Source organism: Bacillus cereus group sp. Bc061 (assembly GCF_027715825.1).
Lineage (GTDB): Bacteria > Bacillota > Bacilli > Bacillales > Bacillaceae_G > Bacillus_A > Bacillus_A paranthracis.
The window spans coordinates 1-57,548 of sequence record NZ_JAQFTZ010000008.1 but is presented as its reverse complement, the minus strand read 5'-3'; the positions used below and the strand labels follow the sequence as shown (position 1 = coordinate 57,548).

Sequence of the window (57,548 nt, the reverse complement as noted above, 5' to 3'; positions counted from 1 at the left end):
AGAGAAAGACATATGAGCGAGAAATCCGACTAAAAATAAAGAAACTGTCATTTTTTCATTAAACATTTGCAAAATAATTGGGTAGATTACGGATATAAAAGATAAAACAGTACAAATGAGAAGAGCTGTAATATATTTCCCTACATATAGTGCGGAAATATTATTTGTGTGAGAAATCGTAATTTGTTCTTGTACAGGATCTTCCGTATGAAAAATTGTGACCGTAATCCAGGCAGATAATAAATAAAGCGCAATTGCTGTTTCTAAATATGTCGGTACAATAGGAGTCGGTTTATATGTATATACAAAAAGTAAGCTCATGAAGTACATCGCAATAGGAGGGACGTACTTATACGATTTTGTATAGTCGAGAAAATGGTAACGAATAAGAGCAAACATAATAAACCTTCTTTCGATTTAAAAGTTAGGTTGTAGCAGTGTGATAGATGCTTTTTTATGCAATAAAAACTGAAGCATTTCGTTTGTATATTCTTTTTCGATTTGTAATTGAATAAGGTTTTGATTTGAATTGTGTGCAACGTGTATAAAACCGGATTGTTTTTGTAGTTCTATCGCTGAAAATGTTTCGTGAACAATTGCTTCAATATAGACTTGTTCTGCTCCTTTTTGTGCAGAGATATTTTCTGTGATTGTATGATTTGCTAACGTCACAATTCTATCGGCGAAGTTTTCTAGTAGCTGTTTTTCGTGACATGTGAAGAGTATAGATATACCTTGTTGTTTTAATGAGAGTAAAATATGTTCTAATTCTTGCTGAGAGTTCGGATCGAGTCCAGAAAGCGGTTCGTCTAAAATTAATAAATGGACGTCCGTAAGTAATGCTTGCATAATACCGGTTTTTTGTTTCATACCTTTTGAAAAGTTTCGTATAACGGAATGTCTTGCATGAAGTAAATGAAACCTTTCAAGAAGCAGCGGAATTTTATCTTTTACATATTTTGTTGATAAACCGTGAATGCGGCCGAGATGAAATAGATAATCCTCTAATGTAAAACGAATCCCTTCAGGAAAATGTTCAGGTACATAGCCGATTTGTATATGTTCTTTCCTTTGAATTGTCCCTGCCGTATGTGAAATAAAGCCTGCAATTATTTTGAGTAGAGTACTTTTTCCAGTCCCGTTCCCGCCAATAATGGCGAGTGCTTCTCCTTCTGGAATGGATAAATCAATGTTGTCTAGTATAAGTGATTTGCCATACTTCTTTTGAATTCCCTTTAGTTCTACTAGCAAAGTTCTATCCTCCTATACAGTGTATATATCCATTATATAGGAGAATAACAAAAAGACGTGCAGTGAGTGCACGTCTTTTTTTGTTATGTTTTGTCGATAAGTCGATATAGTGTGTCGAATCGTCGATATATCGAAAAAATCGTTGATATATTTTAAGTTACGATAGATATAATTGAAAAATCGTCGATATATTTATCGCTTCTCAATCGCCACAATAAATGGCGGGTTATTTTGTTGGTTAATGAAGCCGTAGCGCAGTACGTGTGCTTGTTTTTGGTCTAATTCTTCGGCAAATTTGAGAACAGCGTCCCGTTCTACTTGTCCTTCTGGATGTCCGTGGTAAATAACAAGGACGATGATACCTTCAGGTGCCATTATTTCTAATAATTGTTCGATTGCTGAAATTGTTGAGTTCGGTTTTGTAACGATATGCTTGTCTCCGCCTGGAAGGTAACCTAAGTTGAAAATTGCGCCTGTTACTTTACCTTTTGCATCTTCTGGTAATACGGATAGAAGTGTATCGTGACTATCGTGAACTAAAACAGTACGTTCGAAAAGTTCTTTTTCTTTTAGACGAGTTGTTGAGCTTTCAATTGCCTCTTTTTGAATATCAAATCCAAATACTTTTCCGTTATCGCCAACGATTTTAGCTAGGAAGCAAGTGTCATGTCCGTTTCCTAAAGTTGCATCTACAGCGTAATCGCCTTCTTTTACTGCCGTTTGCAAGAGAGTGCGAGCAAACGGTAATACACGTTCTAATTTCATTTCTGTTTCTCCTCATTTGCATATTTTCCTTGCCAGCTTCCGCGGCGTACAAATTCTGCATCGATGGAATTTAATACTTCCCATTTATTTAAGCTCCACATTGGACCAATCATTAAATCCGGTGGACCGTCACCTGTAATACGGTGCACAATTACGTCTTCTGGAATAATTTCAAGTTGGTCAACAACGAGACTTACGTAATCCTCAAGAGAAAGGAACTCGAGTTGTCCTTTTTCATATTGCTTTACCATTGGCGTTCCTTTTAATAAGTGAAGTAAGTGGATTTTAATTCCTTGTACGTCAAGCTTCGCTACTTCGCGAGCTGTTTCCATCATCATGTCGTAATCTTCAAGTGGAAGACCGTTAATAATATGAGAGCAAACTCGAATGCCATGCTTACGTAATTTATTTACGCCTTCAACGTAAGAAGGATAATCGTGAGCGCGGTTAATAAGGTTTGCAGTTCGTTCATGAACAGTTTGTAATCCGAGTTCAACCCAAAGATATGTGCGTTTATTTAAGTCCGCTAAATATGCAACGACATCGTCTGGTAAACAATCTGGACGAGTTGCGATAGAAAGACCGACAACGTCTTTTTCAGCTAGAAGCGGTTCGAATTTCTCTTTTAACACTTCAAGAGGTGCATGTGTATTTGTGTAAGCCTGGAAATAAGCGATACATTTTCCATCTTTCCACTTTGAGCGCATTTTTTCTTTCATTTCATGATATTGCGTTATAACATCATCGCGGCGATCGCCAGCGAAGTCACCAGATCCAGCAGCACTGCAAAATGTACAACCGCCATAAGCAACTGTACCGTCACGGTTCGGGCAATCGAAGCCAGCATCTAATGAAACTTTAAAGATTTTTTCACCAAATTCATTTCGTAAATGGTAATTCCATGTATGATAACGTTTATTGTCGTTTGTATATGGAAAAGGGTTTTGAACCTTCATTACTTTCCCTCCTAAGCCGAGTCAAAATGAAACAAAATCCATTATAACATACTCATAAGGTTCATATGGAAGGGACACACTAAAGGGGAATTGAAGCAAGGAGGGACAATTATGGCAGAGCGTCAATCACTTGAATCGTATATTACACAAGCAGAACAAGCGGTGGAATATGCGAAAGAACAATTAGACCAAGGCATGAGACAAGAGCATTACAATACGATGGAGTATTCGGATGCGCAGTTACAATTAGAACAAGCATATAACGATTTACAAACGATGCAACAACATGCGAATGATGAGCAACGTGAGCAATTAAATAGAGCACGTATGGCAATTCGCCAATTGCAACATCAAATGATTATTACACCGCACTAATAAGGAGTGAATGTAATGGCGAAACGTTCAGATCAAAATAACCCAGAGCAAAAAACGCAAAATGGACATAACGCTGAGTTTTCGAATGAGCTTGATCCAGTTGTTCAAGTGAAACAGCGTAACAGTAAAACAGGACAACCTCAAAGATCGAAACAATCAGAGTAGACCAGGTCGCAATATGACCTGGTTTTATTTTGTTATATGACAATAATGTAAGATTACTGTAAGGTTTGTCGATAGTTGTAAGAATACATTTCCAGTAGAGTAGGGGAGGATTAAATTTTATACAAGGAGTTGCTTTATGGGGAACAATATGACAAACAAACGAATTGATGAGTTAGATTACATTCGTGGCTTCGCATTACTGGGGATTATTTTAGTAAATATTCTTGCACTACTTAACATTAAAATTCCAGATCCTAATACAGTGGATGCTAGTTATCAAAGGTTTTTATACTTATTTGTAGAAGGTCGTTTCTTCTCAATCTTCTCATTCTTATTTGGAGTGGGATTCTATATCTTTATCTCTAGAGCAATTGCAAAGGGGAAAAATGGATATGTTTTATTTTTACGCCGCTTAGTTGCACTATTTATTTTCGGTTTGATTCATCAAATGTTTCAATCTGGAGAAGCATTAACGTTATATGCAATTTGCGGGTTGATCGCTTTACCATTTTATAAAGTGAAAAAACAAGTGAACTTAGTTATTGGTCTTATTTTAACAATTGCCTTTAGCGTAATGGGTGCTAAGGAACTATTGCCACTTGGCTTAATTTTATTAGGGCTTGCTGCAGGGCAATATCGTGCATTTGAAAATCTTGCGCAAAATATAAAGAAAGTCGCTATTTTTACAGGTGTTATGTTTGTTTTAAGTGTCGTAGCTGTATGGTATCAATACGGGCACGTGCCTGCTGATCCATTTGTAAATATGATACTAATGAATGAGGACGGAACAATGGATGCTGCAAGCCAATTTTTAAAAATTGGTGTTACAGTTGGCCCAATTATTTCAGCTTTCTATGTTGGAGCATTAATTTTACTACTTCAATTAAAACTAGTTCAAACATTGTTAGCGCCACTGAAATATTATGGTCGTATGGCTTTAACGAATTATATTGGACAAACTGCAATGATTTTAATCGCAGGAAGTGTATGTAACTTTGCAGGTAACTTAACGTACGTGCAGACGTTATATGTGTGTATTGCAATTTATGCAATTCAAATTGTGTTTAGTGTGATTTGGATGAAAATCTTTAAAATGGGTCCATTAGAATGGATTTGGCGTGTTATTACGTATTGGACGGTAACACCTTTAAAGAAATAAAGAGAGAAGTGGGCTGTTCCTTTTGTAGAGCAGCTTATTTTATTGTCAGCTTTTGTCGATAAGTCGATATATTTTGAAAATCGCTGATAAAAGTGGGAGAATCGCCGATATATTAAAAAAATCGCTGATAAAAGTAGGAGAATCGTCGATATATTTGAAAAATCGCCGATATAATTTCAGTTACCGATTCACTATTTCACTAGTATTAATAGCCAAGCTTACAAACACACCTTTTTTATCTTACAAAAGTGTAAGGTAATTGTAATGTTAACAAATAGCAGTTCATCTCCAAAAGGCGCAAAATAGGTAATGGAAAAACAAGCGTAGGAGGATATATATGACGAAACCAGTTGTAGACGTGAAAAACGTTCAAAAAGTGTACGGTAAAAAAGGTGAGAACCAATCACATGCATTAAAAGGTGTATCATTCTCAATTCAAGAGGGTGAGTTTGTTGGCATTATGGGACCATCTGGTTCTGGTAAAACGACATTATTAAATGTAATTTCAACGCTAGATAAAGCAACGGGCGGTGTTGTTGAAATTGCGGGAACGGATATTACAAAAATGAAGCAAGGTGAGCTTTCAGATTTCCGTTCACAAAAGTTAGGATTCATCTTCCAAGACTTTAACTTATTAGAGAATTTATCTATTTACGAAAACATTGCACTTCCACTTTCTCTTCAAGGTGTCTCGTCGCGAAATATTGGGCCAAAAGTAGAAAAAGTAGCAGATATGTTAGGCATTTCAGCTATTCTTCAAAAGTATCCATCTGAAGTATCTGGTGGACAAAAGCAACGTTCAGCAGCGGCACGTGCGTTAGTGCATGAGCCTGCAATTATTTTAGGGGACGAGCCAACAGGAGCGCTTGATTCTAAAAATGCAACGAGTTTACTTGATGCGATGACAAACTTAAATAAAGATCAAGGCGTATCTATTATGATGGTTACACATGATCCTTACAGTGCAAGTTACTGTCAGCGTATTTTATTCATTCAAGATGGTGAGCTATATAAAGAAATTCACCGAGGCGGTACACGTGAAGAGTTTTATAAAGAGATTTTAGATGTGCTAGCAGACTTAGGCACACAAAAAGCGTAAGAAAGGAGGTTCTAAGGCATGTTATTCAAACTTTCCATGTCAGGACTAAAAAGTAAGCTGAAAGATTATATCGTCTTACTTGTTGGTCTTGTCATGTCGATTTCAATTTTTTATATGTTCCAAACGTTAGCACTAAATAAGGCGTTTATTGAATCTAACTCAGTTATTCAATCAATTGGATTTGTATTCCAAGCAGGTTCATTTTTACTTGCTATTATAACGTTCTTCTATATTTTATATGCGAACTCTTTCTTATTATCTCTTCGTCAAAAAGAGTTTGGTATGTATATGATGTTAGGAGCAAAAAAGCATAAAGTTACATTACTTATGTTTATAGAAACAATCGTATTAGGCGCTGCGTCTCTTGCGATCGGTATTACAGTTGGTGTAGGACTTGCAGAAGGTATCGGACAGTTATTAATGAAACAATTAGAGTTTGCTGGTGAAGGCTATAAAGCATTTTACCTTCCATCAATGACCGTTACTTGCATTTTCTTCTTAGCACTATTTGTATTATCAGCAATTATGAATAGTATTAAGTTATCACGTATTTCTGTACTGCAACTTGTACATGCAGATGCACAAACAGAACGTGTTGCGGTAAAAGGAAAAATGACAGGTGTAGTTGCATTCCTAGCGGTTATTTTATTAGGAATTGGTTATGCATCAATGATTTACATGGAAAAACTAAGAGAAATGGGAATCCTTATTGCATTAATTACAACAACAGCTGGTACTTACATGCTATTTGGATCACTTCTTCCAGTCATTATTAAAAAGTTAAAAAGTAATAAAAAGCGTAGTGAAAAAGGGCTTAACGCTTTTACATTTGCACAATTAAACTTCCGTATTAATAGCTTAACAAAGGTACTTGCAACAGTAGCGATGTTAGTTGCGCTTGGAGCCGGTGCCATTTCAGGTGGTATGGCGTTTAAAAATAACGTTATAAAAATGGTTGATGGTTTCGTAATATATGATTCAGTAGTTCATAATCCAACTGCTGAAGAAAAGAAAATTTTAGACGATATTACATTTAAAGAGAAAAGCGAATATCGTTACAAAGTCGATGATAAATACGTTTACTATGTAAAAGAAGATTTAGAGAAAAATCGTCCTTTAGTAAAAGATATGACAAATATGAAGTCGATGAAGGATTTAGTAAAAACGAAAAAAGTTTCAGAGGAACTACCAGTGGGTGCAGTTGCTAGAGAAATGAATGAAAAAGATGCGAGTGCTAAAGAACTTCCACAAGAATGGGACGAGGCTTTCAGAACAATCCAGCCATTTTACGTGCATGAAGATCATGCAATTAAAATTGTAGATCAAAAAATGTACGATACTGTAAATGGTAAAGAAGGAATTGTATTTACTGGAAAAACAGATGATTTTGAAGCGCATAAAAAAGAATGGAAAAAACTTGACGAGTTGCAGCTAGATAAATATAAAAATGTAAAAGCTGAAAGATTAGATAGTAAATATCAAGCTTACGACATGTTCTATGGCGTTGCGAGCGGAACAGTGTTTATGGGATTCTTCCTTGGAATTGCTTTCTTAGCAATGATGGCAAGTTGTTTAATGTTCAAAATTCTTTCTGGTGCATCAAAAGATATTACGCGTTATCAAATGCTTCGTAAAATCGGGGTGCGCCGTGAATTATTAACGAAATCCATTTATAAAGAGTTATTCTTAGTCTTCTTATTCCCAGCAATTGTAGGTATTGCTCACGTATTAGTTGGTATGAATATTTTCGGATTTATTTTAATCGATCCGTACTTCCGTATTTGGGTACCAATCATAATTTTCGTAGTTATTTACACGATTTATTACTTCATTACAGTTCAATTGTATAAAGGAATTGTTCTTCCGAAAGAAGATTAATAAAAACCGAGCGAAATTGCTCGGTTTTTATTATTTTCAGAAAAAATACTTTAATGTTACTGAAATATATAATATAATGTAAATAAGTAACATAATATAAAAGTAGAAGCAACTGGATAAGGAAAGGAGGAATCCGATCTGTAGAAAGAGGCTGAACTTGTATCCCCTATTATTCCTACCCCTACTGTATTTGCACAATTATAAATTTCCGAGCTTAAAAGTATATTGTAAAAATAATGGATAATACATGGAAATCTCATAGCGTGATAAGGTAAAATGGACAACATGATGAGAAAATTACCGTTCATAAGATGAGGAGAATACATGTATGGAAGTTGTAGAGGCATTAAAAGATATAAGCCAAATTGAGGCGATGAAAAAGTATTTAAAAGAGCACTCACAGCGAGATTATCTTTTATTTGTTATTGGAATTAACACAGGATTAAAGATTACTGAGCTACTTAGTATGAAATTTGAAGAGGTATTAAATGAAGATGGAACTGTTAAAGAGTTTTATTCTCTTCCTGTGAAAGATGAAAAGTTTAAACAAGATATTTATTTAAATACAAAAGTAAAAGAAGCACTTTTAGAGTACGTACAATCTATTGATGTGAAAAGAGAAAACTACGTATTTCAATCGAATAAAACGAAAAATTCAATTACACGTCAACAAGCGTATCGTGTCATTCATAATGCTGCTGAAGCGGTTGGGATTGTTGGTAAAATCGGAACAAACTCAATGAGAAAAACGTTTGGATTTCATGCATACAAAAGAGGGATAGCGATTGCACTATTGCAAAAGCATTTCCATCACGCGACACCTTCAGAGACGCTCAAGTATTTAGGAATCTCAAAAGATGAAGAATTTAAAACCGAGATTGATGTTGATTTGTAAAAGCCGTAACTAAAAACTTTAGGAGGCGGGAATATGAATATTCGAGAGAGTGAATTACCGGGCATTGGATGTAAGTTTGAAGTAATTACAAAAGGTAATGAAAAGCTGGTTATTGTTATTCACGATGATGGCCGAAGAGAAATGTATCATTTTGATGCAGATCATGATGAAAGTATTTCAAGTATTTCTCTTCGTGATTCTGAAGCGAGACAAATTGCGGCTATATTAGGCGGAATGGTATATAGACCGCAAGCTTTAGACACAATTGAGATGGCTTTTGAAGGACTATCAATTGAATGGTTTAAGGTGGAAAATAACGCACCAGTCGTACAAAAAACAATTGGTAGCTTACATGTCAGAAAAACATATAACGTAACGATTATTGCTATTTTGAAAAAGAATATGAAGAAATTCTTTAATCCAGGTCCAGACTCTATTATTGAAGCTGGCGATATGCTCGTGTTATCGGGCGCGAGACATGAAGTGAAAAGAATTATTAATGAATTGCTTTCAGCAGGAGGTGATTCATAATCGATGGATACTTTAATCTTTGAAGTTGGAACTGCGTTAGTATTAGTAGCTTTTGCAGCTATCCTCGCTGCGAAGTTAAAGTTCTCGATTATTCCGTTTCTCATTATACTCGGTATGTTAGTGGGGCCTCATGCCCCCGATTTAGGACTTATCGATTTAAGGTTTATTGAAAGCGGAGAAGTTATTTCCTTCCTCGGCCGCGTTGGCGTCATATTCCTCCTATTCTACTTAGGTTTAGAATTCTCAATTAAAAAATTAATTAAATCAGGAAAATCAATTGCTTTCGGGGGGACTGTTCACATATCACTTAATTTCTTATTAGGTTTGCTTTATGGATATGTGGTGGGATTTCCCTTATTAGAGACGTTAATTATTGCTGGAATCATTACAATTTCATCAAGTGCAATTGTTGCAAAAGTCATTGTTGATTTAAGAAGATCTGGTAATAAAGAGACTGAATTAATATTAGGAATCATTATGTTTGATGATATTTTTTTAGCTGTATATTTATCAGTCGTTTCAGGGTTAGTACTCGGTGGTGCCACATCATTTGTAGGTGCTCTTACATCGGTGTTAATCGCAGTAGGGTATATGCTACTATTCTTTGTAATCGCTAGAAAAGCTACGCCGTTTTTAAATAAAATATTAGATATTTCCTCAAATGAAATTTTTATTATCGTAATATTCGCTATTTTATTCTTCGTAGCAGGATTTTCAGAAACGATTCATGTCGCTGAGGCAATTGGAGCGTTATTGTTAGGACTCGTCTTTTCTGAAACAGAGCATAGTGATCGAATTGAGAAACTCGTTGTCCCATTCCGTGATTTCTTTGGAGCCATATTCTTTTTCAGCTTCGGTTTAAGCATAGATCCGTTTTCCCTTGGAGGAGCAGTGTGGTTGGCATTAGGAGCAGTGCTCATTACACTCATCGGTAATTTTACAGCTGGAATGATGGCGGGACGTAAAGCCGGGTTATCGCATAAGGCTTCTACGAATATCGGTTTAACACTTGTATCGCGTGGAGAGTTCTCCATTATTGTTGCTAATATCGGCATTGCGGGTGGCTTAATGGCAGCGATTAAACCGTTCTCTGCTTTATATGTTTTAATATTGGCATCGTTAGGACCGTTATTAACGAAAGAGTCTGGGAGAATATACTCTCTACTAGATAAGGTATTTAAATGGAGTGCGAAAGAACGTGCAAAGCGAGAAAAGGAAGTCGGATAGTATAAAGAGGCTGCATGAACTTCATGCAGCCTCTTTATATAGTGTTGCTGTTGTCGTTTTTTGTCGGTAAGTCGATATATTTTAATAATCGCTGATATATTTCGAGAATCGTCGATATATTTCCAAAATCGCCGATATATTTTCAAACAGCAATCAATATAATTTCATTTACCGACAAACCATTATCTGAATTTCATCAACTATTAATCAGTTGCCTTCCTATTTAAAAACGACTACAATTTTACTGTTATAGATGAACGAAAAAATAGAATAGGAGGGGAGACTATGCCAAGGAAAGTATGGCTATTAGTAGCTGGGATGATTATTAATGTCACGGGTGCTTCTTTTTTATGGCCTTTTAATACAATTTATTTGCATGATCACCTAGGAAAATCTTTATCTGTGGCCGGAATGGTATTAATGATCAATTCGCTTACTGGTGTAATCGGAAACTTGCTCGGCGGTGTTTTATTTGATAAATGGGGCGGTTATAAATCAACTTTAGTAGGGATTGTCATTACACTCGTATCGATTTTAGGTCTTGTGTTCTTCCACGGTTGGCCATTATATGTTGTATGGCTAGCGTTAATCGGTTTTGGTTCTGGAATGGTCTTCCCATCGATGTATGCGATGGTTGGTACGGTTTGGCCAGAGGGCGGAAGACGAGCATTTAATGCGATGTATGTTGGACAAAACGTTGGTATTGCGATCGGAACAGCGTGTGGTGGATTAGTTGCATCGTATCGTTTTGATTATATTTTCTTAGCAAACTTTATTTTATACTTTGTTTTCTTCTTAATTGCTTTTATTGGATTCCGTGGTATGGAAGACAAGAAAGAGCCAGGAGTACAAAAAGAAGTGGAAACGAAAAAAGGTTGGTCGCTTACACCTGGATTCAAAGCACTTCTTATCGTATGTGTAGCATATGCTTTATGCTGGGTTACATACGTACAATGGCAAGGAGCAATTGCAACACATATGCAAGAGTTAAATATTAGTCTTCGTCACTATAGTTTATTATGGACGATAAACGGAGCGATGATCGTTTGTGCACAGCCACTAGTTAGTATGTTAATTCGCTGGATGAAGCGTTCGTTAAAACAACAAATTATGATTGGGATTCTTATTTTTGCAGTGTCATTCATTGTATTAAGTCAAGCGCAGCAATTTACGATGTTCCTCGTTGCGATGGTAACATTAACAATTGGTGAGTTATTCGTATGGCCAGCAGTTCCAACGATTGCAAATATACTTGCGCCAAAAGATAAGTTAGGGTTTTATCAAGGTGTTGTAAATAGTGCGGCGACTGTAGGGAAAATGTTCGGGCCGGTCGTTGGCGGAGCAATTGTGGATTTATACAATATGGAAGTATTGTTTATAGCAATCATGGTAATGCTTGTAGTAGCGCTTATCGCAACGAGTATTTATGATAAACGAGTAAAAGTAGAAGAAACAGTTGAAGAAAAAATTGCAGTTTAGTTTGACGGAACATGTTCACATGTTTTAGAATATATTTAAATAAAACAACCTTTAGAACAAGGGAGATAGCTCGGCTGTCTTAAGACGAATTCGTTAGTTATTAAAAGTAACGATTAACCGAGAAGCCCCGCTTTAAGTAAGCTCTTTAGAGATACGAAGTGGAGGGTAGTTCAAATTAACTCATATGTGTAATAACAGTGAGAAGGAGTAGTAGTAATAGAAGCTGGTTTAGAGAGTTGACGGTCGGTGCAAGTCAATCCACGTTTCGTTATGAACTCGCCTTTGAGTTGCAGTTGTGAAACTAATAGTAGCAATTGCCGTTAATCCACGTTACGGATCTAAGCGAATGTATATTTGTACATTAATTTAGGGTGGTACCGCGGGAATCTATAACCTCTCGTCCCTTTCTAGGGATGAGAGGTTTTTTGTATTTTGGGCGGTGAAAATAAATAGAATTTCAAGGAGGGTATCTCATGAGCTTTAATCATCAAGAAATTGAGAAGAAGTGGCAAGGGTACTGGGAAGAGAATAAAACATTCCGTACGCCAGATGAGACAGAAAAACCAAAATTTTATGCACTAGATATGTTCCCATATCCATCAGGTGCAGGCTTACACGTAGGACATCCAGAAGGTTATACAGCAACAGATATTTTATCTCGTATGAAGCGTATGCAAGGATATAACGTTCTTCATCCAATGGGATGGGATGCATTCGGTCTTCCAGCAGAGCAATATGCACTTGATACTGGAAACAGCCCAGCTGAATTTACAGAGCATAATATTAATACATTCCGTAACCAAATTAAATCATTAGGTTTCTCTTACGATTGGGACCGTGAAGTAAATACAACAGATCCAAACTACTATAAGTGGACACAATGGATCTTCCTAAAACTATTTGAAAAAGGCTTAGCTTACGTTGATGAAGTACCTGTAAACTGGTGCCCAGCACTTGGTACAGTACTTGCAAACGAAGAAATCATTGACGGTAAGAGTGAGCGCGGTGGACATCCAGTTGAGCGTCGTCCGATGAGACAGTGGATGTTAAAAATTACAGCTTACGGAGATCGTCTATTAGAAGATCTAGATGAGCTTGATTGGCCAGAAAGCTTAAAAGATATGCAACGTAACTGGATCGGTCGTTCTGAAGGTGCCGAAGTACACTTCAATATCGATGGCACAGACGAGAAGTTCACAGTTTTCACAACGCGTCCTGATACATTATTCGGTGCAAGCTACTGTGTACTTGCTCCGGAACATGCACTTGTTGCTGATATTACAACTGCTGAACAAAAAGAAGCTGTAGAAGCTTACATTAATTCTGTAAAAATGAAGAGTGATTTAGAGCGTACAGAACTTGCGAAAGAGAAAACTGGTGTATTCACTGGTGCTTACGCAGTTAACCCAGTAAATGGTGAGAAATTACCAATCTGGATCGCTGATTACGTTCTTGCAACTTACGGAACAGGTGCTGTAATGGCAGTTCCAGCTCATGATGAGCGTGACTATGAATTTGCATCAACGTTCAATCTTCCAATGAAGGAAGTTGTAAAAGGCGGAGACATTACGAAAGAAGCATACACAGGTGATGGTGAACACGTAAACTCAGCATTCCTTGATGGTTTAAATAAAGAAGAAGCAATCGCAAAAATGATTGAATGGCTTGAAGTAACGAGCGCAGGAAATCAAAAAGTAACATACCGTCTACGTGACTGGTTATTCAGCCGTCAACGTTACTGGGGTGAGCCAATTCCAGTTATTCACTGGGAAGATGGCACAATGACAGCTGTAAAAGAAGAAGAATTACCATTAGTTCTTCCGAAAACAGACAACATCCGTCCTTCAGGTACAGGTGAATCACCACTTGCTAACATTGACGAGTGGGTAAATGTTGTTGATCCTGAGACTGGTAAAAAAGGTCGTCGTGAAACGAACACAATGCCACAATGGGCTGGTAGCTGCTGGTATTACTTACGTTACATCGATCCAAACAATAGCGAAGCACTTGTAGATCCTGAAAAAGTAAAACAATGGCTTCCAGTTGATATTTATATCGGCGGAGCAGAGCACGCTGTACTTCACTTACTATATGCTCGTTTCTGGCATAAAGTATTATACGATATCGGTGTAGTTCCAACGAAAGAGCCGTTCCAACAATTATTCAACCAAGGTATGATTCTAGGTGAAAACAACGAGAAAATGAGTAAATCAAAAGGTAACGTTGTAAACCCTGATGATATCGTAGCAAGCCACGGTGCAGATACACTTCGTCTATACGAAATGTTCATGGGACCATTAGATGCTTCAATCGCTTGGTCTGAAAATGGTCTTGACGGAGCTCGTCGTTTCCTAGACCGCGTATGGCGCCTATTCGTTCAAGATAACGGTGAATTAAGTGAGAAAATTACTGATGCACCAAATAAAGAGCTTGAAAAAGCTTACCACCAAACAGTGAAGAAAGTAACAGAAGACTATGCAGAGCTTCGCTTCAACACAGCGATTTCTCAAATGATGGTATTCATCAACGATGCATACAAAGCTGAAACGCTTCCGAAAGAATATGTAGAAGGTTTCGTAAAAATGATTGCACCAGTTGCACCTCACATCGGGGAAGAGCTATGGAGCAAACTTGGATACAATGAAACAATCACATATGCAAGCTGGCCAACATTTGATGAGTCTAAACTTGTAGAAGATGAAGTTGAAATCGTTGTTCAAGTTATGGGTAAAGTTCGCGCAAAACTAACAATGAGTAAAGACGCATCAAAAGAAGAAATGGAACAACTTGCACTTGAAGCAATTAAGGACCAAATTGAAGGGAAAACAGTTCGTAAAGTAATTGTAGTTCCTGGAAAACTTGTTAACGTTGTTGCAAACTAATGTATTCTAAATAAAAGCTCAGAGTATTTATGCTCTGAGCTTTTTTGTGTAGAAAATAATCTCTGGATCACCTTAGTCTAAGTTTTCAATTATTTCACTACGTACAAATAAAAGAGCGGAATTCCAATACAGACAAACACCTATTTTTCTATAGGAAATATGATAAAAAAGGTAGGCTAAATTGAGTAGAAGAGGTGAAAGGAATGAAAGGGATGGACAATAATGCACCACATGGCTTTTTCGGAGGTGGATCGGATAGTTATGAACAAATGATGTTAATGGGAGGCGGACAACAAGGGTATGGCGGAATTCCGAGCTGGATGGGTGGAACACCTGGAGGATTTTCCACATCAGTAGCTGGAGCACAAACAGGAATCCCAACATTTGTAGGCGGAGCAGCGGGAGGAGTACCAGTGGGCGTACCAACTACATTCCCATCTTTCATTGGAGGAGTACAAACAGGATTTCCGGTACCGGGAGTAGGTGTTGTGGCAGGCGGAGTAGGTGGTTATCCACAAGGTTTTTACGGTCACCATGGCCACCACGACGGTCATCATGGACACCATCATCAAGGTCACCATGGCCATCATGGACATCACCACCAAGGTCACCATGGCCATCATGGACACCATCACCACCAAGGTCACCAAGGTCACCACGGTCATCATGGACATCATCAACAACAAGTACATCACCACGGACACCATCATATACATCCGCAGGCTGTTCTTTATCAAATTCATCAAGATCACCATGGTCACCATGGCCACCACGGCCACCAAGGTCAACATGGTCATCAAGGTCACCACGGTCACCAAGGTCAACATGGCCATCAAGGTCACCACGGCCACCAAGGTCAACATGGCCATCAAGGCCATCACGGCCACCAAGGTCAACATGGCCATCAAGGCCATCACGGCCACCAAGGTCAACATGGTCATCAAGGTTACCAAGGCCAACAACATCAACAACATCAACAATACCAACAGTATCAACAGTATCAACAACAATCTTCTCCTTGGACAGGTGGAATTGGAGCAGGAGGAGCGGGGGCAGCAGCAGGAGCGGCTAGCATTAGTGGAGCAGCAGGACATGCGGGACACGTGGGTCATTAATGATTGCCAGAAAAAAAGACATAATAAAAAACTGCTAGGAAATCCTAGCAGTTTTTTTCAGCTTCTTGGCGTTGACGTTCGATTTCAGCACGAAGTTGTGGTTCTGGTGCTTGCCAGCCTTCAGGTTTTAGAATTTTACCGTCACCTTCGCGGAATCGAGGTTTCCCGTCAGGGAATAGTTTTGCCATGTTTGCGTTATTTACAATTTCGAATCCTTTATCAGGACGTACGCCCATTTCGGCAAACGTGCCGAATGCAAAGTAAATAAGGTCAATCAGTGCATCATATTGATCTTCAACAGTCGTTGCTTCTAGAAATTCTTCTAACTCTTCTTGCATAAAACTCGCACGGATTTTTGCACGTTCTTCTGTTAATTTTGTTGGAGTATTTGTTACGGGATGTCCGAATACTTCATGCATTTTTGCAACAAGTTCGTACCCTTTATCTAAACCTTTTTCGTTTGTCATGTTGTTTCATCCTTTCTCGCTTAGTGCCGAATCTCATTGTAACATAAGGTGATTATGAAATGAAAAGAACATCTTATAGAAAATAAGATGCTCGCCTGTTATTCTTCTTTCTTAATTAAAATGGATAAAATAAGATCGATGCCAAACATACCAACGAGCAACATTGGTATAACGACAAGTAAATAACGTGTGAAGGAAACATTTTTTAAGTATGTATGAGCAAATAAAAAGACGCCGAGAAATAAAATACCATTTAAAATAGGCTTTACTAATTTTTTAGACATAAGCTCCCCCATAAATATCTTCTCTCTCTATCTAAAATAAAAACTCCTCTTTCCGTTGTATCATGCCGGGAAGAGGAGTTCAATCATTTCTCATTCAATTACACCAGAATTTGTAATATTTACAGTGTATTTTATATGAATTGGAACATCTTTGTACATTTTTCTCCACTCTTCTAATTTGAATGGACGATAATGGTGTTTATATTTTGCTCCTAGCCCGAGGGGATCGACATTTAAAGATTTAAACTGCTTAATTAACTTAGCAGCTTGTTTATCTAATTGCTTTTGAACATCTTTTTCAATGTTTTTTGTGTTTTTATTATTTTCTAAGTTAATTTGTTTTGATAGTTCTTGAATACGTGCATCAAGATGAACGTGAATGAAAAAAGAAGGCTTCCCGTTTTTAATCTTTATATCGTAATATGGAATGGAACGAATGTTGTTAACCACTACGTATGCAGAATCCGTTTTAAATTCATGTGAATCTAATTTATGTTTCTCTAATAGTTCTTTAAAGATGAACATATCTTTTTCCGCAATTTTACCGATATATTTATCCTTTTTAAAAAGACCAATTCCGGTAATTTTTATTTTATCACCATGCTTCTTTAAAATGGGAATATAGTAGTCTTGTCCTTCTTGATAATAACGGAATGCTCCTACATGTAGGTTATCCGTTGGTAAAGGACCGGTCTCCATATTATGTTCTAGCAATTTTTTTATATAAATTGCAACGTTGTATGAAGTCGAATATTTGCCTTTTAAAAGTTCAGTACCATTCCCCTCTAATAAAGCAGCATATAAAGCGTTCCCTATATTCACATCTCGAAGTAATGTATCGAATGAAGTAGCCATTCCTGTTTTAGCAAGTCTTATCGTATATAGAGCGACACGCATTTGTCCGCTAGCAAAAGGTTGAGAAGATTCTAACGATGTATCTGCTTTTACTTGTTTTACCGCATTTGCAGTTCCTTCAAAAACTTGAACTTTATTTCCCTTTTTCTGAATGGGGCAAACGAATGTCACTTTTACTTTATTATCTTTTGCAACGTCAAATACGGTTCCTTGAATAAGTTGTACATCATCGATAATGTTTTTTTGTAAACATCCCGTTAGACTGAAGAATGTTATACAAGAAATAAGTATTAATTTGCTTGTGCTTTTGATTTTTTCCATTTTCTTTTCACCCACACAATGATAAATAGGATTGGGATGTATACATAAATGAGCCAAAAACTAACTTTTGCTGCATTACTAATAAAATTGTTAATATCGTGCCTGTTTGTTAAAAGTTGTGAAACAATAAGCGTGATAAAGAAAAAAGCAATTAAAATACCTCGTTGTTTTACACGAAATATTTCGTGAGTTGCTCTCATTGACGCCCATAAAGGGAGGATAAAACTTGAAATAATAACAAGTGCATAGCCTGAAATTGCAATATATTCGAGTCTTTCTATAAATGGTAATTGAATGACTTGGGTCATAGAAAGTTGGGCCCATATCGTTTTTAACAATTGTTTTTCACTAAAAAAAGAAAAGGCTAAAAGGGTGCTAAATAGATATAGAAGATTTGAAAATAGTGCTCCGAGCTGAGCGTATTTATGAGATTGCATAGGCTTTTTCACAAATGGATACACCATGAGGTAAATCTCAAAACCGGTCATACTGTAGATTGACAGTTGAGCGGATTTTAAAATGTCTGAAAAAGAATGTGTAAATATAGGTAATAAATTATCCCAATGTGAGTATTTCAAAACGAATAAACTTAGAAATAAATATCCTAATGTACCACCAATAGAGATGACGCAAATACCGGTAATTACACGAAATCCAGAAGAGATAATGTAATAGCTAACTAAGCACAAAAAGAGTGTTAACATAAAGGTGGAAGCGGTAGGGAACATCCATACTTGAATAATTTCAACATACGTTCGAATAACCGAAATACTGACGATTAAAAAATAAGCTGCAAAGATGATATTAAAGACATTTCCTATCCACTTTCCAAACGTTTGCCTTTGTAAATCAATTAAATTTCCATTTGTTTCTTTTAATAAAAAATACATCATCCATATAAGGAGATGGATACAGAGTCCTGTGATTACAACGCCCATCCATCCGTCATATCCAGCGGCCTTTGCGATGATTCGAGCGAAGCCGAGAACGCCAGCACCGAACTGTGCACCGTGAATTAAGAAGAAAACGAAGATAGGAGATATTTGATATTTTTCTTGAACTTTACTCATCGAATGCACCTCATTTCTTAATCATCAAAGTCTGATCTATGTTTTGTTGAAATTCCTTTCGCTGCTTTTTTTACATGTTGTGGCCTTGCTTGTACATCCCGTGTATCAATCATTGTTAAAGGGAAACGGATCCAAGAATCTTTAACAGATTGTTGTCTTGTTGGGTAGAACAAAGCGTACGGCTTGCGTAAAGAAGTAAGTCTAAATAGGTGCGTAAATAAGAAGATAAATCCAAGTGAAATCCCGAAAAGTCCTCCTATTTCTGCAAATATGAGAAACGGGAAACGTAGTAATCGAACTGCATTACCCATTTTATAAATAGGTGTAATAAAGGAAGCGAGTGCTGATAAGGCAACGATAATTAATAAAATATTACTCGTTAAACCAGCTTGTACAGATGCTTGCCCGATTACGATACCGCCTACAATACCGAGCGTTTGACCAACTTTCATCGGTAACCTTGCCCCAGCTTCTCTCAGTAAATCGATTGCGAGTTCTAAAAAGAGTGCTTCAATTAAAGGCGGGAATGGTACTTGCGCCCTTGATAAAATTAAAGTTTCAAGTAAATCACTCGGAATGAGTTCATAATGATAATTTAAAACTGCAACGTATAACGGTGTAGCACATATAGAGAATAAAACGGAAATAAGACGTAAAACCCTTGAGAATGTAGCGTATAGCCAAGAGACGTTGTAGTCTTCTGGTGAAATGAAAAAATCGAAATAGGATACAGGTGTTAGTAAAACACTTGGAGAACCGTCCACAAAAATAGCGATTTTCCCATCGATTAGTGCTTTTGTAACTCTATCAGTGCGTTCTGTATTGATATAGAGAGGGAAAATCGACTTTTCTCCCATCAATTCTTGTAAATAAGCACTATCATTAATTTGATCATATTCAAGAGCACGTAAAGACTCCTCTAGAAAATCAACATTATCTTTTTCAGCAAGGTTGTCTAAATACATCATGACAACTTTTGTTTTGGAAAACTCACCGATAATCATCTCTTTTGTTTGTAAATCTAAAACAGGAAGACGTTTTCGTACTAAATTTATGTTTGTATCAATATCTTCTACAAAACCTTCTTGCGGACCAATAACAGTCGATTCATTTAAAGGAGGAGTTGGTGCACGATAATTATCAATTGCAATATTTGCGAGCATACATTTTTGATCTTGTTGATTTACTTGAACAATCGCATGCCCCTTTAAAACCATGTCCTCAATTTTTTGTAAATCGTTCGTAATTGTAATGCCGCTCATCGGAATATGTTCCTTCAGCTCTTCTAGTGATGCGTTAGGTCGTTCTAAAAGAGTGGGCATTAAATATTTTTGTAATTTCTCTCCATCAAGCGAAGGACGATAGTAAGAAATCCAATAAGGCATCGTTTCGTCGTCGGATGTATGATAATTCACAAAATCACTAGACTTTTTCAGCTTCTCTATTAAATCTTGTAAAGAATGAATACGATCTTTTTCTGGTTTCGAAAAATCATAAATACTATTACCTTTAGAATTTTGTTGCTTATCCTGATTTGAGTTGTCTTGTTTAGAGTGTTGCTGTTGACCCTGATCGGAGTCGTTCTGCTTAGAATGCTTCTGTTGCTCTTGATTGGAGTCGTCTTGCTTAGAGTGTTGCTGTTGACCCTGATCGGAGTCGTTCTGCTTAGAATGCTTCTGTTGCTCTTGATTGGAGTCGTCTTGCTTAGAATGCTTCTGTTGCCCTTGATTGGAGTCATCTTGTTTAGAATGCTTCTGTTGCTCTTGAGAAGATTCATCTTGTTTAGCACTTTGTTGCTGATTTTGATTCGATTGATTTTGCTGCTTATCTTGAGAAGATTCCTTGTGTTCCTCTTTTTTTTGCTCGCTATTGTTACCTTTATTATGTTTCGTACTTCTAGTCTGTTCTTTGTTGTCGTCCTCTTGATTGTTAGGTTTTTGCTCCGAATTATCTGTTGCGTTTTTCTCTGTTGTATTTGATTTTTTTTTCTTACGTAGCCAATTCCAAATCATATGTATGCCCTCTTTGATTGTGTAATATAGTGCTATTTTGTGGCTAATTTTGTATATTATTCATTTATTTATGAAAAGAAGGAGGAGATGGGTTTGCATAGAAAAAATCCTTTAGTAAGCAGTACATACTATGACGAGAAGAGGGCGAGTCTGTGCAAATTGTAAAAAAGGAGAAATTTATTTTAAAGGAGTTTACATTTGAAAATGGTAGGACAATTCCTGTTCAAATGGGGTATGAGACTTATGGTACTTTAAATAGAGAAAGGTCAAATACGATTTTGGTTTGTCATTATTTTAGTGCAACTAGTCACGCGGCAGGAAAATATACAGCGCATGATGAGGAGTCTGGCTGGTGGGATGGTTTAATTGGACCGGGAAAAGCAATTGATACAAATAAATACTTTGTTATATGCACTGATAATCTTTGTAATGTGCAGGTGAAGAACCCTTATGTAATTACAACGGGACCGAAATCGATTAATCCGAAAACTGGAGATGAATATGCGATGGACTTTCCGGTTTTTACATTTCTTCATGTAGCTCGTATGCAATATGAGTTAATAAAAGATATGGGAATCGCAAGGCTACATGCTGTAATGGGACCGTCAGCTGGCGGGATGATTGCGCAGCAATGGGCTGTTCATTATCCTCATATGGTAGAGCGGATGATTGGTGTTATTACGAACCCGCAAAATCCAATTATTACGTCGGTAAATGTAGCGCAAAATGCAATTGAGGCTATCCGGCTGGATCCAAGTTGGAAGGGCGGGAAATATGGAGAAGAGCAGCCAATGAAGGGGCTTCAGTTAGCAAATAGAATGATGTTTATGAACGCGTTTGATGAGCAGTTTTATGAAACAACCTTCCCTCGTAATAGTATAGAAGTAGAACCGTATGAAAAGGTTTCTTCATTAACATCATTTGAGAAAGAGATAAATAAATTGACATATAGAAGTATAGAGTTAGTAGATGCAAATTCGTGGATGTACACTGCGAAAGCAGTTTTATTACATGATATTGCACATGGATTTTCGTCTTTAGAAGACGCACTGTCTAATATAGAAGCAAATGTACTTATGATTCCGTGTAAACAAGATTTGCTTCAGCCGTCACGTTATAATTATAAAATGGTAGACCTATTGCAAAAACAAGGGAAGTATGCAGAAGTATATGAGATAGAAAGTATAAATGGGCATATGGCGGGAGTATTTGATATTCATTTATTTGAAAAGAAAGTGTATGAGTTTTTAAATCGGAAAGTATCTAGTTTTGTGTAGAAAATAAATGATGTGAAAAAGGTGCAATGTATGTAGTAGGCACCTTTTTTTACATGATTTGTAGGCGGAAAATATATGTGGCAATTGCTATACCGAAGAATGCAATACTAAGTAATAGAAATAAGAATGACATTTCTTGTGGTGATTTTATCTTTTTATTATTTTTCATACTAAGTGCAATAATTGCAGCGAGTAAGAACACAATGCTCATAATGAAAAGAAAAAGTGTCATTTTAATCGACTCCCTTCATAAAACAAGTATATTGAGGATACAATGCACGAGTTATGTTTGTAAAGAATAAGTTTTGCGAGAAAATTGAGAAATAAATTCTCCGTTCTTTGCGTTCTTTCTTTCGCATGCTAAAATTGATGAGGAATGATTATTCAAGGAAGAAACTAAAGGTTTTTATTGTATATAAGGAGGAACGAAATATGACAGAAGTGAAAACAATTACTACAGAAGAAGTACAAGAGCGTTTAGAAAACGGAGAAACGTTATTTTTAGTAGACGTAAGAGAAGATGAAGAAGTAGCAACAGGGAAAATTCCAGAAGCTGTACATATTAAAATGGGGGATATCCCAAATAAAGTAGATTTCTTTGATAAAGAGAATGAATATATCTTTATTTGTCGCTCGGGAATGCGCAGTGAAAATGTATGCCATTATTTAAATGAGCAAGGCTTTAAAACAGTGAACATGGTTGGCGGTATGCTTCAATATGAAGGCGAAATCAAATAAGTAGTTTAAAAAACTTGAAACGAGTCTGTTTCAAGTTTTTTTCTTTTGCATACAGTGTACAAAAGGGGGATAGGTAAATGGGGATTAACTTACGGAAAGTAAAAATTATAAATAATACAGGGGCTGTTAATATCGGCGATTGTTATGATATCTCACCTTTAGCTGTAGCGAAAGTGTATGCAGGTGCTGGAGGATCGAGTGCGGCTATTTTTTTAAATGGGAAAAGACAGCCAGAAGCGGTCATTAGAACATCGGTGTTTCTTCCGCCATTAGCAACGAGTACACGTACATTAGGCTCATAGAAGAAAGGTAGAGTGTGATTATGCCTGCTCATATAAAAGAGTTCGTTATTGTGAATAACACTGGGAATATATTTACTGGTGATAATTTAAGTGATACGTCATTTACTGCTTCGAAATCGTATAGTGGTTCGATGGGGTGTACTTGGATTGATGTTGTTACAGTAATAGGGACGGAGACGAAGCTTTGTTTACAGCCAGGAGATTCTGTCACAACAACGTATACGAGAGGTACTCCTGCTGGTACTGTAACAGGAACAAATATGGGGCAAAGTGTAAATGCATCGGGTATAGCACAAGCTGTCCCTAATACAGATAATATGGATTCAGTTGCTGGACTCCCCTAAAATCATAGGGGAGTTTATTATTTGTAAGAAGAGCTTATGTAGCGTGAAAAGCGGAGTAATTGTTTGAAAAATAGTATTGGAAACCTCTTTGGAAAATACAATTCAAATAGAAGGTGATTTTTTATCCCACTTTAATGGGCAGTAAGATTCCCCCTCAAAATTTAGCGAAAGCAAAGAAGGTAGGTGGGGGGCGGGCTGCCTATAAAAGTCCGATTGGCGAGGGCTGATTAAAGTTTCACTTTATGTGAAGCATATTTTGTAATTGTATTTTGCTGTTGAAGGTGGTGGGAGTAGTGGAAGGAAATGATGAAAATTTAAAAATAAAAAGGTCGATACATTCTAATTTTAAGTTATCACCAGATCTTGTTGGTCCTACTTTTCCTCCAGTGCCAACTGGAATGACAGGGACGACAGGGCCGACGGGGAGTACCGGAGCAACCGGAAGCACGGGAGCAACGGGAGTAACAGGTCCAACCGGAAGTACGGGAGCAACGGGAGTAACAGGCCCAACCGGAAATACGGGAGCAACGGGAAGTACGGGAGCAACGGGAAGTACGGGAGCGACGGGAAGTACGGGAGCGACAGGAAATACAGGGGCAACGGGAGATACGGGCCCGACCGGAAGTACCGGATCAACGGGATCAACGGGAGTAACAGGCCCAACCGGAAATACGGGAGTAACGGGAGTAACAGGCCCAACCGGAAATACAGGAGTAACGGGAAGTACGGGCCCAACCGGAAATACGGGAGTAACCGGAGCAACGGGAAGTACAGGAGCAACAGGAGATACAGGAGCAACGGGAAGCACAGGTCCAACCGGAAGCACGGGAGTAACGGGAGTAACAGGCCCAACCGGAAATACAGGAGTAACGGGAAGTACGGGAGCGACAGGAAATACCGGGGCAACGGGAGATACGGGTCCGACCGGAAGCACGGGCCCGACCGGAAGTACAGGAGCCACGGGAGTAACCGGCCCAACCGGAAATACGGGAGCAACGGGAGATACGGGTCCGACCGGAAGTACGGGATCAACGGGAAGTACGGGAGTAACAGGCCCAACCGGAAATACAGGAGTAACGGGAAGTACGGGAGCGACAGGAAATACCGGGGCAACGGGAGATACGGGCCCAACAGGAAGTACGGGAGCCACGGGAAGCACCGGCCCAACCGGAAATACAGGAGTGACAGGAAATACAGGAGTGACAGGAGATACGGGATCAACAGGAAGCACCGGCCCGACCGGAAGTACGGGATCAACAGGAAGCACAGGCCCAACAGGAAGCACAGGTTCAACGGGAGTAACAGGACCAACGGGAAGTACAGGAGCAACAGGAAGTACGGGAGCAATAGGAAGTACGGGCCCAACAGGAAGTACGGGAGCCACGGGAGTAACAGGCCCAACCGGAAATACAGGAGTAACGGGAAGTACGGGAGCGATAGGAAATACCGGGGCAACGGGAGATACGGGTCCGACCGGAAGTACGGGATCAACGGGAAGTACGGGAGCGACAGGAAATACCGGGGCAACGGGAGATACGGGCCCAACAGGAAGTACGGGATCAACAGGAAGCACCGGCCCAACCGGAAGCACGGGTTCAACGGGAGATACGGGTCCAACGGGAAGTACCGGATCAACCGGAAATACGGGAGTAACGGGAGCAACGGGAAGTACGGGACCAACAGGGAGTACAGGAGCAACGGGAAGCACAGGCCCAACCGGAAATACGGGATCAACGGGAAATACGGGATCAACGGGAAGTACGGGACCAACAGGGAGTACAGGAGCAACGGGAAGTACAGGAGCAACAGGAAGTACGGGCCCAACCGGAAGTACGGGATCAACGGGAGTAACAGGCCCAACCGGAAATACAGGAGTAACGGGAAGTACGGGAGCGACAGGAAATACCGGGGCAACGGGAGATACGGGCCCAACAGGAAGTACGGGATCAACAGGAAGCACCGGCCCAACCGGAAGCACGGGTTCAACGGGAGATACGGGTCCAACGGGAAGTACCGGATCAACCGGAAATACGGGAGTAACGGGATCAACAGGAAGCACGGGATCAACAGGAAGCACCGGCCCAACAGGAAGCACAGGTCCAACCGGAAATACGGGAGTAACCGGAGCAACGGGAAGTACAGGAGCAACAGGAGATACCGGAGCAACGGGAAGCACAGGTCCAACAGGAAGCACCGGATCAACTGGAAATACCGGAGTAACAGGAGTAACAGGAAGTACGGGATCAACGGGAGTAACAGGCCCAACCGGAAATACGGGAGCAATAGGAAGTACGGGCCCAACCGGAAGTACGGGATCAACGGGAGTAACAGGCCCAATCGGAAATACAGGAGTAACGGGAAGTACGGGCCCAACCGGAAATACGGGAGTAACGGGAGCAACGGGAAGTACGGGATCAACAGGAAGCACGGGATCAACAGGAAGCACCGGCCCGACAGGAAGTACGGGAGCCACGGGAGTAACAGGCCCAACCGGAAATACGGGAGTAACCGGAGCAACGGGAAGTACCGGAGCAACAGGAGATACCGGAGCAACGGGAAGCACAGGTCCAACCGGAAGCACCGGAGCAACGGGAGATACGGGTCCAACAGGAAGCACCGGAACAACGGGAAGTACTGGCCCGACCGGAAATACCGGAGCAACAGGAAGTACGGGAGCGACAGGAAACACGGGTCTAACGGGGAGTACCGGCCCAACAGGAAGCACCGGAGCGACAGGAAACACGGGTCCAACCGGAAGCACCGGAACAACGGGAAGTACTGGCCCGACCGGAAATACCGGTCCAACAGGAGACACGGGAGCGACCGGGGCGACTGGAGTTAGTACAACTGCAACGTACGCTTTTGCAAATAATACATCAGGAAGTGTTATTTCTGTTTTGTTAGGTGGCACGAATATTCCGTTACCAAACAATCAAAATATTGGACCGGGAATAACTGTTAGTGGTGGGAATACTGTATTTACAGTTGCGAGTGCAGGGAATTATTATATAGCCTATACAATTAATTTAACAGCAGGTTTACTTGTGAGTTCCCGTATAACTGTAAATAGTAGCCCACTTGCGGGAACGATAAATGCTCCGACAGTGGCTACCGGTTCATTTAGTGCAACAATCATTGCTAACTTGCCTGCTGGAGCTGCTGTTAGCTTACAATTATTTGGAGTAGTTGCGTTGGCTACATTATCGACGGCAACGCCAGGAGCTACTTTAACGATTATTAGATTAAGTTAATAAGGAGAAAACCTTGGGGCTTTTATGCTTCAAGGTTTTTTATCTCCTTATTTGTATGCAGTCGCATTGATTAGGAAAGTTTTACTTTATTCACATGAGTAAAAACATCGCAGTTCGAAAATATATTATAATAGAATGAAAAGAGAGAAATTTGGCAGAAAGGGAGGGTGGCGATGCAGGAGATGGTTACAGATTTTTTTGGGCGCCCGCTTCAAGATTTACGCATATCTGTCATTGATCGTTGCAATTTTAGATGTACATATTGTATGCCAGCGGAAGTATTTGGGCCAGATTATGCTTTTTTAAAAGATGAGTTTTTACTGACGTTTGATGAAATTGAGCGTTTAGCAAAACTATTTGTTAGCATTGGTGTACGAAAAATTAGACTTACTGGTGGCGAGCCACTACTTCGTAAAGATTTAACAAAACTTATTGCACGTCTCGTGAAAATTGACGGGCTATTAGATATAGGGTTAACGACCAATGCAATTCATTTAACGAAGCAAGCAAAAGTATTAAAAGAAGCTGGATTACATAGAGTAAATGTTAGTTTGGATGCAATAGATGATGATGTATTTAAGGCTATTAATGGCCGGAATATTAATACGAAACCTGTTATAAAGGGAATTATGGCTGCAAAAGAGGCTGGGCTTGATGTAAAGGTAAACATGGTTGTGAAAAAAGGGATGAATGATCATCAAGTACTTCCGATGGCTGCGTATTTTAAAGAGCAAGGAATCCCGCTTAGGTTCATTGAGTTTATGGATGTTGGTAGTACAAATGGATGGAATTTTGATCAAGTTGTTACGAAGCGAGAGTTAATTGAGATGATTCATCGCGTGTATCCGCTTGAGCCAGCTGAAGCGCATTATTTTGGTGAAGTTGCGAAGCGATATCGTTACGTTGGAACAAATATTGAAGTCGGTTTTATTACTTCTGTTTCTGAGTCCTTTTGTTCCTCTTGTACGAGAGCGAGAATTTCAGCAGATGGAAAGTTTTATACTTGCTTATTTGCGACAGAGGGACTCGACCTAAGGGAACTTCTTAGAGGAAATCTTTCGGATGAGGAGTTAGTAAGCGTTATACAAGATGTATGGATGAATAGAAAAGATAGGTATTCGGATGAACGGACAGAAGAAAGTGCGAAAAATCGTCCGAAAATTGAAATGTCTTATATAGGAGGATAAGAAGGGAGGCTATCGTATGCAGGAGCGATATTCAAGGCAAATATTATTTTCTGGTGTTGGAGAAGAAGGACAGAGAAAAATTAGAGAGAAGCATGTGCTTATTATTGGTGCTGGAGCACTTGGTGCAGCAAATGCAGAAGCGATTGTTAGAGCAGGTGTTGGAAAAGTAACAATTGCGGATCGTGATTATGTAGAGTGGAGTAATTTACAAAGGCAACAATTATATACAGAAGAAGATGCAAAGCAGTATAAACCGAAGGCGGTAGCAGCGGCAGAGCATTTAAAAGCGATTAATTCTGAGGTGGAAATAAATCCGGTTGTGACTGATGTAACAGTGCAGGAAATGGAAGAGTTAGTGAAGGGTGTAGATTTAATATTAGATGCGACAGATAATTTTGAAACGCGTCTTCTTATTAATGATATTTCACAAAAGTATAATATTCCATGGATATATGGTGGTTGTGTCGGAAGTTACGGAGTAACGTATACAATTGTACCAGGAAAAACACCGTGTTTCCGCTGTTTAATGGAGCATCCAGCAAGCGGAGCAACATGTGATACGGCTGGTATTATACAGCCGGCGGTGCAATTAGTAGTTGCGCATCAAATAACAGAAGCGTTGAAAATATTAGTAGAAGACTATGGGGCGCTTCGCGAAACGATGTTATCGTTTGATCTTTGGAATAATCAACAGATGGCATTTAAAGTGAATAGACAGAAAAAAGAAACGTGTTTATCTTGCGGAAGATTACGTACATATCCGAGTTTAACATTTGAAGCACAAACGAAAACAGAAGTGTTATGTGGACGAAATACAGTACAAATCCGTCCAGGTGTGCGGAATGAATTTAATTTAGAAGAAATTAAAAAGCGCTTACAAAGAAGTGTGGATGTAAAGGCTACTCCGTATTTAGTATCGTTTCTGGTAGAGGAATTTCGTTTTGTTTTATTTACAGATGGCAGAGCTTTTATTCATGGGACGAATGATATAAATGTAGCAAAACGTTTATATACAAGATACATAGGTTGAACCTAAAGAGAAACCCTTTAGGTTCAACAGAGAGAAAATCAAGACTTTCTCGTATAATCTCCACTTTTTCCACCTGTTTTTTCAAGTAAGTACGTTTCGCCAATAATCATACCTTTATCAACAGCTTTACACATATCATACACAGTAAGGGCAGTAGCGGAAGCAGCTGTTAAAGCTTCCATTTCAACACCGGTGCTACCTTCTGTTTTAACTTTTACTTCAATCAGTAATCGATATTGTTCATCAGATTGTTTCCAATCGAAAGAAACGTCAACACCTTTTAATAATAAAGGATGACACATTGGGATAATATCAGAAGTGCGTTTCGCAGCCATAATACCAGCGATTTGTGCAACTGCTAATACGTCACCTTTCCCGATTTCATTATGAGAGATTTTATCGTAAATTTCTTTCGTAACGACAATGCTAGAGCGCGCAATTGCTGTTCGAACGGTTGCTTTTTTGTCGCTTATATCAACCATTTTCGCGCGTCCTTGGTCATTAAAGTGTGTGAATGAAGACATGGAATTCCTCCTTGAAGTAATTTCTATTTAATATATAAAGTTTAATCGAGATAAAAAAAATTGCAAATATGGGGTGAGAAACGATGGTAGAAAAACGAATTCCGATTCAAGTTGCTGAGGCAGTAGAGAGAGTAATGGAATATGCGAAAATTGGTGAAGTAGAAGAAGTTTCTATTACGGAAAGTTACGGGAGAATTCTTGGGGAGGATGTTGTCTCTGATCATGACGTTCCTCATTTTGATCGTTCTCCTTACGATGGTTTCGCAATTCGAGCAGAAGATACGAAAGAAGCAAATCAAGAGAATGCAATTGAGTTTGAAGTAATAGGGGAAATCGGGGCTGGATCTGTTTTTACAGAAGAAGTAGGATCTTTTCAGGCGGTTCGTATTATGACAGGAGCAGCTATTCCAGCGGATTGTAATGCAGTTGTAATGCTAGAACTGACGGAAGGCTTTGAGAAGAACGGAAAAACATATATGAAGTTAAAGCGTCCTTTTCATAGTGGCGACAATGTGTCATTTAAAGGGGAAGATATAAAACAAAATCAAGTTCTCGTTCAGAAAGGTGTTGCAATTAATCCAGGTGTTGCGGCCTTATTAGCGACGTTTGGATATAGTACTGTGAAAGTTGTAAAACAGCCTGTTGTTGGTATTGTGACGACAGGAAGTGAATTGTTAGAAGTACATGAGTCGTTACAACCGGGGAAAATTAGAAATAGTAACTCTTATATGATTGCTGCTCAAATTATGAAAGCTGGAGGTAAAGTCCGATATTATGGCCAACTTGCCGACGAGTTAGATGCATGTTTTACAGCTGTTCAATCAGCGATGGATGAAGTTGATATTTTAATTACGACAGGCGGTGTGTCGGTAGGAGATTATGACTACTTGCCGGCTATTTATGAAAGATTACAAGCGAATGTACTCTTCAATAAAATAGCGATGAGACCAGGAAGTGTAACGACTGTAGCTGAAGTTGATGGAAAGTTACTTTTCGGTTTATCAGGGAATCCGTCAGCTTGTTACGTAGGATTTGAGCTATTTGTGCATCCAGTTATAAAAACATATTTGAATGCGAAAGAACCTCACGTATATAGAGCAGATGCTATTTTACAAAAAGATTTTCCAAAGCCGAATCCGTTTACTCGTTTTGTAAGAGCAAAGGTGACAATTGTGGACGGGGCATTACAAGCGATGCCGGTCGGTTTAGATAAATCGAGTGCGGTATCTTCACTTGCAGATGCGAATGCTTTTATTGTGTTGCCTGGAGGAACGAGAGGCTTTGAGGCAGGGATGAAAGTGTCTGTATTATTGTTAGAGCACGCTGAGGGATGTGATTGGCCATGGGCAAAGCCCCTTCAATCTTACAAATAGTAGGGTATCAAAATAGCGGGAAAACAACACTTGTTGAGAAAATTGTACATGTATTAACTGAAAGCGAAATGAAAGTTGCTACGATTAAACATCACGGGCATGGAGGGTTTCCAGAAGTAGCGCAAAAAGATAGTGAAAGGCATAGAAAGGCCGGTGCTGTCGTAAGTAGTGTAGAAGGTGCTGGGTTACTTTCATTGTCATCATTAAGAGAGGAATGGTCCTTGCAAGAAATTATCCGTTTATACGAGTTTTTTGAAGTGGATACAATTTTAATTGAGGGCTATAAAAAAGAGAGCTATCCAAAAGTGGTGTTACTTCGTTCTGCGGAAGATGTTGAACTTTTACATAAAGTAGAAAATATAGTAGCAGTTATTACGTGGTATGATGCTCCTGCAAACTTACGAGAAGAATATAAAGTATTTCATATAACAGAAGAAAAATTGTACATAGACTGGTTTTTACAAACGGTAAGGAGTGCGAAATGAAAAATACGTATTATGAAGTAATTGATACAGAAATTTCAATTGAAGAAGTAGCGAATAAGGTTATTCGCCGCGAATGTGGTGCTGTTACAACATTTATTGGAACGGTTAGAGAGTTTACGAAAGGGCGTCGTACATTATACTTAGAATATGTCGCTTATAAAACGATGGCAGAAAAGATGCTAGAGAAAATCGGATCAGAAGTGAAAGAGAAATGGCCAGGTACACACGTTGCGATTACACATCGCATCGGTACACTGCAAATTTCTGATATTGCGGTTGTTGTGGCTGTTTCAACGCCGCATCGTAAAGCGGCTTATGAAGCAAATGAATACATTATGGAACGCATAAAACAAATTGTTCCGATTTGGAAAAAAGAGTTTTGGGAAGATGGAGACTCTTGGATTGGCGATCAATTAGAAAAAACGCCATATCCGGCGGGAGAGCCTGGGAAGGAGCTATAAGTATGATTCGAGTATTGTTATTTGCGAACTTGCAAGAAGAAGCAGGAAGAAATGAATTACAAATAGAGAAAGAAAGTATTACGGTTGCAGAGTTAAAAGATGTTATTGCAAAAGAATATAATGTACCAGTCACAGAACCAATTATGGTTGCGATTAATGAAGAATATGCAAATGAAGATGATACGATTCAATCTGGTGATGTTGTTGCACTAATCCCACCAGTGAGCGGTGGTTAATATTGGATTCATTAAAACGACTTTCCTATATAGGGAAAGTCGTTTTTTTATGGCGTTTTTGAGAACACTAACGTATAGAACAAGGAGGGCGTTATGAAAAAAATATGTGTAATGCTAACAATGATATGTTCTATCTTTTCCTTTTTGCCAAGTTATTCTTTGGCAAAAGAATCGAATGAACAACTTTTAGAAAGTGCGTTATTAAATCGATATTATTCTGTGATAAGACAAGTGACAGAAGATCAATATGAATGTGCTTCAGTTATCAATATAAAGCGTCTCGGCAAGAATGGTGAATTCGTTCCTAGATATGAAGTGACGCTACAATTTCTTACATTTCAAGGAGCACATAACCCGCCGAATGATAAAGTTACGCTTACTTTGGAAGATTATTTAGATCACGTAAGGATAAAGAAAGTGGAGCGAGAAAAGAATGTTTCTGGTGCTATTGCAGAAAAGATTTGTGAAAGAGAAAAAGAAAAAATAAAAGCTCACTCTACTGATTCAGAATGATAACCTATGACATTTAGTAAAGAAAGGTAATGAGCGATGGATATATTTTTAGCGATTTTACCAGCTATATTTTGGGGAAGTATTGTGCTATTTAACGTAAAACTGGGCGGGGGACCGTATAGTCAAACGCTCGGAACAACGCTTGGCGCGCTTATTTTCTCGATTGTTGTTTATATTTTTATGAAACCAGTATTGACTCCTACTGTTATCGGAGTTGGTATTGTGTCAGGTTTATTTTGGGCGCTTGGTCAGGCGAATCAATTAAAAAGTATTGATTTAATGGGCGTTTCAAGGACGATGCCCATTTCAACAGGACTTCAATTAGTTGCGACAACTTTATTTGGAGTCATCGTATTTCATGAGTGGTCCACAACAATATCAGTCGTCCTTGGTGTATTAGCTCTCGTTTGTATTATTATTGGTGTTATTTTAACATCTCTTCAAAGTGAAGAAGAAAAGAATGCAGAGCAAGCGGGGAATTTTAAAAAAGGCATTATCATTTTATTGATTTCAACAGTCGGCTATTTAGTTTATGTAGTAGTGATTAGACTATTTAAAGTAGATGGTTGGTCAGCTTTGTTGCCACAAGCAGTTGGTATGGTGTTAGGGGGGATTTTGCTTACTTTTAAACATCATCCATTTAATAAATATGCAATACGAAATATTATTCCAGGATTAATTTGGGCAGCTGGAAATATGTTTTTATTCATTTCACAGCCGCGTGTTGGAGTGGCAACAAGTTTCTCGCTATCGCAAATGGGAATTATTATTTCGACGCTTGGCGGGATTCTTATATTAGGTGAAAGAAAAACGAAACGCCAATTAACAGGGATTGTTGTCGGTATCATTTTTATTATTGCAGCCGGAATTATGTTAGGTATAGCAAAAAGTTAAAGGAGGTATGGAAATGTATAGTGATTTAGAAGGAAAGGTTGTCGTTATTACAGGATCAGCAAGTGGTCTTGGAAGAGCAATGGGGGTAAGGTTTGCTGAGGAGAAAGCAAAGGTAGTGATTAATTATCGCTCACGGGAGTCAGAAGCGAATGATGTGTTAGAAGAAATTAAAAAGGTAGGCGGAGAAGCGATTGCTGTAAAAGGTGATGTGACGGTCGAATCAGATGTGGCGAATCTCATTCAATCTGCTGTGAAAGAGTTTGGTACGCTTGACGTTATGATTAACAATGCAGGGATAGAAAATGCGGTACCATCGCATGAAATGCCGCTTGAAGATTGGAATAGGGTAATTAACACAAATTTAACAGGTGCTTTTTTAGGAAGCCGTGAAGCGATTAAATATTTTGTAGAACATGATATTAAAGGATCTGTCATTAACATGTCGAGTGTTCATGAGAAAATTCCGTGGCCATTATTTGTGCACTATGCAGCAAGTAAGGGTGGTATTAAACTGATGACAGAAACGTTAGCGTTAGAATATGCACCAAAAGGTATTCGAGTAAATAATATAGGGCCAGGTGCAATTAATACGCCGATCAATGCAGAGAAGTTTGCTGATCCTAAAAAACGTGCTGACGTAGAAAGTATGATACCGATGGGCTACATCGGAAAACCAGAAGAAATTGCAGCAGTAGCAACTTGGCTCGCTTCTTCAGAGGCGAGTTATGTAACGGGTATTACGCTATTTGCAGATGGTGGAATGACGTTATATCCATCGTTTCAAGCTGGGCGTGGGTAATAAAAAGGACGAAGAGATAAAACTCTTCGTCCTTTTTTTACAAAAAAAAATAGCGGCCAGCTATTTTAAATTTAGTGATTAATTGTATCTTGAAGATATTCTGTTGCTTGATGTTCAGAAACATTTTGCACGAGTGCAACTTCACTAATCATCATTTTTCGGGCGTTATCTAGCATTTGTTTTTCGCTCGCATTTAAAGCTCTCTCTTTATTGCGGCGAAGTAAATCCCGAACAACTTCTGCACTATCTTGCAGATTGCCGTTTTTCATTTTTTCCATATTCATTGTATATCTTTGTTTCCAGGAAAGTGATGTATCTGATTCCCCGTTTTGAAATTCAAGAAGTATATCATCTAACGTACCTTTATCTACGATATAACGAATACCTGATTTTTGTAATTGATCCATCGGAAGCATTACTTGCATATCCTTACTAATGATACGTATTACACAATATTGACGTATTGTTCCTAATATTTCTTTCTCTTCAATGGCTTCGATGACTCCTGCGCCGTTCATTGGATAAACGATTTTATCACCAATTTGAAACAAATCATCCACCTCCATATGTGGTAACCATCTTTAATGATAGCATAAGTAAATGTAAATGTCAAATTTTATATAATACCATAATAATTATATTTGAGTCAATAAGTAAAAGCTCTTTTTATATATATTTTTTTTGCTTTTATTTATGGATGATTTTTTTAGAAAAATAGTACAGGTGAAGAAAGGAGGCATATCCACTTATTTTTAAGCATAAAATGTAAAATCGCTAATACAATATACCTAAATCCGTTCTTTGCAAAGGAGGGAGAGAAGGTGGGGCGCACAATAAAAATTGATATTACAAATAAAGTGGTAGCTAAATTTAGACCAGATTATTTGGAATTGTATACGAGTAAATTTATGATAGGTAAGTTTTATGTCTATACTGAAGGTAAACAATATGTGTTAGAAGACGGATATATATATGAAGACGGAAAGTTTTATCGCATCATAGATACGCACCGTGGCAATAATCAAGCGGCGGAGGGCTGCGATCTAGGATGGTGTTAACATGATTCGTGTAAAAGTGTTTGATGAAAGTCACGAAAAAGACTTAGAAGACGCTGTAAATGTTTTTTTGAAAAAGATTGATGATAGTAACTTTGTAGACATTAAGTACCAAGTCGGTGTTTCTATTAACGATGACGAAAACCAAATTTATTGTTTTTCAGCAATGATCGTTTATAAAGCATAAAAAAGAGCTGGATGAGCCAGCTCTTTTTTATGCTTTATGTTGGGACAACATGTGTCGGTAATACGTTCATAATAGATTGGGTTGCGCCTAATTTCTTTGTCGTTAAAAGAGGCTCCCCTGTCTCATGATTTTGGGCATCTTTACACATACCAAGGTGATAACGATCACCTAAAAATGGATCAATATAAAAACCGTTTTTGAATACTTTATCATTCGGATGTTTTTCATGGTGAATATCAGAGCAGTTAATGCAATAGAACATAGCGTTCAACCCCTTTTTATTTTTGTTTGAAAAAAGTGAGTCGGTAGTCATTTCGCTCCTAAGGAAATGTTGAGGAGAAGAGAAATAACTACCTACTCAAATGGTGGGCATATTCCTTCTGATTTTTCATATCTCGCGTAGTGTCCCTGAGGGAAGGAGGAGAGACGAAATACGCATGATATACGTAAGGCGCTTCTTCCAAGATGAATGATGGAGTTTCATGTTGAGAGAAGTTTTTATTTTTTGTTGCCTTTGTGAGTATATTATGAGGAAATGTTCGGAGGGTGTTTGTCCTGTTGAAAAAATGTTGAGAATTTCTCAACAGTAAAAAAGAGTTAGCGTTGACATGAAACTAAAAGGTGTTATATTATCGAAGTGTAACCAAAAGGTGTTATATTTGATTGCCGAATAAAGGAGAATGGAAATGGAACAACAAAATACATTAACTGACATTAAACAAACGATCGTTTTTAACGCGTCTATTCAAAAGGTGTGGAATGTAGTATCAACTGCAGAAGGGATTGCCTCATGGTTTATGCCAAATGATTTCGTATTAGAGGTAGGACATGAATTTCATATACAATCACCATTTGGACCATCACCATGTAAAGTATTAGAAATCGATGAGCCAAATCATCTATCTTTTTCATGGGATACAGATGGCTGGGTTGTTTCATTTCATCTGAAAGACCTAGGAGATAATAAAACAGAATTTACGTTAATTCACGGCGGCTGGAAACACCCTGATGAAATTCTTCCGAAAGCGAATGCGAAGAGCTCTATTATTCGCGACAGAATGAGCGGAGGCTGGGTAGCGATTGTAAATGAAAAACTGAAAAAGGTTGTCGAAGGCTAAGTGTCCTCATCAGCAGCGAAATATGATGTGTTTCAAGCAATTGCTGATCCAACCCGCCGAGAAGTAATACGGTTATTAAGTGATAAAGAGTTACCCATTTCCAAAATAACGGATCATTTTCCGATGAGTCGTACTGCGGTTGTAAAGCACCTTCATATTCTTTCAGAAGCGAATTTAGTAAGTGGAAGAAAAAGCGGAAGAGAGAAAATATATCGCTTGCATCCAGAACCATTAGAGGAATTACAACAGTGGCTCTCGTATTATGAACGTTTTTGGGATAATAAATTGTCCATGTTGAAACATATTGTGGAGAATGAAGAGTAAAAGAGGATGACCAAAATGGTCATCCTCTTTATTATTGCTCACTTGTTTGTGTAGCTGGCTTTAATAAAAGCCAAGCGATAATTAATGTACATACTGCCAATACAAAAGTACTCATATAAATGACGTGTACACTTGATGCTAATGCGGATTGCGATTCGGTTACTACGTTTGTTGTAGTACCTCCATGTCCGCCAGATACAAGATCAAGGTTTTTAATACCACGTGCGTGAATCATCGTATTGAAGATTGTACCGAATATTGCCGCACCTAACGTTTGGCTAAATGTATTAATAAATGTGTTTAAACCAACGGCTGTTCCACGTGTATGAGCTGGTACGGCTGCTTGAATTGTTACCATGTAAATCGGTGTCACAAGCCCCATTCCTAAGCCGAATAATCCGACTGCCACATAAATAAGGAACGATGGTGAATGTGTTGATAATGTAAATAATAAGAACGTAGCGACTGATAAAATGCTAGCCCCAAGTAAAATGATTTGTTTCGTTTTTAATTTTCCTACTAAGTTACCAGAGAAAATAGCTCCAAATGTCCACATAACAGGGATTGGCATTAAAATAAGTCCGGCTTCTGTTGCATTTTTTCCTAATACACCTTGGCTCCAAATTGGAAGGTACATTGTAATACTAATAATCATTGCGCCAGCGATAAGCGTTAATATATTAATCGTAGATAATGTACGGTTAGAGAAAAGTGCTAGCGGAATTAATGGTTCCGGAGATTTTTTCTCGATGAATAAGAAAATAATGAATGAAACGACGGCGAAGATTAATAGGCCGATAATTGTTATATCTCCCCAGTTTTGCTTACTGCTACCTGTTAATAATGCGTATAGTAGAGCAATCGTACTTAGTGAGAATACTGTTGCACCAAGATAGTCGATATGGTGCTTAGCAGGCTTAATAGATTCTTTGTAGTAAATGGCAATCATTAAGCAAGCGATAATTCCAAATGGAACGTTTAAGAAGAAAATATAACGCCAAGAAAGAGAATCAACTAAAAATCCGCCGACTAATGGTCCGATAACACCTGAGACACCCCAAACAGCACTTATCCATCCTTGTGCTTTTGCGCGGTCTTTCGCTTCGTCATATAAGTCACCAATGATTGTCATAGTAATTGGCATGACAGCACCAGCACCTAAACCTTGAAGGGCACGAAAGACGATAAGTTGTTCCATCGATGTAACGACACCGCAAAGTGCAGAACCGACTAAAAAGATTGTAGCTCCGATGAGTAGAACTTTTTTACGGCCAAATAAATCAGCTAGCTTTCCGTATATTGGAGTTGAAACCGCTGTGGCAAGCATGTAAATTGCGTAAACCCAGCTAACAAGTTCAACGCCGGATAAATCACTCGTTATACGAGGGATCGCTGTACTAACAATCGTTCCTTCTACAGCAGAAAGAAACGTCATTAGCATTAAAGACATCATGACTTTTTTTCTCATATGTTTTCCCCTTACCCTTTTTCAAATATTCAACAATATAAAATATAAAGGTACTAAGGTAAATAAAGCAACAAAAAAGCAATGGAAAGTTAAGGGGAGGGGATATTTGTCGTTTTTTGTCGGTAAGTCGATATATTTGAAAAATCGCCGATATAAGTAGCAGAATCGCTGATATATTTGGAAAATCGCCGATATAAGTAGCAGAATCGCTGATATATTTACAGAATCGCCGATATAATTTCATGTACCTATAAAAAAAGAAACAGGAATCCCTGTTTCTCAGTTTAATATTGCATTTTCGCGTTTTCTCCAGCTGTCGTTCCGGCAATTCTACCAGTAACGAGAGCAGATGTAATGTTATAGCCACCAGTATAACCGTGAATATCAAGAACTTCCCCGCAGAAATATAAGCCGTTCGTGAATTTAGAAGACATTTCTTTCGGGTTAATTTCTTTAACGGATACACCGCCGCCAGTAACGAATGCTTTTTCAATTGACTGCGTACCATTTACATTTACAGTAAATTCTTTAAAGTCTTTCACAAGTGCACGAATCTTCTCGTGAGAAACTTGTCCAGCTTGCTCGCTGCCATCAATTTCATTTTTTTCTAATAAGAATAGGAAGTAACGTTCAGGAACATAACCTTTTAACACGTTTTTAATTCCTTTTTTCGGATCTTCTTTCATTTGTTTCAGCATGCGCTGGAATAGTTGTTCACTATTTTCTTCTGGCAATGCATCGATGCTCATTTGCACTGTATTCGTTTTGAACTTTTTCAGTGCTTTTACAACGAATTGACTACAGCGAAGAGCAGCAGGACCAGATAAACCGAAGTGAGTGAAGAGCATGTCCATTTTGTGAGAAATGATAGCTTTTCCTTTCGGGTTTAATACACTTAAGTTTACGTCTCGTAAAGCGAGGCCTTGTAGTGAACGGTCTCGAATAAATGGTTCGTTTGAAAGGATTGGTACTTCTGTTGGGAATAATTCTGTAATTGTATGACCAGCTTTTTCTGCCCAAGCATATCCGTCTCCAGTAGAACCGGTTTGAGGAACTGATTTTCCGCCAACAGCGATAACGACGTGATTTGTTTCTAGCACTTCGCCAGTCTTTAGTACGACTGCTTTCGTTTGACCATTTTCATATTCAATCGTTTCAACAGGTGTATTCGTGCGGATCTTTACACCTAAATCTTTTAATCGTGTTAAAAGTGCGTCTACTACCGATTGGGCTTTATTTGAAACAGGGAACATGCGGCCATGATCCTCTTCTTTCAGTTTTACACCGAGATTTTCGAAGAATGTAATAATATCTTCATTATTAAAAATAGAAAAAGCGCTGTATAAGAAGCGGCCATTTCCTGGTATATGTTTAACGATCTCATCAAGTGGTAGACGGTTCGTTACGTTACAGCGGCCGCCACCAGAAATCGCAAGTTTACGCCCTAGTTTATTTCCTTTATCAAGAAGCAAGACGCTTGCGCCTTCTTCTGCAGCACCGATTGCAGCCATTAGCCCAGAAGGCCCGCCGCCGATGACAATAACATCATAATGCATAATATATCGACCTCATTTTCTACATTTCCTGCCTAAAAGAATAGCATGTTTTCCCTTAAAAGAAAAATAGAGTGAAGTACTGCTTAAGGAGAGAATTGTGGTACAATACAAAAGTTAGAGTTCAGCACTATCCTGCTATTTGTGGGCCATAGGACTAAAACCTTATGAGTTAGGGGAAGTCTAATAGTTCTCGAATGCTCGAATAGTTCAATTTATTATAGTTTCACTTTACCCCGCATTAACGGGCAGTAAGACTCCCACCTTAAAGTTTGCTTAGGTCAAAGAAGTAGGTGGGAGATTAACTGCCCCTAAATGCCCGATTGGTTCAACTAATAATCAGTGGGGAAGAACACCCCACTGATTAAAGTTTCACTTTATGTAGATGTAGGAGGATTTTTGTATGTCCGATTCGAAATTTCTGCGCGGAACGCTTATCGTTACGTTAGGGACATTTTTAGTGAAGTTCTTAGGCATGATTTACGTCTTTCCGTTTCATGCATTAGTAGGGACAGAAGGCGGAACGCTCTATACATATGGATACATTCCATATACGATTTTTTTAAGTATTGCAACGGCAGGGGTGCCGCTTGCTGTTTCAAAATTCGTTTCCAAATATAATGCGCTTGGCGATTATAAAACGAGCCGGAGAATGTTCCGCTCGGGAATGGTTATGATGATAGTAACAGGAGTTCTTTCATTCCTAGTACTGTACATGACGGCGCCGTTGTTTGCAGAAGCAATGCTTGGTAAACAAAGTGTACACAGTAATATAGGAGAAGTTACGACGATTATTCGTCTTGTAAGTTTTGCGCTTATTGTTGTGCCGGCAGCGAGTTTAATTCGTGGTTATTTCCAAGGTCACCAATCGATGGGACCAACTACTGTTTCGCAAATTATTGAACAAATTATTCGTATCGTCTTTTTATTAGCGGGTAGTTTTATCGTTATTAAAGTACTTGGTGGTACAGTTGCAACAGCAGTTGGGGTAGCGACATTTGCTGCATTCGTTTCAGCAGTTGGAGCGCTCGGTGTACTCATTTGGTACTGGCTAAAACGTAAAAAACATTTGGATCAATATTTAATTGAACAAACTGTACCAGAATCGACAGTGAGTACTGTTCAATTATTTAAAGAATTATTTGCATATGCGATTCCTTACGTTGTAATTGGGTTAACAATTCCTTTATATCAACAAATTGATACATTGACATTTAACTCAATTATGCAAGCGATTGGCCAAGGTGATATTGCAGAGCGAGCGCTCGGTATTTTCACAATGTGGACGCATAAATTAATTATGATTCCTGTATCACTTGCGACAGCGTTTAGTTTAACGCTCGTACCAGCGATTACAAAATCATTTACTGAAAAGCAATACCGTTATTTAAAGTTACAAATTACACAAACATTCCAGGCAAATATGTTCTTAACATTGCCAGCAGTTGTCGGTATTTCATCACTTGCCTATCCGATTTATACTGCATTTTACGATTCAGATCCATTAGGTGGACAAGTATTAATGTGGTATGCACCGGTTGCGTTGTTATTTGCTTTATTTACAGTAACAGCGGCAATTCTGCAAGGTATTAACCAACAAAAGCATGCGATTATCGCACTTATAATGGGTGTTATTTTGAAATTTGTATGTAACGTAATCTTTATTCGTTATTTCGGTACAGTAGGGGCGATTCTAGCAACAGCTGTTGGTTTCTTAGCTTCTGTTTGGTACACAAATCAACAAATTAAAAAATACGCACACTATTCATTCGGTGTTGTATATAAGAGAACGTTCCAAATTGCAGTATTAACATTTGTAATGGTTGTGGTCGTAAAACTATCACAATGGATTCTATCCTTCATGATTTCGCCGGATGGCCGAGTTGGCGCTCTTATTACAGTTGCCATTTGTGCAGGTCTTGGCGGTCTCGTTTACGGATTGTTAGCAATTCGCACAGGAGTACTTGAAAGAGTATTCGGCGGAGAAGCGTTAGAGAAAATCCAGCGTAAACTTGGCAATAGATTTAAAATAAAGTTGAAATCAAAAGGGGCGTAATTACGTCCCCTTTTCTATGATAAATAAAGAAGGTGAAAAACGTGAGATTAGATAAATTATTAGCAAATATGGGATATGGAAGTAGAAAAGAAGTAAAGAAATTATTGAAAGACGGCGTTGTGAAAATTGATGGAATACCGGTGAAAGATGCAAAGGTTCATGTAAATGTAGAAGAACAAGAAGTTATGATTCACGGTGAAGTCGTGGAATATAAAGAGTTTGTCTACTTAATGATGCATAAACCACAAGGCGTTATTTCAGCTACAGAAGATGATAATCATGAAACAGTAATAGATTTATTAGAGTTAGAAGATGCGATTTTTAATCCGTTCCCAGTGGGAAGACTTGATATTGATACAGAAGGTTTCTTATTAATAACAAATGACGGGAAGTTATCACATCAATTGTTATCTCCGAAAAAGCATGTGCCGAAAAAATATTATGCACACGTTGCAGGAGTAGTAACGGAAGAGGATGTAAAAGAGTTTGCTAAAGGTGTTATTTTAGATGATGGCTATGAAACAAAGCCAGGTGCACTTACAATATTAAAAAGCGATGATATTTCTGAAATCGAGCTTGTCATTACAGAAGGAAAGTTCCATCAAGTGAAGCGTATGTTTGAAGCGGTAGGGAAAAAAGTAGTCTACTTAAAGAGAACAGAGATGGGGCCGTTAGTGTTAGATGAAGAGCTAGAACTTGGACAATACCGAGAGCTAACAGATGAAGAAGTAGAGATGTTAAAAACATATCAAGTAGATACTGAGAAATAGTGCTATTTTTAGGCGCAGAAAAGACCCCTTTCTAATGAGTTAGAAAGGGGTATGTATTTATTTACATACAATTATTTTTCGTTATGAGGTCATTCTCACTTTCTTTCCTGTTGTTGTCCACTTACCGCGGCAAGGGCTATACACGAGTTCATTAAACTGCAACACATTTAGATCACGTTGTATCGTTCGCGGTGTGATCCCGAACTCATCTACAAGGTCTTTCGTCGTTACCGTTCCGTTTTCATTGATGTACATATAAATTGATTTAATGCGTGTTAGCATACGAGTAGTTGTAGGTTTCAAGAGAAAACCACTCCTCTACTAGTTTTTTTGACCCCATTCAGGAAAGAAGGTCGTTACTACCATTGTACTCTACATGATAAAATTCATGCTTTAATCTACTTAAATTTTACAGAAATTTAACAAATATTCATATAGAAAAATATTGGTAGTTGACATTGTATATATGGTCAGTCAACTAACACATAAAATTCTACGTAAAACGCCAAATTCCTGCAAATTTTTTTGAAAAAATAAAAGAAAAACTAATAAGAAATATCTGAAATATTACAATTGTTCGGTATTTGGTTTTCGTATATGGCATAAGAGATTTCGGTTTGTTATGATGAAAGAAACAATATAGTGAAGGATGGATGCGTGATGTCAGCAATTAATTGGACAGAAGAAGTTGCAAAACGAAAAGATGATTTAATTCGTGATACACAACAATTTTTACAAATTAAAAGTGTATGGGAAGAAGAATCGGCGAAAGAGGGCGCACCATTCGGTGAAGGTGTAGAAAAAGCTTTATCTTTCATGTTACATAAAGGAGAAACGGAAGGCTTTACTTCTAAAAATTTAGAAGGGTATGCAGGTCATCTTGAAATGGGACAAGGAGAAGAATTAGTAGGTATTCTTTGTCACGTTGATGTTGTACCAGAAGGAGATGGCTGGACGACTCCTGCATATAGTGCAGATATTCGCGATGGAAAGATTTTTGCACGTGGTGCAATTGACGATAAAGGCCCAACGATGGCAGCTTACTATGCGATGAAAATTGTGAAAGAATTAGGTTTACCTCTTTCAAAACGTGTTCGTATGATTTTAGGAACAGATGAGGAAAGCAATTGGAAATGTGTAGATCACTACTTTAAAAACGAAGAAATGCCAACAATCGGTTTTGCGCCAGACGCGGACTTTCCAATTATTAATGCAGAAAAAGGAATTTCTGATATACAAGTTGTGCAAAATGGTAGTGAAGAGAAGAAAGGTACATATGAACTTGTTTCATTTGAGTCAGGTCGCCGTTTAAATATGGTTCCTGATTTTGCAGAAGCGGTTGTTACAGGAGAGGATGTAAGTGCACTTACAGTAGCATATGAAGAGTATTTACAAACTGCTAAAAAAATAGGTGAAGCAATTGTAGAAGGTAATACAGTAACGTTGCAAATTAAAGGGGTTTCAGCTCACGGATCTACTCCTGAAAAAGGAGAAAATGCAGGTTTATTACTGGCAAACTTCTTAACGAAAGTTGCTCTTGATGGAAAAGGGGAATCGTTTGCGACATTTGTAGCAGCAACATTTATTGGTGATATTTATGGTGAAAAGGCTACTATCGCTTATAAAGATGAGGTTAGTGGTCCGTTAACAGTGAATGTTGGTCGCCTTTCTTATACGAAAGAAAATGGTGGCAATTTAGGATTAAACGTACGTTACCCAGTTACGACTAACTTTGAAGAAATGATTGCAAAGTTAAAAGAATATGTGGGTACTCATGGATTTGAAGTAGCTGATTATTCAAACTCTCGTCCGCATCACGTTGATAAAGACCACGTATTAATTCGTACGTTGCAGCGCGTATATGAAGAACAAACAGGTGAAAAAGCAGAACTATTAGCAATTGGCGGTGGTACTTACGCTCGTTCGTTAAAAGCTGGTGTTGCATTTGGCCCATTGTTCCCTGGAAAAGAAGAACTTGCGCATCAAAAAGATGAGTATATTGAAATTGAAGACTTATTAAAAGCAACAGCAATTTACGCGCAAGCAATTTATGAATTAGCGAAGTAATGGATATATAAATAATAAAAGACCGTCCCGATACATTCTTTGGGACGGTTTTCTATTACGTGTCGTTTGTTGGTAAGCAGATGTTCCTTGTCGAAATGTCGATATCATTTCATCTATTAACGCGACCTGAACTTGGTTAGACTTGTAGGGAAGTTGGATTCTTTTTAATGGAATGAGATAAGAAAGAAAAGCAACAATAGAAAGAAGGAGAAGATGTACATGGAACTGCATTATTTTGTCGCGATTACGTTACCAAATCATATAAAAGAAATGCTGTCTAACTATAAAGAGGAAATGCAAGAGGAATTACCATTTCGTTCATGGGTACATAAAGAAGACTATCATGTTACCCTTTCGTTTTTAGGTAGTGCGACAGAGGAACAATTAGAAGGAATAAAGAATGGATTACAAACACTTATACAAATGAAAGAACTATCGTTCACATTACAAGGATTTTCAACGTTTGGTATGGAAGACAGGCCGCGTATTTTTTGGGCAAAGGTAAGAGGAAATCAAGATTTGTTTCAATTGCAAAAGCGAGTACATGTTATGTGTGAAGAGAATGGATTTTCTTTAGAAACGCGCCCATATCATCCGCATATTACTGTTGCACGTAAATGGGTAGGAGAAGAAAAGTTTAATTTAGAACATATAAAGGAAGTGCCTGAAATATCATTTCAAGCGGATACGATTACTTTATACGAATCTCACGTAAAGGAGACACCGAAATATAAAGCAATTGCTGAAATAAAATTACAAAAATAGAATGTATGAAAACGTTTTTTATACAGGTGAATATACTATAAAGAATAATGTGTTACTGTATAGGGCTTCGCTGATAAGAAAAGCCTTATCATTTGCAGCTCGTTTCATTTTAACTTTAAGAATGATGGTGATTTTTTTATGTTGAAAGTAAAACGTCCATTTGATGCCTATTTAGATGAAATGAATAAAATTACAATTTTGCTCCCACATGCATATGGAACAAGTCGGACATTTCGTTTGCAAGAAGGAAGTAACGTGAAAGATTTACCGATTGCTCATACAATTGCGCTTCCGGATGCAACGAAGTATGAGTGCTTTATAGAAGAGCCGCTAGATGTGGGGAAGTATTATACAGTACGAGATGAACGGAATGAAGAAACAGATTTACAAATAGGTGCTGTCATAAGAACAGCGATTTTCGATGAAAAGTATTATTACGAAGGTACAGATTTAGGGGCAGTACACCAAAAGGAAGCAACTACATTTAAAGTATGGGCTCCAACTGCGAGGCTTGCGAAAGTAAGAATTTATAAAAGTGATAAAGAATATACCGATCACGAAATGCACAGAGAAGAAAATGGGGTATGGGCTCATACATTACAAGGCGATTTAGCCGGAGAAAAGTATACATTTCTTGTTTGTATAAATTTAATATGGAACGAAGCTGTGGATCCTTATGCAAAATCAGTGACTGTAAATGGGAAGTACGGCGTTGTTATTGATTTGGAAAAGACGAATGTAACAAAGCGAGGGCAATTACCACCTTTACAAGCAATGACAGATGCCATATTGTATGAACTGCATATTCGTGATGCTACTATTCATCCGAATAGTGGAGTGAGTAAAAAAGGAACATATAAAGGGCTAATGGAAGAAGGAACAACAGGACAAAATGGGACGTTAACAGGTTTGTCTCATATAAAAGATTTAGGTGTTACACATGTTGAACTATTACCTTTATATTGTTTCGGTGGTGTAGATGAGGCAAACCCTTCCTCTGCGTATAATTGGGGTTACAATCCATTATATTACAACGCACCAACGGGATTTTATGCTACAAATCCTTCTGACCCGTATAACAGGATCGTAGAGTGTAAACAGCTGATTGAAACATTTCATGAGCATGGCATTAGGGTGATTATAGATGTTGTATATAATCATGTGTATGAAAGAGAGCTATCGTCATTTGAAAAGCTTGTTCCAGGATATTATTTTCGTCATGGTGAAAATGGTATGCCTTCTAATGGGACGGGAGTCGGAAATGATATAGCATCTGAACGGAAAATGATGAGGAAATTCATTGTAGAGTCTATTTTATATTGGCTTACAGAGTACAATGTTGATGGATTTCGGTTCGACTTAATGGGAATTTTAGATGTTGATACAATAAATATAATAGAAAAAGAAGTGCGAAACATAAAGCGAGATGCACTGCTATTAGGAGAAGGATGGGATCTACAAACACCACTTCCTCTAGAGGAAAAAGCAACGTTAAATAACGCAAAGAAAATGCCGCATATTGCGCAATTTAATGATCAATTTCGTGATGGGATAAAAGGGAGTACCTTTCATATAAATAAACGTGGTTTTGCATTTGGTGGGTATGTAGACTGTAATCATTTGCAGTATATTGCATCAGGAAGCCTTTTGAGTATGAAAGAAACAGGTTTGTTTCTAGAGCCTGTGCAAAGCATTAACTATGTAGAATGTCATGACAATATGACGATGTGGGATAAACTAATGCGCAGTAATGAAGAGTCGGAAGAGATTTTGAAAAAACGTCACGTGCTAGCAACTGCAATGGTGATTCTGTCGCAAGGCATCCCTTTCTTACATGCTGGGCAAGAGTTTTATCGTACGAAGCAAGGAAATGAAAATAGTTATAATGCAAATGATGAAATTAATCAATTAGATTGGGATCAAAAAGAGAAAGAAATAGAGACCGTTAACTATATAAAAGGTTTAATTGCGATTCGTAAAGAGCACGGAGCATTCCGGTTACAAAATGCAGACCTAATAAAAAAGTATATGACTTTTTTGCAAACATCTCCAGAAGTACTTGCATATCATTTAGAAAATGTAGAGTCGTTTGGACCGTGGAAAGAAATTGTCGTTTTATTTAATAGCAGTTTAGAAGCGAAAACGGTGCAACTGCCGAAAGAAGAAACGTGGCATGTGCTAGTAAACGAAAAGCAAGCGAAAATAGAGCCAATTTCTTCATTTAGAGGAAAGGAACTTAGGCTCGCTCCGATTAGCACGTATATATTGACGATAATGTGACAAATCGCTACTTGACGATGAGAATGTAATAAATGTAGAATTGACAAAGGTGACGATTTTGATAAGTTGTCATTCTATGGCTGGTTTTGTAAAATAAAATAGAGAATTTTTGGCTTATGCCAAGTTTTCTTTTCATTTACAGTAAAATATATATGAATCCACAACATGTGTAGAAATGTTGCGGTTTTTCTTTTCATAACTATAAAAGATAAGGATTTGTTAACGGGTAATGAATATGGAATGGTTGGAACAATTATTAGGAAAAGAGTGGAGTCTTGTACCGGCTGGTGGAGTAACGGGCGATGCATATATTGCGCAAAACGGACAACAGAAGTTATTTTTAAAGCGGAATACATCGCCCTTTTTAGCGGTATTGTCAGCAGAAGGAATTGTTCCAAAATTACTTTGGACAAGAAGGGTAACGAACGGTGATGTAATTTCTGCTCAAAAATGGCTTCCGGGACAGAAGTTAGAGCCAGAGGATATGAAACTAGAACGTGTTGCGAAACTTTTGAAGAAAATACACTCCTCTAAAGCACTTGTGCAGATGATTCAGAGACTTGGGAAGCAGCCGCTTCACGCACAAGAGTTATTACAACAACTGCAACTTGTTTTAAGAGGAGATATAAGGGATGAGGAAACAATTCAGCAAGGTCTTCAATATTTAATGGATTCATTAAAAGATATTGAATACAATGAATTCGTTGTATGCCATTGTGATGTAAACCATAACAATTGGCTATTGTCGGATGAAGATGAGTTGTTTTTAATTGATTGGGATGGAGCTGTAATTGCTGACCCAGCTCTAGACCTCGGTATGTTATTATATTGGTACATTCCGCGCCAAGAATGGAGTGAGTGGCTCGGTTACTATGATATTGAAATGGATGAATCGCTGCTTAAACGTATGAGATGGTATGTGATAGCACAAACGATTTTGTCTATTCAATGGCATACAACAAAAAAACAGCAAGCAGAAGCTGAATATTGGCATCAATATTTACAGCAACTACTTGCTTCAGAGTAATACTTAAGAAAAATTGTCCATTCCAGCAATCCACTGAGTAAGTTGTTCTTGATTATTGGAAATGTGGTTGTCCAAATTAGAGGAAGATTTACCCGATTGACTATAAGAATATACATCGTTTAGCATTGCTTTAGCGTCACTACTTATATTATCGTTTGCGAGTAACGATTGAATGAGACGCTCTAATTGCTCGCATTCAGAAACTGTCCCGCAACAATCACTTTGGTGATTGACTAAAATATCTTTCAGCACTTCTAATTGATGTTGTTGATTAATTGGCATGAACGGATCATCCTTTCGATTGTTTTTCTCTTCTTAGAAAAGTAAGAGAAAAAGCTGTTTCGTCATGGAATGTTTAATGCTGTATGTAGTTTTTATCAAAATGGTACATCTTATACTTGAAAGAAACGGACCGAGTGCTCGTACGTACTTGGTTTTTTGTTTGGTAGATTGATTAAAAACAGAAAGAAGGAATTATTCCTTTAAAATAGCTATGTAAAGAGAGGGAAACATCTATGCGTTTAAGACATAAACCATATGCAATGGATCGAATTAATGAGTATTCACATATCGTAATCGGAAACCCAGAGGAGCGCGCTGGTAACTGGAAAGAAGTATTTGGAAATGAGCAACCCATTCACATCGAAGTAGGTACAGGTCGTGGCCGCTTTATGTATGATATGGCAAAAGCCAATCCACATATTAATTATATTGGAATTGAAAAATTCACAAGTGTTGTTGTAGACGCACTTGATAAATTAATTGAAGAAGAATTACCGAACTTAAAGTTAATTAATAAAGATGCTGAAGATTTAACAGTTTTCTTTGCAAAAGGTGAGATCGATCGCGTGTATTTAAACTTCTCAGATCCATGGCCAAAGAAACGTCATACGAAGCGTCGTTTAACGTACAAAACGTTTTTACGCAATTATGAAGAAGTGTTAGTAGAAGGCGGAGAAATTCATTTCAAAACAGATAACCAAGGTTTATTTGAATATTCTCTTATGAGTATGGCGGAGTATGGTATGTTACTAACTTACTTAAGCTTAGATCTTCATAACAGCGACTTTGAAGGTAACATTATGACTGAGTACGAAGAGAAATTCTCTAGTAAAGGTCATCGCATTTACCGAGTAGAAGCAAAATATCGTACAGAGCCTATGCAGTAATGCATAGGTTTTTTTGTGTCTAAAATAATCAGAATTTTATGTTAGTATTAAAAGAAAAGGGGGATGAAAAATGGAACAGTTACAAGTTGGAGATATAAAAGTGACGTGGCTAAAAGGTGGGAACACACATTTAGACGGAGGAGCAATGTTTGGCGTTGTGCCGAAAGTACTTTGGTCACGTAAATATAAACATAATGATACAAATCATATTTATTTACGAACAGATCCGTTACTTTTACAAACGAAAGATGGCAACATGCTCATTGATTCTGGTATAGGAAATGGTAAATTGAATGAAAAGATGAAGCGGAATCAAGGTGTAACGGAAGAGTCGTCAGTTGAGAATTCTTTAGAAAAGATGGGACTAAAGCCTGAAGATATTCATTACGTTTTAATGACGCACCTTCACTTTGATCATGCATCTGGTTTAACGAAATGGGAAGGTGATCAACTTGTACCAACTTTTCCAAATGCAAAAGTTTACGTAAGTGAAACAGAGTGGAATGAAATGAGAAATCCAAATATTAGATCCCGTAATACATATTGGAAGGAAAATTGGGAGCCAATTGTAGACCAAGTTATTACGTTTCAGCAAGAAATAGAAATTACGGATGAAATAAAAATGGCGCATACGGGCGGCCATAGTGACGGACACGCAGTGATCGCTTTAGAAAGCAAAGGGGAAACGATGCTGCATTTAGCAGACCTATTGCCGACGCACGCCCATCAAAATGTATTATGGGTCATGGCTTATGATGATTATCCGATGACATCGATTGAAAATAAGCAAAAGTGGATGAAGTATGGTGCTGAAAACGATGCTTGGTTCACTTTTTATCATGACGCGTATTATCGCGCAGTAAAGTGGAATGAGGAAGGTCATATCGTAGAAAAAATAGAACGGAAAACGGGTATAGAAGCATAAAAATGGGAGGGTGTTCCAGCAGTCTGTTGGAGCAGTCTCCTTTTTGTTGTCGTTTTTTGTCGGTAAGTCGATATATTTCAAAAAACGCCGATATAATTTGAGTTACGGTCGATATATTTCAAAAATCGCTGATATATTTGGAGTTGCAGCCGATATATTCGAAAAAACGCCGATATAATTTCAAGCACTATCTGCAATTAAAAAATAAGAGGTTCACCTAATGGGAACCCTCCTTTTTATGCTGCTATAACCTCTAAAACAGTACCTGTTTTAGCATCAACTAAAAATTCAAATCGTTCTTGTATATCATTTAACATCGTTGTAAGACCGCCGCGATACACTTCATACGCGACATCATATTTTTCAAATGTCTCTGGAACCATATGTACCCAAGAGCCAGTAATTTCACCTTTATGACTTAATGCTTGTTTTACCATTTTCAATGCTTTTTCTGAAGAAATATGGGATTGTTCTTGTACTTTGTTTGCAACGAAATAACCAGCTGCGAACCCAACGCCAAGACCTGCTACTAAACCTTTCCAGCTCATATATTCACCTCAATTCTATAAAATAAAAATAGTGTACCGATAATAATTATAAAGCAAATACAGCTAAAAAAGAAGAAACTAGAAACATTTCGAAAATTTCGTTACAATAAAAGAGGTATTCTACTAAGGTTTGAAAGAAGGGGACTTCGTGAATAAAGAGACATTACAATTATTTCGCACGTTAACAGAATTACAAGGTGCATCAGGTTTCGAACATGATGTACGCCGTTTTATGAAGCAAGAATTAAGCAAATATGCAGATGAAATTGTACAAGACGGTTTAGGTAGTGTATTTGGTCTGAAAAAAGGGGACGAAACTGGCCCGCGTGTTCTTGTAGCAGGTCATATGGATGAAGTAGGTTTTATGGTTACGCAAATTACGAAAAACGGAATGCTTCGTTTTCAACCTTTAGGCGGCTGGTGGAGCCAAGTACTATTAGCTCAGCGCGTTCAAGTTATGACGAAGAATGGCCCTGTTATTGGGGTTGTTGGTTCTATTCCTCCTCATTTATTAAGTGACGCGCAACGTGCAAAACCGATGGATATAAAAAATATGTTAATTGATATAGGCGCAGATAGCTATGAAGATGCGATTGAAATTGGTGTAAAACCAGGACAACAAATCGTGCCAATCTGCCCGTTTACGCCGATGGCAAACGAAAAGAAAATTATGGCGAAAGCTTGGGACAACCGTTATGGATGTGGCCTTGCAATCGAATTACTAAAAGAATTAAAAGACGAAACATTACCAAACACATTGTACTCTGGTGCGACTGTACAAGAAGAAGTTGGTCTTCGCGGTGCTCAAACTGCTGCAAATATGATTCAACCAGATATTTTCTATGCGCTTGATGCAAGTCCAGCTAACGATGCATCTGGTGACAAAACACAGTTCGGTCAATTAGGAAAAGGTGCTCTTCTTCGTATTTATGACCGTACGATGGTAACGCATAGAGGAATGCGCGAATTCATTTTAGATACAGCAGAAACACACAACATTCCGTACCAATACTTTATTTCACAAGGTGGTACAGATGCGGGCCGTGTACATACAAGTAACTCAGGTATCCCATCAGCAGTGATTGGTGTTTGCGCACGCTACATTCATACACATGCTTCTATTTTACATGTTGATGACTATGCAGCAGCGAAAGAACTAATTACGAAGCTTGTAAGAGCAACAGATAAAACGACGTTAGAGACAATTAAGAATAACGCGTAGAGAAGAAGGGCGAAAAACCCTTCTTTTTTTAGATTGAATAGATGCTCGAGCGATATATGGTAGCGGTCAGTGCTTAATTGATTCTCGTACGGGGATTAAAACCCCGGGTAGGAAGTGAGAGTAAGGTTGCTTTTGAGTTCGAGGTCCGCAATGTTGTGAGAAAAACTCTTCTTTTTCAGAGTGAAGAGACAAACAAGCGATGTGTGGTGGCCGTGCTCCCGTGTATAAAGAACAATTTGATTAAGGGAAAATGATAAATTTTTATAGAGGTGAATGAAATGAAAGTAGTAGTTGGATCGAAGAATAAAACGAAGGTTGGAGCTGTGGAGAAGGTTTGGAAAGATGCCGAAATTACATCTCTTTCTGTTCCTTCAGGAGTAGCAGCACAACCGTTTTCAGATGAAGAGACGATGCAAGGAGCGATCAATAGAGCGAAGCGAGCGCTAGAGGAAGGGGAAGCTCAAATTGGCATTGGACTAGAAGGCGGCGTGATGAAAACGGAGTACGGTTTATTTATGTGTAATTGGGGCGCACTAGCAACAAGTGATGGTAAAACATTCGTTGCCGGCGGGGCGCGTATTACGTTACCGGATGATTTTTTAGCACCTCTTGAAGAGGGCAAGGAGTTAAGTGAAGTGATGGAAGAGTTTGTACAGAGAAAAGATATTCGTAGTCATGAAGGTGCTATCGGTATTTTTACGGATGATTATGTGGACCGTACGGAATTATTTGTACACGTTGTTAAGTTACTTGTTGGGCAATATAAGTATGATGAAAAGCAAGCATAAACCTTGCACCGTGCGCGATGTATGGTAGTATAAAGGAAAGATTATAACATGAAAAAATGCACTCGTTAGAGGAGGAAATATAGATGAAATCATTAGAAAGCATGGAGCAATTCCAAGAGTTAAAAAATGAAGAGAATGTAATCTTTATGTTCTCAGCAGAATGGTGTCCAGACTGCCGCTTCGTAGATCCATTTATGCCAGAAGTAGAAGAGAAATATAGTGATTTCTCATTTTACTACGTAGATCGTGATGAGTTTATTGATCTATGCGTAAAATTAGACGTATTTGGCATTCCGAGCTTTGTAGCGTACAATAAAGGTGAAGAAACAGGTCGCTATGTAAACAAAGATCGTAAAACACAAGAACAAATCGAAGAGTTCATTGAAGGTTTAAAATAAGGCAATTTGCCAATTGAATTGTAAAACAACCTCTACCTTCGCGGGGGAGGTTATTTTTTTGGAAGGGAGGAAAAAGAGATGAAGATGACAAGTAAAAAGATGAAAGACGAGTTAATGAAGAGATTATCTCGCCCGGAATGGGACTTTCAGTATGATAGTGAGAAAGAAGTTCTACGTATAGAACAGAAAGACTCAAAAAAAGGTATTAACGTATCGCTTCCAGGAGTTGTAGCAAAATGGGAAGTGAATAAAGAAAAGGCGATTGAAGAGGTTGCCTACTACGTACAAGAAGCGTTAATTGCGATGCATAAGGAAGAAAATAGCGCGGCGAAAATTTTACCTGTTATTCGCTCTACTTCTTTCCCGAAACAAGCAGAAGAAGGAAATCCGTTTATTATGACGGATCATACGGCGGAAACACGTATTTACTATGCGCTAGATTCGAATAAAACATATCGTCTTATTGATGAGCGTTTATTACAAAAATTAGGGCTTACAGAGCAACAAGTGCGTGAAATGGCATTATTCAACGCTCGCTCATTAGGTTATGAATTTAAACAAGACACAGTGGCAGGTAATACATTCTACTTTTTAAACACAAATGATGGGTATGATGCCACTCGTATTTTAAACGAATCATTACTACAATCGATGCGTGAAAAGATTTCTGGTGACATGGTTGTTGCTGTTCCTCACCAAGATGTATTAATTATTGCTGATATCGTCAACGAAATCGGTTATGATATTATTGCACAAATGACAATGAAATTTTTTGCCGAAGGGCATGTTCCGATTACATCACTTTCATTCGTATATGAAGATGGGGACTTTGAACCAATCTTCATTTTAGCGAAGAATCGGAAGAAGACAGATGGAAAAGAGAAAGGATGAACGAAGTGAACGTTTTTTACAACCTTGAAGGAATTGGTGACACTCTAATTGTTGCCTTACAAGATATTACTTTAGAGAACCGTACTTTTGATCGCAAAGGAGATGTTGCACGCGTATATGACCGTGAAAGCAACGAAACAGCAGGATTCAACATCTTTAATGCATCTTCTTACTTAGAAGTAAAAGAAACAGGTAACCTTACATTAACGAAAGAACTTGTAGAAAAAATTAACGAAATTTTAGCGAAGAACGGCTTTGAAGAAACAGTAGAAGCAGATCTTTCTCCGAAATTTGTTGTAGGCTATGTAGCTGAAAAAGAGAAACACCCAAATGCCGATAAGCTAAACATCTGTAAAGTAGAAATCGGTACAGAAACATTACAAATCGTATGTGGCGCACCAAACGTTGATGCAGGACAAAAAGTTGTCGTTGCAAAAATCGGCGCTGTAATGCCAAGCGGTATGTTAATCAAGCCAGCTGAGCTTCGCGGAGTTCCTTCTGCTGGAATGATTTGTTCAGCACGTGAATTAGAGCTTCCAGATGCTCCACAAGAAAAAGGTATTCTTGTATTAGAAGATAGCTTTGAAGTTGGACAAGAGTTTAAATTTTAATTGATATAAGAAAAGAGAGGTTGTCCTTTTGGGCAGCCTCTCTTTTCTTTATTTTCATTTTGCGCCGGGTAATCTATGTTTTCTATTGAATCGTTGATATATTGCGAGTTGTGACAGATATATTCAAAAAATCGTTCATATTATAAGAATGTCACCTTTTTTCTTTGAATCTATATTGTATTTTATAAACAAACTAGTTAAAATTTAGAAAAAGAAGGGGATAGACGTATGAAACAACAACCAAAAATCGCAGAACTTCTGAAACGAATTGAAACTTCAAAACAGCAAGATATCGAGTTAGGTACTTATGAGATATATTTGTTTAGTGAAAATGAATTAGAAAAAGGACAAATTGGTTATCGATATGATAAACATAAAAATTCATTACTAAGTAAAGAACACGGAAAATGGAAAGATGAATGGATTGTTATTGGATATGAAACAGATATGGGAGACCCAGTTTTCGTGAATATCGATGATGATGCGTATCCAGTGTATACGGCAGAGCGTGGTACAGAATTGTGGCAACCCGTTCATATTGGAAATATAGATGAGATTATAAAACAATTATAAAAAACTTTGAGACCGGTGCAAAGTGTAACGGATAGTGTAGATGAGTATCGGAAGAGTAAAGCTTGAACGCATTCTTACATGTAAGAATGCGTTTTTCTATATGAAAACACTCGTAAATTAGAATATTATGGATAAATATGACATGCTTAATTTTACCTGCACTTTTTGCCGAATGCTGATACAATAAAGGATGTTACTATTTAGTAGAAAGAGTGGTAAGCATGTTAGATTGGATGAAAAAGCTGTTTAACAAAGAGGAAGAACAAACAGCGATGAATAAAGAAGTACAAAAGCAAGTTGAAAGTCAGCCGAAAATTCCTCGTGTAAACCACTACACTGAAGCAAGAGAAGCACAAATGGCAAGTAGGAATGCAGGTAAATGCCGTTTTCCATTAGTACCGGATAATGGGTTCGATGAAGAGGATGTTATAGAAACAGGGCGTTTTGAAGAACAACCTGTTCAAGCTGTAACATATGAGAATCAGCCTATTCAAAGAGGAATCAAAGTGGAAAGAAGCAGACGACAGTATGTGGAGAAGGTAGTTTCTACATATGAAGAGCCGGAAATACAATATGAACCGGAGCGAGAGCCTGTCGTAAAGAAAGCATCTACACCAGCGCAAGAAAGTAACCGTAGACCATTTCGTCCAACAGAAATGATTTCGCCAATTTACGGATATAACCGTCCTTCAGTAGAGAAAAAGGAAGAAAAGCAGGAGGAAGTAAAGGAAAGAGAAGACCTTGAAATATCTGTAGAGGGCAAATCAGTCGTTGATGCATGGTTAGAGAAAAAAGGATATACATTATCTGATTTCTCAGAAGGACAAGCACCGACTTCTTCTAGTCATAGAGCTGCTAACGAGCAAGGAGAGCAACAATATGAAGAGAGTAAAAAGGAAGAAAAGTCAGTTGTTGATCAATGGCTAGAGAAAAACGGTTATGAAATCGAACGCCAAGAGCCTATAGTGGAAGAAAAAGAAGTGGTTCAAGAAATGAGTGCACCGCAGGAAGTTCCAGCGGCTGAATTACTTCATGAAACAATTGCTGAGCGCATGGAAGATGCGAAGCAAGAAAGTGATGTAGTGGACAAAAACATTCTACAAGAGGAATTAGTAGATTCTAAAGTAGAGCACGAGGATACAATATTATCAGAAGAAATTAAACGTAGTACAGAAATAGAACAACCTACTATTGAAGTAGAAAAACAAGCACCAGAAGAATCAGTGATTGTCAAAGCAGAAGAAAAACTTGAAGAAACAATTGTTGTAGAAATACCAGAAGAAGTGGAAGTAATTGCGGAAACAGAAGAGTCAGAAGAAGTAGAAGTAATTGCAGAAACAAAAGAGTCAGAAGAAGTGGAAGTAATTGCAGAAACAGAAGAGTCAGAAGAAGTAGAAGTAATTGCAGAAACAGAAGAGTCAGAAAAAGTAGAAGTAATTGCGGAAGCAGAAGAGTCAGAAGAAGTGGAAGTAATTGCAGAAGCAGAAGAGTCAGAAGAAGTGGAAGTAATTGCAGAAGCAGAAGAGTCAGAAGAAGTGGAAGTAATTGCAGAA

The 57,548-nt window shown here is 38.1% G+C and carries 61 protein-coding genes, 1 pseudogene and 1 other annotated feature (1 of these 63 running past the window's edge); of the genes and pseudogenes, 44 read left to right on the top strand and 18 right to left on the bottom strand.

From position 1 onward, the window contains the following. The 4 genes from PDQ40_RS21300 to PDQ40_RS21285 all read right to left on the bottom strand — a co-directional run. Positions 1-399, bottom strand: the 5' portion of a protein-coding gene (locus PDQ40_RS21300) for a hypothetical protein (RefSeq protein ID WP_000457763.1). It extends 282 nt beyond the left edge of the window; the window shows 399 of its 681 coding nt (coding positions 1-399); its start codon is at positions 397-399; its stop codon lies off the left edge, out of view. 18 nt (positions 400-417) lie between these two features. Further along, positions 418-1,251, bottom strand: a complete 834-nt coding sequence (locus PDQ40_RS21295; protein ID WP_000959708.1) for an ABC transporter ATP-binding protein — start codon at positions 1,249-1,251, stop codon at positions 418-420. Between the two features lie 192 nt (positions 1,252-1,443). Beyond that, positions 1,444-2,016, bottom strand: a complete 573-nt coding sequence (locus tag PDQ40_RS21290) for a class I SAM-dependent methyltransferase (protein ID WP_000764500.1) — start codon at positions 2,014-2,016, stop codon at positions 1,444-1,446. Continuing rightward, positions 2,013-2,972 (bottom strand): TIGR01212 family radical SAM protein, encoded by a 960-nt coding sequence (locus PDQ40_RS21285; protein WP_000868018.1) that lies wholly within the window; start codon positions 2,970-2,972, stop codon positions 2,013-2,015. The genes PDQ40_RS21290 and PDQ40_RS21285 overlap by 4 nt, the downstream gene beginning before the upstream one ends. Before the next feature lie 111 nt (positions 2,973-3,083). On the opposite strand from PDQ40_RS21285, the gene PDQ40_RS21280 reads away from it, so the two are divergent. The 11 genes from PDQ40_RS21280 to PDQ40_RS21230 all read left to right on the top strand — a co-directional run bounded on the left by PDQ40_RS21280 (position 3,084) and on the right by PDQ40_RS21230 (position 15,777). Then, positions 3,084-3,347 carry a YtzC family protein gene (locus PDQ40_RS21280; protein WP_000840869.1) on the top strand — a complete coding sequence of 88 codons (264 nt, stop codon included), beginning with the start codon at positions 3,084-3,086 and terminating at the stop codon, positions 3,345-3,347. Positions 3,348-3,362: 15 nt separating this feature from the next. Next, a complete protein-coding gene (locus tag PDQ40_RS21275) occupies positions 3,363-3,512 on the top strand; it encodes a hypothetical protein (protein ID WP_001129346.1) in 150 nt (49 codons plus the stop codon). Between the two features lie 136 nt (positions 3,513-3,648). Continuing rightward, positions 3,649-4,671, top strand: coding sequence for a DUF418 domain-containing protein (locus tag PDQ40_RS21270; RefSeq protein ID WP_242302029.1), 1,023 nt, complete (start codon positions 3,649-3,651; stop codon positions 4,669-4,671). Between the two features lie 337 nt (positions 4,672-5,008). Then, positions 5,009-5,770 (top strand): ABC transporter ATP-binding protein, encoded by a 762-nt coding sequence (locus tag PDQ40_RS21265; protein ID WP_000165846.1) that lies wholly within the window; start codon positions 5,009-5,011, stop codon positions 5,768-5,770. An 18-nt stretch (positions 5,771-5,788) separates the two neighbouring features. Further along, on the top strand, positions 5,789-7,648 hold the full coding sequence (locus PDQ40_RS21260) for an FtsX-like permease family protein (RefSeq protein ID WP_000897790.1): 1,860 nt from the start codon (positions 5,789-5,791) through the stop codon (positions 7,646-7,648). Positions 7,649-7,976: 328 nt separating this feature from the next. Further along, a complete protein-coding gene (locus PDQ40_RS21255; RefSeq protein ID WP_000454218.1) occupies positions 7,977-8,543 on the top strand; it encodes a tyrosine-type recombinase/integrase in 567 nt (188 codons plus the stop codon). Between the two features lie 33 nt (positions 8,544-8,576). Continuing rightward, positions 8,577-9,074, top strand: coding sequence for a cation:proton antiporter regulatory subunit (locus PDQ40_RS21250; RefSeq protein WP_001026041.1), 498 nt, complete (start codon positions 8,577-8,579; stop codon positions 9,072-9,074). 3 nt (positions 9,075-9,077) lie between these two features. Then, a complete protein-coding gene (locus tag PDQ40_RS21245) occupies positions 9,078-10,301 on the top strand; it encodes a cation:proton antiporter (RefSeq protein ID WP_000380205.1) in 1,224 nt (407 codons plus the stop codon). A gap of 285 nt (positions 10,302-10,586) precedes the next feature. Next, on the top strand, positions 10,587-11,780 hold the full coding sequence (locus PDQ40_RS21240) for an MDR family MFS transporter (protein WP_001137564.1): 1,194 nt from the start codon (positions 10,587-10,589) through the stop codon (positions 11,778-11,780). A 188-nt stretch (positions 11,781-11,968) separates the two neighbouring features. After that, positions 11,969-12,188 (top strand) — a binding site (T-box leader). Positions 12,189-12,253: 65 nt separating this feature from the next. After that, the gene (gene leuS, locus PDQ40_RS21235; RefSeq protein WP_000009457.1) at positions 12,254-14,662 is read left to right on the top strand and encodes a leucine--tRNA ligase; all 2,409 of its coding nucleotides are present in this window, start codon (positions 12,254-12,256) and stop codon (positions 14,660-14,662) included. Positions 14,663-14,865: 203 nt separating this feature from the next. Further along, complete coding sequence (locus PDQ40_RS21230; protein ID WP_270691624.1) at positions 14,866-15,777, top strand: hypothetical protein; 912 nt, start codon at positions 14,866-14,868, stop codon at positions 15,775-15,777. 44 nt (positions 15,778-15,821) lie between these two features. Here the strand turns inward: PDQ40_RS21230 and PDQ40_RS21225 are convergent, their stop codons facing one another. The 5 genes from PDQ40_RS21225 to PDQ40_RS21205 form a co-directional block, all read right to left on the bottom strand. After that, positions 15,822-16,244, bottom strand: coding sequence for a hypothetical protein (locus PDQ40_RS21225; protein ID WP_000180554.1), 423 nt, complete (start codon positions 16,242-16,244; stop codon positions 15,822-15,824). A gap of 98 nt (positions 16,245-16,342) precedes the next feature. Beyond that, positions 16,343-16,528, bottom strand: coding sequence for a hypothetical protein (locus PDQ40_RS21220; protein ID WP_000038783.1), 186 nt, complete (start codon positions 16,526-16,528; stop codon positions 16,343-16,345). Between the two features lie 90 nt (positions 16,529-16,618). Beyond that, positions 16,619-17,704 carry a Ger(x)C family spore germination protein gene (locus PDQ40_RS21215; RefSeq protein WP_000411398.1) on the bottom strand — a complete coding sequence of 362 codons (1,086 nt, stop codon included), beginning with the start codon at positions 17,702-17,704 and terminating at the stop codon, positions 16,619-16,621. Next, entirely contained in the window at positions 17,674-18,774 is a 1,101-nt protein-coding gene (locus PDQ40_RS21210; RefSeq protein WP_000049063.1) for a spore germination protein, read from the bottom strand. The genes PDQ40_RS21215 and PDQ40_RS21210 overlap by 31 nt, the downstream gene beginning before the upstream one ends. Positions 18,775-18,791: 17 nt before the next feature. Next, a complete protein-coding gene (locus PDQ40_RS21205) occupies positions 18,792-20,786 on the bottom strand; it encodes a spore germination protein (protein ID WP_270691623.1) in 1,995 nt (664 codons plus the stop codon). Positions 20,787-20,938: 152 nt separating this feature from the next. On the opposite strand from PDQ40_RS21205, the gene PDQ40_RS21200 reads away from it, so the two are divergent. Next, positions 20,939-22,063, top strand: a complete 1,125-nt coding sequence (locus PDQ40_RS21200) for an alpha/beta fold hydrolase (RefSeq protein WP_270691622.1) — start codon at positions 20,939-20,941, stop codon at positions 22,061-22,063. A gap of 49 nt (positions 22,064-22,112) precedes the next feature. Here the strand turns inward: PDQ40_RS21200 and PDQ40_RS21195 are convergent, their stop codons facing one another. Continuing rightward, positions 22,113-22,295, bottom strand: a complete 183-nt coding sequence (locus PDQ40_RS21195) for a hypothetical protein (protein WP_000171893.1) — start codon at positions 22,293-22,295, stop codon at positions 22,113-22,115. A 200-nt stretch (positions 22,296-22,495) separates the two neighbouring features. Here PDQ40_RS21195 and PDQ40_RS21190 point away from each other — a divergent pair, with 200 nt between their 5' ends. The 6 genes from PDQ40_RS21190 (at position 22,496) to PDQ40_RS21160 (ending at position 28,915) form a co-directional block, all read left to right on the top strand. Then, complete coding sequence (locus PDQ40_RS21190; RefSeq protein WP_000141219.1) at positions 22,496-22,801, top strand: rhodanese-like domain-containing protein; 306 nt, start codon at positions 22,496-22,498, stop codon at positions 22,799-22,801. Positions 22,802-22,878: 77 nt separating this feature from the next. Beyond that, positions 22,879-23,103, top strand: coding sequence for a spore germination protein (locus tag PDQ40_RS21185; RefSeq protein ID WP_062923134.1), 225 nt, complete (start codon positions 22,879-22,881; stop codon positions 23,101-23,103). A 20-nt stretch (positions 23,104-23,123) separates the two neighbouring features. Continuing rightward, entirely contained in the window at positions 23,124-23,447 is a 324-nt protein-coding gene (locus PDQ40_RS21180; protein WP_001110853.1) for a hypothetical protein, read from the top strand. A 293-nt stretch (positions 23,448-23,740) separates the two neighbouring features. Next, positions 23,741-26,698, top strand: coding sequence for a beta strand repeat-containing protein (locus PDQ40_RS21170; RefSeq protein WP_270691621.1), 2,958 nt, complete (start codon positions 23,741-23,743; stop codon positions 26,696-26,698). A gap of 173 nt (positions 26,699-26,871) precedes the next feature. Then, positions 26,872-27,885, top strand: a complete 1,014-nt coding sequence (gene moaA, locus PDQ40_RS21165) for a GTP 3',8-cyclase MoaA (RefSeq protein WP_001157136.1) — start codon at positions 26,872-26,874, stop codon at positions 27,883-27,885. A gap of 16 nt (positions 27,886-27,901) precedes the next feature. Continuing rightward, entirely contained in the window at positions 27,902-28,915 is a 1,014-nt protein-coding gene (locus PDQ40_RS21160; protein ID WP_001158102.1) for a molybdopterin-synthase adenylyltransferase MoeB, read from the top strand. Positions 28,916-28,953: 38 nt separating this feature from the next. On the opposite strand, the gene moaC is transcribed toward PDQ40_RS21160, so the two are convergent. Further along, the gene (gene moaC / locus PDQ40_RS21155) at positions 28,954-29,439 is read right to left on the bottom strand and encodes a cyclic pyranopterin monophosphate synthase MoaC (RefSeq protein ID WP_000094151.1); all 486 of its coding nucleotides are present in this window, start codon (positions 29,437-29,439) and stop codon (positions 28,954-28,956) included. A gap of 83 nt (positions 29,440-29,522) precedes the next feature. Here moaC and moeA point away from each other — a divergent pair, with 83 nt between their 5' ends. The 7 genes from moeA to PDQ40_RS21120 all read left to right on the top strand — a co-directional run bounded on the left by moeA (position 29,523) and on the right by PDQ40_RS21120 (position 34,200). Further along, positions 29,523-30,812 (top strand): molybdopterin molybdotransferase MoeA, encoded by a 1,290-nt coding sequence (gene moeA / locus PDQ40_RS21150; RefSeq protein WP_270691620.1) that lies wholly within the window; start codon positions 29,523-29,525, stop codon positions 30,810-30,812. After that, entirely contained in the window at positions 30,782-31,297 is a 516-nt protein-coding gene (mobB, locus tag PDQ40_RS21145) for a molybdopterin-guanine dinucleotide biosynthesis protein B (RefSeq protein ID WP_000513637.1), read from the top strand. Before moeA ends, mobB begins: the two co-directional genes overlap by 31 nt. Beyond that, positions 31,294-31,758: a molybdopterin synthase catalytic subunit MoaE gene (moaE, locus tag PDQ40_RS21140; RefSeq protein ID WP_000799835.1), complete on the top strand. Its 465-nt coding sequence runs from the start codon at positions 31,294-31,296 to the stop codon at positions 31,756-31,758. The genes mobB and moaE overlap by 4 nt, the downstream gene beginning before the upstream one ends. Before the next feature lie 2 nt (positions 31,759-31,760). Next, complete coding sequence (gene moaD / locus PDQ40_RS21135; protein ID WP_000621783.1) at positions 31,761-31,994, top strand: molybdopterin converting factor subunit 1; 234 nt, start codon at positions 31,761-31,763, stop codon at positions 31,992-31,994. Between the two features lie 93 nt (positions 31,995-32,087). Continuing rightward, positions 32,088-32,507, top strand: a complete 420-nt coding sequence (locus PDQ40_RS21130) for a DUF3888 domain-containing protein (protein WP_000717661.1) — start codon at positions 32,088-32,090, stop codon at positions 32,505-32,507. Between the two features lie 36 nt (positions 32,508-32,543). Beyond that, a complete protein-coding gene (gene glcU / locus PDQ40_RS21125; protein WP_000350868.1) occupies positions 32,544-33,401 on the top strand; it encodes a glucose uptake protein GlcU in 858 nt (285 codons plus the stop codon). Positions 33,402-33,414: 13 nt separating this feature from the next. Continuing rightward, positions 33,415-34,200 carry a glucose 1-dehydrogenase gene (locus PDQ40_RS21120; protein WP_000286688.1) on the top strand — a complete coding sequence of 262 codons (786 nt, stop codon included), beginning with the start codon at positions 33,415-33,417 and terminating at the stop codon, positions 34,198-34,200. Positions 34,201-34,271: 71 nt separating this feature from the next. Here the strand turns inward: PDQ40_RS21120 and PDQ40_RS21115 are convergent, their stop codons facing one another. Continuing rightward, positions 34,272-34,766 carry a CarD family transcriptional regulator gene (locus PDQ40_RS21115; RefSeq protein ID WP_001998466.1) on the bottom strand — a complete coding sequence of 165 codons (495 nt, stop codon included), beginning with the start codon at positions 34,764-34,766 and terminating at the stop codon, positions 34,272-34,274. Positions 34,767-35,021: 255 nt separating this feature from the next. On the opposite strand from PDQ40_RS21115, the gene PDQ40_RS21110 reads away from it, so the two are divergent. Together PDQ40_RS21110 and PDQ40_RS21105 are read left to right on the top strand one after the other, a co-directional pair. After that, complete coding sequence (locus PDQ40_RS21110; RefSeq protein WP_000533800.1) at positions 35,022-35,258, top strand: DUF2553 family protein; 237 nt, start codon at positions 35,022-35,024, stop codon at positions 35,256-35,258. A 1-nt stretch (position 35,259) separates the two neighbouring features. Further along, positions 35,260-35,442 carry a sporulation protein Cse60 gene (locus PDQ40_RS21105; RefSeq protein WP_000621751.1) on the top strand — a complete coding sequence of 61 codons (183 nt, stop codon included), beginning with the start codon at positions 35,260-35,262 and terminating at the stop codon, positions 35,440-35,442. 34 nt (positions 35,443-35,476) lie between these two features. Here PDQ40_RS21105 and PDQ40_RS21100 read toward each other — a convergent pair whose 3' ends face one another. Then, on the bottom strand, positions 35,477-35,704 hold the full coding sequence (locus tag PDQ40_RS21100; protein ID WP_000498984.1) for a DUF3973 domain-containing protein: 228 nt from the start codon (positions 35,702-35,704) through the stop codon (positions 35,477-35,479). 424 nt (positions 35,705-36,128) lie between these two features. Between PDQ40_RS21100 and PDQ40_RS21095 the strand changes: the two genes are divergently transcribed. Together PDQ40_RS21095 and PDQ40_RS21090 are read left to right on the top strand one after the other, a co-directional pair. Continuing rightward, on the top strand, positions 36,129-36,560 hold the full coding sequence (locus PDQ40_RS21095; RefSeq protein WP_000437774.1) for an SRPBCC family protein: 432 nt from the start codon (positions 36,129-36,131) through the stop codon (positions 36,558-36,560). Beyond that, entirely contained in the window at positions 36,561-36,884 is a 324-nt protein-coding gene (locus PDQ40_RS21090; protein ID WP_000098837.1) for an ArsR/SmtB family transcription factor, read from the top strand. Positions 36,885-36,915: 31 nt separating this feature from the next. Here PDQ40_RS21090 and PDQ40_RS21085 read toward each other — a convergent pair whose 3' ends face one another. Together PDQ40_RS21085 and PDQ40_RS21080 are read right to left on the bottom strand one after the other, a co-directional pair. After that, on the bottom strand, positions 36,916-38,352 hold the full coding sequence (locus tag PDQ40_RS21085) for an MDR family MFS transporter (protein ID WP_001228033.1): 1,437 nt from the start codon (positions 38,350-38,352) through the stop codon (positions 36,916-36,918). Between the two features lie 284 nt (positions 38,353-38,636). Beyond that, the gene (locus PDQ40_RS21080; RefSeq protein ID WP_000558878.1) at positions 38,637-39,908 is read right to left on the bottom strand and encodes an NAD(P)/FAD-dependent oxidoreductase; all 1,272 of its coding nucleotides are present in this window, start codon (positions 39,906-39,908) and stop codon (positions 38,637-38,639) included. 400 nt (positions 39,909-40,308) lie between these two features. On the opposite strand from PDQ40_RS21080, the gene PDQ40_RS21075 reads away from it, so the two are divergent. Together PDQ40_RS21075 and PDQ40_RS21070 are read left to right on the top strand one after the other, a co-directional pair. Further along, entirely contained in the window at positions 40,309-41,961 is a 1,653-nt protein-coding gene (locus PDQ40_RS21075) for a putative polysaccharide biosynthesis protein (protein WP_001284047.1), read from the top strand. A 41-nt stretch (positions 41,962-42,002) separates the two neighbouring features. Then, a complete protein-coding gene (locus PDQ40_RS21070) occupies positions 42,003-42,731 on the top strand; it encodes a pseudouridine synthase (protein WP_001234931.1) in 729 nt (242 codons plus the stop codon). 81 nt (positions 42,732-42,812) lie between these two features. Here the strand turns inward: PDQ40_RS21070 and PDQ40_RS21065 are convergent, their stop codons facing one another. Continuing rightward, a complete protein-coding gene (locus PDQ40_RS21065; protein ID WP_000805512.1) occupies positions 42,813-43,034 on the bottom strand; it encodes a DeoR family transcriptional regulator in 222 nt (73 codons plus the stop codon). 357 nt (positions 43,035-43,391) lie between these two features. On the opposite strand from PDQ40_RS21065, the gene pepV reads away from it, so the two are divergent. The 4 genes from pepV (at position 43,392) to PDQ40_RS21045 (ending at position 48,870) form a co-directional block, all read left to right on the top strand. Continuing rightward, positions 43,392-44,798: a dipeptidase PepV gene (pepV, locus tag PDQ40_RS21060; RefSeq protein WP_001274276.1), complete on the top strand. Its 1,407-nt coding sequence runs from the start codon at positions 43,392-43,394 to the stop codon at positions 44,796-44,798. Positions 44,799-45,017: 219 nt separating this feature from the next. After that, positions 45,018-45,563, top strand: coding sequence for an RNA 2',3'-cyclic phosphodiesterase (thpR, locus tag PDQ40_RS21055; RefSeq protein ID WP_000418993.1), 546 nt, complete (start codon positions 45,018-45,020; stop codon positions 45,561-45,563). A 138-nt stretch (positions 45,564-45,701) separates the two neighbouring features. Further along, complete coding sequence (gene pulA, locus PDQ40_RS21050; protein WP_270691619.1) at positions 45,702-47,843, top strand: type I pullulanase; 2,142 nt, start codon at positions 45,702-45,704, stop codon at positions 47,841-47,843. 229 nt (positions 47,844-48,072) lie between these two features. Then, positions 48,073-48,870, top strand: a complete 798-nt coding sequence (locus PDQ40_RS21045; protein ID WP_001055736.1) for a phosphotransferase family protein — start codon at positions 48,073-48,075, stop codon at positions 48,868-48,870. 3 nt (positions 48,871-48,873) lie between these two features. Here PDQ40_RS21045 and PDQ40_RS21040 read toward each other — a convergent pair whose 3' ends face one another. Continuing rightward, positions 48,874-49,152, bottom strand: a complete 279-nt coding sequence (locus PDQ40_RS21040) for a YtzH-like family protein (protein WP_001122234.1) — start codon at positions 49,150-49,152, stop codon at positions 48,874-48,876. A 233-nt stretch (positions 49,153-49,385) separates the two neighbouring features. On the opposite strand from PDQ40_RS21040, the gene trmB reads away from it, so the two are divergent. Further along, the gene (gene trmB, locus PDQ40_RS21035) at positions 49,386-50,039 is read left to right on the top strand and encodes a tRNA (guanosine(46)-N7)-methyltransferase TrmB (protein WP_001239380.1); all 654 of its coding nucleotides are present in this window, start codon (positions 49,386-49,388) and stop codon (positions 50,037-50,039) included. 70 nt (positions 50,040-50,109) lie between these two features. Continuing rightward, positions 50,110-50,964 carry a YtnP family quorum-quenching lactonase gene (locus PDQ40_RS21030; protein ID WP_270691618.1) on the top strand — a complete coding sequence of 285 codons (855 nt, stop codon included), beginning with the start codon at positions 50,110-50,112 and terminating at the stop codon, positions 50,962-50,964. Between the two features lie 236 nt (positions 50,965-51,200). On the opposite strand, the gene PDQ40_RS21025 is transcribed toward PDQ40_RS21030, so the two are convergent. Next, positions 51,201-51,512: a PepSY domain-containing protein gene (locus PDQ40_RS21025; protein ID WP_000118540.1), complete on the bottom strand. Its 312-nt coding sequence runs from the start codon at positions 51,510-51,512 to the stop codon at positions 51,201-51,203. A 148-nt stretch (positions 51,513-51,660) separates the two neighbouring features. On the opposite strand from PDQ40_RS21025, the gene PDQ40_RS21020 reads away from it, so the two are divergent. The 7 genes and pseudogenes from PDQ40_RS21020 to PDQ40_RS20990 all read left to right on the top strand — a co-directional run. Continuing rightward, the gene (locus tag PDQ40_RS21020; protein ID WP_001031510.1) at positions 51,661-52,734 is read left to right on the top strand and encodes a M42 family metallopeptidase; all 1,074 of its coding nucleotides are present in this window, start codon (positions 51,661-51,663) and stop codon (positions 52,732-52,734) included. A 278-nt stretch (positions 52,735-53,012) separates the two neighbouring features. Continuing rightward, entirely contained in the window at positions 53,013-53,522 is a 510-nt protein-coding gene (locus PDQ40_RS21015) for a DUF84 family protein (protein ID WP_000869929.1), read from the top strand. Between the two features lie 83 nt (positions 53,523-53,605). After that, a complete protein-coding gene (locus PDQ40_RS21010) occupies positions 53,606-53,920 on the top strand; it encodes a thioredoxin family protein (RefSeq protein WP_000838188.1) in 315 nt (104 codons plus the stop codon). 78 nt (positions 53,921-53,998) lie between these two features. Beyond that, a complete protein-coding gene (locus PDQ40_RS21005) occupies positions 53,999-54,811 on the top strand; it encodes a DUF1444 domain-containing protein (protein ID WP_000784613.1) in 813 nt (270 codons plus the stop codon). After that, positions 54,808-55,422 carry a YtpR family tRNA-binding protein gene (ytpR, locus tag PDQ40_RS21000; protein WP_001006759.1) on the top strand — a complete coding sequence of 205 codons (615 nt, stop codon included), beginning with the start codon at positions 54,808-54,810 and terminating at the stop codon, positions 55,420-55,422. Before PDQ40_RS21005 ends, ytpR begins: the two co-directional genes overlap by 4 nt. Positions 55,423-55,650: 228 nt before the next feature. Next, the gene (locus PDQ40_RS20995) at positions 55,651-55,995 is read left to right on the top strand and encodes a hypothetical protein (RefSeq protein ID WP_000813335.1); all 345 of its coding nucleotides are present in this window, start codon (positions 55,651-55,653) and stop codon (positions 55,993-55,995) included. Between the two features lie 221 nt (positions 55,996-56,216). After that, positions 56,217-57,548: pseudogene (locus tag PDQ40_RS20990) on the top strand (DNA translocase FtsK); the annotation flags it as partial.

Excerpts from the sequence above, each read along its gene's own strand:
- PDQ40_RS21290 (WP_000764500.1), bottom strand. The coding sequence starts at position 2,016 with ATGAAATTAGAACGTGTATTACCGTTTGCTCGCACTCTCTTGCAAACG.
- PDQ40_RS21270 (WP_242302029.1), top strand. The coding sequence starts at position 3,649 with ATGGGGAACAATATGACAAACAAACGAATTGATGAGTTAGATTACATT.
- PDQ40_RS21280 (WP_000840869.1), top strand. The coding sequence starts at position 3,084 with ATGGCAGAGCGTCAATCACTTGAATCGTATATTACACAAGCAGAACAA.
- moaD (WP_000621783.1), top strand. The coding sequence starts at position 31,761 with ATGATTCGAGTATTGTTATTTGCGAACTTGCAAGAAGAAGCAGGAAGA.
- moaC (WP_000094151.1), bottom strand. The coding sequence starts at position 29,439 with ATGTCTTCATTCACACACTTTAATGACCAAGGACGCGCGAAAATGGTT.
- PDQ40_RS21010 (WP_000838188.1), top strand. The coding sequence starts at position 53,606 with ATGAAATCATTAGAAAGCATGGAGCAATTCCAAGAGTTAAAAAATGAA.
- PDQ40_RS21220 (WP_000038783.1), bottom strand. The coding sequence starts at position 16,528 with ATGTCTAAAAAATTAGTAAAGCCTATTTTAAATGGTATTTTATTTCTC.
- PDQ40_RS21015 (WP_000869929.1), top strand. The coding sequence starts at position 53,013 with ATGAAAGTAGTAGTTGGATCGAAGAATAAAACGAAGGTTGGAGCTGTG.
- PDQ40_RS21115 (WP_001998466.1), bottom strand. The coding sequence starts at position 34,766 with ATGGAGGTGGATGATTTGTTTCAAATTGGTGATAAAATCGTTTATCCA.
- PDQ40_RS21275 (WP_001129346.1), top strand. The coding sequence starts at position 3,363 with ATGGCGAAACGTTCAGATCAAAATAACCCAGAGCAAAAAACGCAAAAT.
- PDQ40_RS21230 (WP_270691624.1), top strand. The coding sequence starts at position 14,866 with ATGAAAGGGATGGACAATAATGCACCACATGGCTTTTTCGGAGGTGGA.
- PDQ40_RS21030 (WP_270691618.1), top strand. The coding sequence starts at position 50,110 with ATGGAACAGTTACAAGTTGGAGATATAAAAGTGACGTGGCTAAAAGGT.
- PDQ40_RS21190 (WP_000141219.1), top strand. The coding sequence starts at position 22,496 with ATGACAGAAGTGAAAACAATTACTACAGAAGAAGTACAAGAGCGTTTA.
- PDQ40_RS21120 (WP_000286688.1), top strand. The coding sequence starts at position 33,415 with ATGTATAGTGATTTAGAAGGAAAGGTTGTCGTTATTACAGGATCAGCA.
- PDQ40_RS21210 (WP_000049063.1), bottom strand. The coding sequence starts at position 18,774 with ATGAGTAAAGTTCAAGAAAAATATCAAATATCTCCTATCTTCGTTTTC.
- PDQ40_RS21130 (WP_000717661.1), top strand. The coding sequence starts at position 32,088 with ATGAAAAAAATATGTGTAATGCTAACAATGATATGTTCTATCTTTTCC.
- PDQ40_RS20995 (WP_000813335.1), top strand. The coding sequence starts at position 55,651 with ATGAAACAACAACCAAAAATCGCAGAACTTCTGAAACGAATTGAAACT.
- PDQ40_RS21250 (WP_001026041.1), top strand. The coding sequence starts at position 8,577 with ATGAATATTCGAGAGAGTGAATTACCGGGCATTGGATGTAAGTTTGAA.
- PDQ40_RS21285 (WP_000868018.1), bottom strand. The coding sequence starts at position 2,972 with ATGAAGGTTCAAAACCCTTTTCCATATACAAACGACAATAAACGTTAT.
- mobB (WP_000513637.1), top strand. The coding sequence starts at position 30,782 with ATGGGCAAAGCCCCTTCAATCTTACAAATAGTAGGGTATCAAAATAGC.
- PDQ40_RS21080 (WP_000558878.1), bottom strand. The coding sequence starts at position 39,908 with ATGCATTATGATGTTATTGTCATCGGCGGCGGGCCTTCTGGGCTAATG.
- PDQ40_RS21195 (WP_000171893.1), bottom strand. The coding sequence starts at position 22,295 with ATGACACTTTTTCTTTTCATTATGAGCATTGTGTTCTTACTCGCTGCA.
- PDQ40_RS21215 (WP_000411398.1), bottom strand. The coding sequence starts at position 17,704 with ATGGAAAAAATCAAAAGCACAAGCAAATTAATACTTATTTCTTGTATA.
- PDQ40_RS21265 (WP_000165846.1), top strand. The coding sequence starts at position 5,009 with ATGACGAAACCAGTTGTAGACGTGAAAAACGTTCAAAAAGTGTACGGT.
- thpR (WP_000418993.1), top strand. The coding sequence starts at position 45,018 with ATGGAACTGCATTATTTTGTCGCGATTACGTTACCAAATCATATAAAA.
- trmB (WP_001239380.1), top strand. The coding sequence starts at position 49,386 with ATGCGTTTAAGACATAAACCATATGCAATGGATCGAATTAATGAGTAT.
- ytpR (WP_001006759.1), top strand. The coding sequence starts at position 54,808 with ATGAACGAAGTGAACGTTTTTTACAACCTTGAAGGAATTGGTGACACT.
- PDQ40_RS21255 (WP_000454218.1), top strand. The coding sequence starts at position 7,977 with ATGGAAGTTGTAGAGGCATTAAAAGATATAAGCCAAATTGAGGCGATG.
- PDQ40_RS21100 (WP_000498984.1), bottom strand. The coding sequence starts at position 35,704 with ATGTTCTATTGCATTAACTGCTCTGATATTCACCATGAAAAACATCCG.
- PDQ40_RS21025 (WP_000118540.1), bottom strand. The coding sequence starts at position 51,512 with ATGAGCTGGAAAGGTTTAGTAGCAGGTCTTGGCGTTGGGTTCGCAGCT.
- pulA (WP_270691619.1), top strand. The coding sequence starts at position 45,702 with ATGTTGAAAGTAAAACGTCCATTTGATGCCTATTTAGATGAAATGAAT.
- moaA (WP_001157136.1), top strand. The coding sequence starts at position 26,872 with ATGCAGGAGATGGTTACAGATTTTTTTGGGCGCCCGCTTCAAGATTTA.
- PDQ40_RS21075 (WP_001284047.1), top strand. The coding sequence starts at position 40,309 with ATGTCCGATTCGAAATTTCTGCGCGGAACGCTTATCGTTACGTTAGGG.
- PDQ40_RS21105 (WP_000621751.1), top strand. The coding sequence starts at position 35,260 with ATGATTCGTGTAAAAGTGTTTGATGAAAGTCACGAAAAAGACTTAGAA.
- PDQ40_RS21180 (WP_001110853.1), top strand. The coding sequence starts at position 23,124 with ATGCCTGCTCATATAAAAGAGTTCGTTATTGTGAATAACACTGGGAAT.
- glcU (WP_000350868.1), top strand. The coding sequence starts at position 32,544 with ATGGATATATTTTTAGCGATTTTACCAGCTATATTTTGGGGAAGTATT.
- pepV (WP_001274276.1), top strand. The coding sequence starts at position 43,392 with ATGTCAGCAATTAATTGGACAGAAGAAGTTGCAAAACGAAAAGATGAT.
- moaE (WP_000799835.1), top strand. The coding sequence starts at position 31,294 with ATGAAAAATACGTATTATGAAGTAATTGATACAGAAATTTCAATTGAA.
- moeA (WP_270691620.1), top strand. The coding sequence starts at position 29,523 with ATGGTAGAAAAACGAATTCCGATTCAAGTTGCTGAGGCAGTAGAGAGA.
- PDQ40_RS21260 (WP_000897790.1), top strand. The coding sequence starts at position 5,789 with ATGTTATTCAAACTTTCCATGTCAGGACTAAAAAGTAAGCTGAAAGAT.
- leuS (WP_000009457.1), top strand. The coding sequence starts at position 12,254 with ATGAGCTTTAATCATCAAGAAATTGAGAAGAAGTGGCAAGGGTACTGG.
- PDQ40_RS21095 (WP_000437774.1), top strand. The coding sequence starts at position 36,129 with ATGGAACAACAAAATACATTAACTGACATTAAACAAACGATCGTTTTT.
- PDQ40_RS21205 (WP_270691623.1), bottom strand. The coding sequence starts at position 20,786 with ATGATTTGGAATTGGCTACGTAAGAAAAAAAAATCAAATACAACAGAG.
- PDQ40_RS21240 (WP_001137564.1), top strand. The coding sequence starts at position 10,587 with ATGCCAAGGAAAGTATGGCTATTAGTAGCTGGGATGATTATTAATGTC.
- PDQ40_RS21040 (WP_001122234.1), bottom strand. The coding sequence starts at position 49,152 with ATGCCAATTAATCAACAACATCAATTAGAAGTGCTGAAAGATATTTTA.
- PDQ40_RS21245 (WP_000380205.1), top strand. The coding sequence starts at position 9,078 with ATGGATACTTTAATCTTTGAAGTTGGAACTGCGTTAGTATTAGTAGCT.
- PDQ40_RS21225 (WP_000180554.1), bottom strand. The coding sequence starts at position 16,244 with ATGACAAACGAAAAAGGTTTAGATAAAGGGTACGAACTTGTTGCAAAA.
- PDQ40_RS21185 (WP_062923134.1), top strand. The coding sequence starts at position 22,879 with ATGGGGATTAACTTACGGAAAGTAAAAATTATAAATAATACAGGGGCT.
- PDQ40_RS21085 (WP_001228033.1), bottom strand. The coding sequence starts at position 38,352 with ATGAGAAAAAAAGTCATGATGTCTTTAATGCTAATGACGTTTCTTTCT.
- PDQ40_RS21045 (WP_001055736.1), top strand. The coding sequence starts at position 48,073 with ATGAATATGGAATGGTTGGAACAATTATTAGGAAAAGAGTGGAGTCTT.
- PDQ40_RS21160 (WP_001158102.1), top strand. The coding sequence starts at position 27,902 with ATGCAGGAGCGATATTCAAGGCAAATATTATTTTCTGGTGTTGGAGAA.
- PDQ40_RS21005 (WP_000784613.1), top strand. The coding sequence starts at position 53,999 with ATGAAGATGACAAGTAAAAAGATGAAAGACGAGTTAATGAAGAGATTA.